Below are 55,445 nucleotides of genomic sequence, written 5' to 3'. Positions count from 1 at the left end.
ACGACACTAGAATCATAAACTTGCTAGTGTCCTGATCGAATCCGAAGTTCGCTCTGAGCTCGCTGCAAAGTATAGCGAACTTCGGATTCGGGACACTAGTCGACTTTCAGTGCCTTGAAGCGGGCCAGAAAGCGTTTCTCTGCCTTGCCGGCCGGCCAGGGGGTCAGAAAATCGGTCTGCACATTTTCCGGCACATCGGGCGGCCGCCCAAAGAACTTGCGCGCCTCCGCATCCTTGAAGCCGGCGAGGCGCGTGGCCTCGAGATAGGCTGCGCCGGCATCGGCGGCCTTGATGCGCGCGGTCAGGTCTTCCGGCAGAGCAGCGGGCAGGCCGAAGCGAATGTGGATGGCGCTCAGGAGCCGCTTTTCAACCACCTTGTATGACCCGCCGATGACGGCCTTGAAGGGCGAGATCATGTCCCCGATGACGTACTCCGGCGCATCGTGCAGCAGCACGGCAAGGCGGATGCGATGGTCGGCGCGCGGCATCTGCCGTCGCAACACGGCTTCCACCAGCAACGTGTGCTGAGCGACGGAAAAGATATGCGCGCCGGCCGTCTGCCCGTTCCAGCGCGCGACTCGTGCAAGGCCGTGCGCGATGTCCTCGATCTCGATGTCGAGCGGTGAAGGGTCGAGCAGGTCGAGCCTGCGGCCCGATAGCATGCGCTGCCAGGCGCGCTCGCGCTCCGGGGCAAGCGCCGCTGCAGCCTTCGCGGTCATGTGCCGCGTCGCTTGCGCTTCAGCTTGCCGCAGATCTCATGGCAGTGACAGCTGACGAGGTGGTCGTTGACCATGCCGGTTGCCTGCATGAACGCGTAGACAATGGTCGGTCCGACGAACTTGAAGCCGCGCGATGTCAGGTCTTTCGAGATCGCGATCGATATCGGCGTCGAGGCGGGCACGCTCTTGGTGGTCTTGAACTTGTTCACTTTCGGCTTGCCGTCCACGAAATCCCACAGCAGCGCCGAAAAGCTCGGGCCGTCCTCCATGATCTTCAGGTAGGCCTTTGCGCTCGCGACCGTGCCTTCGATCTTGGAGCGGTTGCGCACGATGCCGGCATCGTTCATCAGCGCGTGAATCTTCGTGGCGTCGTACCGGGCGATCCTTTCGGGCTCGAAATCGTCGAAGGCTTTGCGGAAATTCTCCCGCTTGCGCAGGATCGTGATCCACGACAGGCCGGCCTGGAAGCCATCGAGAATCAGTTTTTCGAACAGCGCACGATCATCGTACTCCGGCACACCCCATTCGTCGTCGTGATAGGCCATATAGAAAGGATCGTCGCCCGGCCATGGGCAGCGCTTCTTGCCGTCGGGATGCAGGCGTGCAGACGTCATGGCGCGACCTGCTTTTCAGGCAGCTTGGCGTCGGCAGGATCCACCAGCTTCAAACCGATCCCGCCGGCTGACAGCGACACGCCGCCAGCGAGTGCGCTCGACACCTTGTCGAGCCGCAGCAAGGCCAGCCCGCGGCCAGCGCGTGACGAGCCCATCGTGCCGACGGACTTGCCGTCGGCGATCACGTCGCTGCCTGCTTCGGGCGGCGGCCCGTCGAGGACGACCCGTACGGTGCGCGTGCGCGCCGTGCCGCGATGCTGCATGCGCGATACGACCTCCTGGCCGACATAGCAACCTTTGTCAAAATCGACCCCGTGCAGGCGATCCATATTGGCTTCGTGCGGAAAGGCATCACCGTAGATGAAATCCGTCCCGCCATTCGGCACCCCGCATACGATGCGGTGGACCTCATACATGTCAGGAGCAACGAGCTCGGCGCCGATCGCCTGGGCGACGTCGGCCGACTGTCCGTCCGGGACGACAATCCGGTAGCCCAGCTCGCCATTGCGGGGATCAGCGAAGGCGAGGTCGGGCATCGTTGCAGGCCGGCCGTCCCAGGCCGCGAGCACGCCGAATTTGCCGGTGAGGTTTTCCACGGTTACCTTCGCCCGCAGCTTGTAGAAATTGAGCTTGGTGGCGAGCTGATCGGCGAGGGGCTTCGGACAATCGATCAGGAAGCCGCCGCCCTGAGCGGCGGGCGCTTCCGTCACCAGAAAGTCGGCGACGATCTTGCCCTGCGGCGTCAATAACGCCGCGAATCGTGCGGTTCCGGGCTTCACCTCGGCAAGTTCGGCGGTCACGAGATTGTTGAGAAATTGCCGTGCATCGTCGCCGCCAATCTTGACGACGCCACGGTCAGGAAGAAACGCTGCTTTCATCGAACTTGCTCTTGCTAGCTGTTGCTGCAAAACGTAAGGCGCGGGGGCGAGCGAGACAAGTGCCGTCGCGGCGATGCGAGGAAGCATGAGTGCAAGCTACGATGTGATTCTGAAATCCGGGACCGTCGTCAACCAGGACGGTGAAAGCCTGCGCGACCTCGCCATCAAGGACGGGCGAATCGCCGCCATCGGCGCGCTGGGCGGCGCCAGCGCTGCCGAGATTATCGACTGCAAGGGGCTGCACATCCTGCCCGGCGTGATCGACACGCAGGTGCATTTTCGCGAGCCTGGCCTGACGCATAAGGAAGACCTGGAAACGGGCTCGCGCGCGGCCGTTCTGGGTGGAGTTACAGGCGTGTTCGAAATGCCGAACACGGATCCCCTGACCGTCACCGAGGCGACGTTTGCCGACAAGATCAAGCGCGGCACTCACCGCATGCACTGCGACTTCGCCTTCTACATCGGCGGCACTCGCGAAAATTACGAGCAGTTGCCGGTGCTGGAACGCGCCAGGGGTTGCGCCGGCGTCAAGGTGTTCATCGGCTCCTCGACCGGAAGCCTGCTGGTGGAAGACGACGAGGGCCTGCGCCGGATCATCAGCGTCATCCGGCGCCGCGCGGCGTTTCACGCCGAGGATGAATATCGGCTCAACGAGCGCAAGGGCGTGCGCATCGAAGGCGATCCACGCTCGCATCCGCTCTGGCGCGACGAGGTTGCGGCGCTGACAGCGACGAAGCGGCTGGTAAACATCGCGCGCGAGTTCGGCAAGCGCATCCACGTGCTGCACATTTCAACCAGGGACGAGATGGAGTTCCTGAAGGACCACCGCGATGTTGCTTCCGTCGAGGTGACGCCGCATCACCTGACGCTCACCGCGCCCGAATGCTACGAGCGACTCGGCACACGGGCGCAGATGAACCCGCCGGTGCGCGACGCGCTGCATCAGGCCGGCATCTGGGACGGCGTCACGCAGGGCGTCGTCGATGTGCTCGGCTCAGATCATGCACCGCACACGATCGAGGAGAAGTCCAAGAACTACCCAGCCTCGCCCTCCGGGATGACCGGCGTGCAGACGCTGGTGCCGATCATGCTCGATCACGTGAACGCCGAGCGGTTGTCGCTCGCGCGCTTCGTCGACCTGACCAGCGCCGGACCGCAGCGCCTGTTCAACATTGCAGGCAAAGGGCGGATCATGGCCGGCTATGATGCCGACCTGACGATCGTCGACCTGAAGCGGGAGGAGACCATCACCAACAAGTGGATCGCCTCGCGCGCCGCCTGGACGCCGTATGACGGGGTGAAGGTGAAGGGCTGGCCGGTCGGCACCTTCGTGCGGGGCAGGCGCGTGATGTGGCAGGGCGAGCTCACGGCGCCGTCACAAGGCGAGCCGATCCGCTTCATGGAAACGCTGGTGCCTTGAGACACGGAGTCCTTGCGTCATTGCGAGCGAAGCGAAGCAATCCAGTCTGAGTCCATCGCGAATGCCGCGCTGGATTGCTTCGTCGCCATAGGCGAGCGAAGCGACGCCGTTCTTCGAACGGCGATGCCTCGCAATGACGGGCAATTATTGCTTTGCAGCCATCACCGAGAACTCGCCATTCTTGACGCGCGCCGAAAGGCCTTCGACGAACTTCGCGACGGCTTCTTCGCCGTAGGTGGCCACCAGTTCGGCGAAGGCGGTGAACAGGCTCGCCTGCGCCAGGCAGTCGCCATCGATCCCATCGAGACGCGCCTCTGCCCAGGCTTCCGAGAGATAGGACAGCGCGATCCGCTTTTGAGCGTCGTCGGCCAGCAGGTCTTGGGACGTGGAAACGGACATCGATCTCACAGGAATGCCCCAGGTTTTGGGCTGGGGCTTGTGAATCATCTCTAGCATGGGCGGCGCGGCCGCCTAGGGCGATCTTTAGGAAAGGTTAACCGGCATTCCGCCAGGGCGGTAACCTGTGCGGACTGCGGAGCTAGTTCGCGTAGCGCGCGGTCAGGTCGCGCGAAATCTTTGCGCCCTCCGTCAGGTAGCGCTTGATCGCGACGTTCGCCGCAGGCGTGCAGTTGCGGTACGTCTGCTGGAACCCGTGGTAGCCGCGGTTGAAGCTTGCGATCAGCCGCGTGCGACGCTCGCCCGAGGGCGTCTCCGCGTCCGCCAGAGCCTGCATCTCGTTGCGCCACTTCTGGCCCTCGTTGGCGCCGCAGATCGCGCGCAGGTAGTGCAGCGCGCCGAGGATCTCGGCGAAGCGCTGCAGGTCGGCGTCGAACGGCGCGGCGCCCTCCTGCGCTTGTGCGGGCGCAAGGCCGAGGCAGGCAAGGATCGTCAGAACGTGCAGAAACTTGCGCATCGGGAGGTTCCGAGTTCGACCGTCATATGACCGGTCGCGACGGCGTAAGCAAGGCGCCCGCGTGGCCGAGTGGCGGGATCTCGGCAAGAGACTATGCGGGAGAGAGCAGCCGCTCCGCCTGCCGCAAGATCTCCAGCAGGCCCTCGGTGGTCGGCAACGCCGCAACCGCCTCAATCGGCATCCAGTGGCCGTCGCTCAGTTCATCGTTCAGCGTGACTTCGCCCGCAACCCAGCGCGCCGCGAAGGGCAGAATCACGAAATGCCGACCGCGCGGGCCGACGGCCTCCGACAGGATGATTTCGCGGTAGCCGGCAAGACCGGCCACCTCGACGGTGAGGCTGGTCTCTTCCATCACCTCACGGCGGACCGCCTCGACCAGCGTCTCGCCGATTTCGACGCGCCCGCCGGGCAGCGTCCACAGGCCTTTGGCGGGCGCCGCGGCGCGGCGAACGACCAGCACGTTGCCGCTGCGAAAGATGGCGGCGCTGACGGCGAGCTCGGGGGCGGGGCGCGGAGGCATGCCGCTCACGCCGACATGATCAGGTCGGCGTCGCTCTGCGGCTCGGCTTCCTCTGCCTGCGCTTCGCTGGCGCCGTTGATGACACCGCCTGCCTGGATGACCAGCGGCTTCAGCCAGCCGGTCGCCTGCTCAGCGAGGCGGGCACGGGTCGAGGCCTGCGTTGCCTCGCTCATCGCGTCGTGGATGGCGGTCAGGATCCCGGTCAGCGTATCGCACAGGCCGTCGAAGCGGGTGCGGATTTCGGGATCGGCCTGCTCATAAGCGGCGATCGCGAGGTCGCGAGCCTTGAAATTCGACTGCCGGAAATGAGCGGGGTAGCTCAGCGGTTCCCAGCGCAGGAAGTCCTCCGCACATTCGGGCATTGCCGGAATGATCTCCAGAAGCATGATCGCTTCATTGAAATGGTTCAGGTAATCGGTTGCAAGCCGTGTCTTCGGGTTGATATTGGCAGCAACAAGCGTGGCCGCGTCGAGCGCGTCCTGCGAGGAAGACGTGAGAGCAGAGGAACTTGGGGTGGGCGGCATCTGCTCCATTGTTGGCGCTTGTGGTTAATTCCTGCTGAAACTGACGCAAATGAATTCCGATTTTTGGAAAGTGAAATGTGCGGACGCTTCGTCATAACATCTTCGCCGGAGGCGCTGCGGCGGCTGTTTGGTTATGGCGAGCAACCGAATTTTCCGGCGCGCTACAACATCGCGCCGACCCAGCCTGTCCCGGTCGTGCTGCTCGAGCGCGGCGTGCGCCGGTTCATGCTGATGCGCTGGGGCTTTCTGCCGGCCTGGACGAAGGACCCGAAAAAGTTCGGGCTGGTGATCAATGCGCGCTCGGAGACGGTGATCGACAAGCCGGCGTTCAAGAATGCGATCCGGCGACGGCGGTGCCTGATCCCGGCCGACGGCTACTACGAATGGCCCGACCTGGGTGCGCGCAAGCAGCCGCTGTTCGTCTATCCGGCGGGCGGCGGGCCGATTGCGTTCGCGGCGTTATGGGAGACCTGGGTCGGGCCAAACGGCGAAGAACTCGACACGGTCGCCATCGTCACGACCGTGGCGAGCGCTGACCTTGCAAGCTTTCACCCGCGCATGCCGGTGACGATCGCGCCGGATGCGTTCGATCTCTGGCTCGATTGCGCCAACGTCGACGCCAAGGCTGCGACCTCGCTGCTGACGCCGGCGCCGCTCGGCACGTTCGCCTGGCATGAGGTCTCGACAGCGGTCAATCGCACAGCGAATGACGATCCGCGGTTGATCGAGAGAGTGTCGGCGGAGGAGGCGGCAGCGGAGGCCGAGGCCGCAAAGCCGCGCGCAAGAGCGTCGCGCAAGATCACGTCCAGCGATCAGGGATCGCTGTTCTAAGTGGACGGCGCTGTCGCGGTGACGCGTCGGTGCATTTCCCGGGCGCGAAAAATCCAGCCGAGCAGACCCGCCGCGAGCGCCAATCCGGCGACCAGAAGCGATACCGCGCTCCAGCCGAAGGCTGATGCGATAAGGCCGGTCGCTGCTGGGCCGAGCGCCAGTCCCACATTGTTGCCTTGCATGACGAAGCCCATGGTCGCGCCGATGAGCTCGCTGCGCGGAGCATGCCGCGGCACGGCATCCATCACAATGACCGGAATGAATCCGCCGACGAACGCGAATGCGACGCTGAGCGCATAATTCGCGGCGGGCGGAGCGCCGCCCAGGAAGACACCGACGCCGGTGACGCCGAGCAGCGCGAAACTCGCCATCAGCAACTGCCATGGCTGCAGCCCTTTGTTCAGCATGGCGCCGCAGACGAGATTGCCCGCAGCACTCGCCATGACCGCGGCCGCTGTCAGAAGGCTCGCGGTTTCCGGAGAAACAGCAAGCCGGTCCGTCAGGATCACCGGGAGGAATCCGAAGATCGCAAAGAATGATGCAGAAAACGCCGCAAACAATCCCGCAAGCAGCCATGGGCCGGGCGCGGCAAGCGTGTCGCGGATATCGACCGTGATCTTGCGTGGAGCAGCGGTTGCGTGTGCGGTCGGCACGGCGATCGCTGCGAGGCCGCCATAGCCGAGCAGAAGAACGGCATTGGCAATCCAGAAGCCGCGCCATCCGACAGCAGCGAGCGGCGAGGCTGCCAGCAGTGACAGGGTGATTCCGACCGGCATGAACGTTGCCCAGAGCGAAAGCGCCCGTTCGCGGTGGCCGGCGGCAGCGATGCGAACGATGAGAACCGGAGCTGCGATGATGACGCAAAGGAACCCAAGGCCTTCGACGACGCGCATGGCGAGAAGAAGCGATGCGCCGGCAGCAACCGATCCGAGCGCTGACGTTACACCCTGGACCGCAAGTCCCCAGACCAGCATGCGCTTGGCGCCGATGCGATCGGTGGTAAGGCCGATCGGCCCGCCGGCAAGCGCGCCGACCAATGCGAATGCTGACAGCAGCCACGATGCGACGGTCAGGCTAAGGCGAAGGTCGCCTTGAACGTCAGCGAGGGCCACCGTCGCCTTGCCGACTTGAACCGCCGATATCACGCCGGCCCCGACGAGAACGAACAGCACTGCCCACGGCGTGGCAGTTTTTGTGCTCGATTCCCGCATCAGCGCTCCTTGCTTTCCGCCGTCGATCAAAAACGGCCTGCAGCGCAAGATGTTCGCAAGGTGGCGCGATTGCACGTATGAGTTTCGTATGGTTGCCCTACGAATTTGTATGGAAAGGGTTCGCGGCCGCCGCGCCGCCTAGTCGGCCGGCCTGAGATCGCGCGCCATCGCCTTCAATTCCTTGGCGAGGAAGTCGATCAGGCTGCGCACCCTCGGCGTGTTGCGCAAATCGGCATGCACGCCGGTTCTCACGGGATTGTACGGTTCAGGGAGCGGCGGCTTGATGCGGGAAAGATTGGCGCGCGGGTCGGCCAGGACGCGTGGAAGCACCGCCATGGCTTCGCCCGCTTCAGCCGCTGCGATGTGCGACTGAACGCTGTTCGTCCGCAGTGTCACATGCGCGTTGGCGGCGATCACCTTCAACCACTCGAACGGTACCACCTTGTCCGGCGATTCGATCAGCGAGATGACGGTATGGCCAGCGCACTTGCTGGTGAAATCCGGAGGCCCGTGCCGCTTCAGATAGCTCTGCGAGGCATAAAGCCCATAGGACACGTCGGCCAGCTTTCGCTGGACCAGGTCATCGCGGCCAAAGTCGCCGACCCTGACTGCGATGTCGGCTTCGCGCCGCGACAGATTGAAACGCCGCGCATCATTGACGAGGTTGATCCTGACCTGCGGATGGCGGCCCCCGAAGCGCGCAAGCAGCGGTGCCAGAACATCGTCGCCGAACCAGCCGAGACTGGTCAGTGTGATGGGGCCCTGGAGGTCGCGATCGCGCGCAGCGATCCTGCGCGCCACGGCCTGCGCCTGCTCGTCCATCCGCTCGAGCGGCTCGATCAGGCCGAGGCACAAAGGCCCGGGAGAGAGGCCGCCGGCCTGACGTTCGAACAGCTTGGCACCGATACGCCGTTCAAGGCCGGCCAGTCGTCGGCTCACGGTCGGCTGGGTCGTGCGCAAGGCGCGCGCCGCTGCGCTCAGCGAACCGTGTCGCGCAATCGCATGCACGATCTTGAGATCGTCCCAATCCAAACCGTCGGCCTCCGAACCTGCCTTCCATATACGATTTCGTATGGCCTCACTACGCGCTTCGTGCGTTGAGCGCTGGACGGTCTTGGCTAAATCCGCGGGTGTCGCCAACCTTTGGAGCAGTCATGACCCGCATTCTTGTTCTCTACTATTCATCTTATGGACACATGGCGACCATGGCCGAGGCCGTCGCCGCAGGCGCCCGGTCAGGCGGCGCCGAGGTCGTGCTCAAGCGTGTGCCGGAGCTTGTTCCGGACGACGTCGCGCGCAGCTCCGGCTACGTCATCGACAATGCGCCCGTCGCCGAGCCCAAGGAGATGGCGGACTACGACGCGATCATCTTCGGTACGCCGACGCGCTTTGGAAACATGGCGAGCCAGATGAAGAACTTCCTGGATCGGGCGGGTGGGCTCTGGGCGCAGAACAAGCTGGTCGGCAAGGTGGGTAGCGTCTTTACCTCCACCGGCAGCCAGCACGGCGGTCAGGAGTCGACGATACTGTCCGTCCACACCGTGCTGTTGCACCTCGGCATGGTGATCGTCGGGCTTCCCTACAGTTTCCAGGGGCAATTGCGCATGGACGAGATTAGCGGTTGTTCGCCGTACGGCGCGTCAACGCTCGCCGACGGTGGAAACGGCGCCGACCGCAGGCCAAGTCGGAACGAGCTCGACGGCGCCGAGTTTCAAGGCCGCCATGTGGCGTCCATCGCCACAGCGCTTGATCGCGGTCGCCTCTCGTAAGGACGGCAGGTCGCGCTATCGGCTTTCGCCGAAGTAGAGCGCCGCGATTCCGAGGATCACCGCCATCACCAGCAGCGGCACGGCGATGGTGGTCACCTTGCTGCGAGTGAGGGTTCGGCTCGACAGGAACAGCAGAAGAAACAACCCGATGACGCCGAGTGTAATAAGCGTCGGGTTGGTCTCGTAGATCTTGTCGAGATAGGTGTGCAGCTCGAACAGCCAGGACATGGTGCGACTCCCCCTTGGTCGTCGCTCAAGGTTAGCAATGTCCCCATTTCGCGCGCATGACAGGCGTCGTCGGCGAAACTAAACCACCTTGCCCGGGTTCAGGATCCCGTTCGGGTCGAGGGTGGCCTTCAGCTGGCGCATGAGCTGCAGGGCGACCGGATCCTTCACATGGGCGAGCTCGTCGCGCTTCATGTAGCCGATGCCGTGCTCGGCGGAGATCGAGCCGCCGAATTCAGCGACGACGCCGTGCACCACGTCGTTCATGGCGCGCCACGAGCCAAGAAAGGCTTCCTTGTCGGCGCCGATCGGCTGGCTGATGTTGAAGTGAATGTTGCCGTCGCCGAGGTGGCCGAACGGGACCACGCGTGCGCCGGGCATGAAGCGGACGACGGCGGCGCTTGCCTTGTCCAGGAACTCCGGCACGGAGGCGACCGGCACGGACACGTCGTGCTTGATCGAGCCGCCTTCCGGTTTTTGCGAATGGGTGACGAAGTCGCGCAGGTCCCAGAACGAGCGGCGGTGCTGCAGGCTGGTGGCGATGACGGCGTCCTCGACCAGTCCCTCCTCCATGCCGCGCGAAAGGATGGTTTCCATCGTCTCGCTCAGGCTGGCGGCGGGCGAGGTCAGCTCCATCAGCACGTACCACGGATGACGCGTCGGCATTGGATCGCGGATGCCACTGCCGTGGCGGACGCAGAATTCGATGACGATCTCCGGCACCAGCTCGAAGCTCGTCACCGCGCCGCTCGCTTCGGCGCGTGCGACGCCGAGCAGGGCGAGCGCGTCCTTCGGCGACTTCAGACCGATGAAGGCGGTCTCCACGGCGCGCGGCTTCGGAAACAGTTTCAGTACCGCCGCGGTGATGATGCCGAGTGTGCCTTCTGCGCCGATGAACAGGTTGTGCAGATTGTACCCGGTGTTGTCCTTCTTCAGCTTCGACAGCGCGTTGAGGACGCGCCCGTCCGCGAGGACCACCTCCAGCCCGATCACCAGGTCGCGGGCGACGCCGTAGGCGAGCGCGGTGTTGCCGCCGGCGTTGGTCGAAAGATTGCCGCCGATGGTGCAGCTTCCCTCCGCGCCAAGCGAGAGCGGAAACAGCCGGTCAGCCTCGCTCGCATGCTTCTGGGCATTCAGCAGCACCATGCCGGATTCGCAGGTCATGGTGTTCGACTGCGGGTCGAGGTCGCGGACGCGATCCATCCGCCGGAGCGAAACCACGACCTCGCCATGGTGCGGCGTCTGCCCGCCCACGAGGCCGGTGTTGCCGCCTTGCGGTACCAGTGGCGTCTGCGTCTCGTTCGCGAGCTTGCAGATAGCGGAGACCTCAGGCGTCGACCCGGGGCGCAGCACCAGTTGCGAATGCCCATGATAAAGCATCCGCTCTTCGGTGACGTAGGCAGCGATGTCGTGCGGATCGGTCACGGCGTATTTCTCGCCGACGATCGCCTTGAAGCGTCCGATCAGATCAGGCGTCAGGCGCTTTGGCGTCGGCTCGATCCTGTTCATCGCGTCTCCTCATACGGCCGCGCGGCGCAGCCGATCGTTGATCGCTTCGCCAAGCCCTTCGTTCGGAATCGGCATCACCGCGATCTGAATTGCATCCTTGGCGTCGAGCTCGCGAAGGTGGCGGAACAGATTGGCCGCCGCCTCGACGAGATCGCCGCGTGTCGAGAGATTCAATATGGCGGCGGCCTTGTCCACTCCCGCAACCGCAGGCGTGCCAAACGCCAGCAGCGCTTCGCCCGGCTCGAGCGTGGTCGCGTTCAACCGCACAGGCGAGCGCGGCGCATAGTGCGAGGCCAGCATGCCCGGCGCGAGCGGCTGCGCCGTGGTTTCAAACTGCGGCAAGTCGGCAAGCCGCATGCGCAGAACCGATTCGATCTCGCCGCGTGCGAGACCGCCCGGGCGTAGCAGCAGGGGGGTCTCGAAGCAGCCGACGATGGTCGATTCGAGCCCGACCTGGGTCGGTCCGCCGTCGACGATCAGATCGATTTTTCCCTTGAGGTCGGCTTCCACGTGCTGTGCTGTGGTCGGCGAAACATGACCCGATACATTGGCGGAGGGCGCGACAACCGGCTTGCCGAAAGTTGAGAGAATGTCGCGCGCGATCGGGTGCGCCGGAACTCGCATGGCAATGGTTTCGAGCCCTGCGGTCGCAAGTTCGGCGACCGGGCAGTCGGCCGCGCGTGGCAGCACCAGCGTGAGCGGTCCCGGCCAGAAGGCGTTTGCGAGCTTCTCGGCGTTTGCGTCGAATCGGGCAATGCGTTGTGCCGCGATGCGGTCGCCGACATGGGCGATCAGCGGATTGAACGACGGCCGGCCCTTGGCGAGATAAAGCCGGGCGATGGCCTCCGCGTTGGTGGCGTCAGCGCCCAGTCCGTACACGGTTTCGGTGGGGAACGCGACCAGCCCTCCGTCCGCGAGGCGGCGCACCGCGGCCGCAGTGGCTTCGTCGCTCGCCAACATCGTTCGGGTTTCGGTCCTGACCGGCATTATGGATGGGTTTCCAATTCTTCAGGTTTCCACGACCTGCTTCTCGCAGCGCCGGAACGCCTTGCGGCGGGGCGAAGCGGAGGCTATAAGCCGCCCTCTAAATCGGAGTGTGGCTCAGTCTGGTAGAGCACCTCGTTCGGGACGAGGGGGTCGCAGGTTCAAATCCTGCCACTCCGACCAGCAATATCAAGCACTTGCGCAGGCTCCTGTCGAGGCCATGTTGGCTTTGCCAACGAATTGCCAACGATGGATGCTGAAGTCGACTCGATTTTGCCAATGACATGACCCGACGCGTCGCTGAGGAAGAGTAGGGGACGGTCTGCGGCATGCCTGCAGGCCGAATGCGGTCGCGGCCGTCGGCGGAAGGCAAGGTGCGATCGCGGTTGAAAGGCGGCTGAGGCCGTGGGCGGGGCAACGATGAGCGACGACAAGGCGAAGCTGCTGCACTCGCTGAAGATCGACCGGGGGGTAAGCGAACCGGAACGTCCGGCTGCGCGCCGGGGCTGGATGGTGGCTGCCGTCATGGTCGGGTGCGCGCTGATCGCGCTTGCGGCCTATCTGCTGTTCGGATTCCGGACACAGGAACAGCAGCCGCGTCAGGAGGTCGCCTCTCAAACAACGGCTCAGCCGCAGGCGCCGGCACCACAGCCCCAGACGGCTGTGAGCAGCGACGCCGGCAACCTCGCTGCATCGGGATACGTGGTCGCCCGCCGCAAGGCGACCGTGGCCGCCGAAATCACCGGCAAGGTCCTCGGCGTGTATATCGACGAAGGCATGACCGTGACCGAAGGGCAGGTGGTCGCGCGTCTCGACAGCGTGCTGGCCGAGAAGGACTACGAACTCGCGAAGTCGCGCGTCGAAGCGGCGGACGCCGCCATCGGCATGATTGCGGCCGATCTCGAGGATGCGAACCGCATCTTGGTGCGCATTCAGGCGCTGTCGCAGAAGAGTGTCGCGACGGAAGCTGATCTGACCAAGGCCCAGACGCGCGTCGGAGTGCTGACCGCTCAATTGCGCCAGGCGCGCTCACAGCACGAGTCCGCGAAGATCGATGCCGAGCGCAGCGCGTCGGTGCTCAGCAAGCATCAGATCCGCGCGCCGTTTGCCGGCGTGATTGTCGAACGCAGCGCCCAGCCCGGCGAAATGATCTCGCCGATGTCGGTCGGCGGCTTCACCCGCACCGGCATCTGCACCGTCGTGGATATGGACTCCATCGAGATCGAAGTCGACGTCAACGAGGCCTTCATTGGCCGCGTTACGCCGGGTGGGGCCGTCAACGCGGTGCTGGATGCGTACCCGGGCTGGACGATCCCAGCGTCGGTGATTGCAATCGTTCCGACCGCCAATCGTGAAAAGGCAACGGTCCGCGTCCGTATTCGTTTCGAGAAGAAGGATCCGCGGATTCTTCCTGACATGGCTGTGAAGGTGACGTTTCTGCGTGATGCCGCTGCAGTCCCGGCATCCACCGGCACCACCACGGCGGCAAACTGATATTCCGACAGGAGAGACAAGTGACAGGGGAGCATCCGATGGTTCGCCTTGCCGGTGTGAGCAAGCGCTTCACCAAGGGCAAGGAGACGATCTCGATTTTCGATCACCTCGATTTCACGATTCCAAAGGCCGATTTCGTCGCGGTCATGGGGCCGTCGGGTTCGGGAAAGACGACGCTTCTTAATCTGCTCGGCGGCATAGACCACGTCGATGAGGGCGAGATCGCGATTGCCGACCAGCGTATCGACGGCATGTCGGAAGGCCAGCTTGCCGCGTGGCGCGCCAAGAACGTCGGCTTCATCTTCCAGTTCTACAACCTCATGCCGATGCTGACCGCGGCTCAGAACGTCGAACTGCCATTGCTGCTCACCCGCCTGAGCGGCAAGGAGCGTGCCAGCCGCGTCAACACGGCACTCACGGTGGTCGGTCTCGCCGACCGGGTCAAGCACCGGCCGCGCGAGATGTCGGGCGGACAGCAGCAGCGCGTCGCCATTGCGCGCGCCATCGTTTCCGATCCGAACCTGCTCTTGTGCGACGAGCCCACCGGCGACCTCGATCGCACATCTGCCGACGAGATCCTTTCGATCCTGCAACTGTTGAACAAGGAGCTCGGCAAAACCATCGTCATGGTGACGCACGACCCGGCGGCCGCACGGTACGCGCAGCGGACCTTGCATCTCGACAAAGGCCGCTTTGTCGAACGGGAGCTCGCCGCGTGAACGACTTCGATCTGGTGCGGAAGAATCTGTTCCGCCGCAAGCTCCGCGCGATCCTGATGATCGTCTCGATCCTGGTCGCGTTCATGATCTTCGGCGTGCTGGCCGGGTTCTACCGCGCCTTCAACGCGGGCGAAGATCGGGCTGCGGCCGATCGCATGATGGTGGTCAACAAGATCAACTTCACCCAGCCGCTGCCGATCGCCTACTACAACCGCGTGCGCGCGGTGGAGGGCGTACGGCAGGTCACCCACGCCAACTGGTTCGGCGGCTACTACCAGGACCCGAAAAACATCATCATTTCGCTGGCGATCGAGCCGGCCAGCTATTTCGATATCTACCGCAGCGAAGTCGACCTCGCCCCCGAGGCGCTGCAGGCCTTCGTGCGCGATCGCGGTAGCGCGGTGATCGGCGAGTCGCTGGCGGCCAAGCATGGCTGGAAGGTCGGCGACCGCGTGCCGCTGCAAAGTAACATCTTCTCCCAGAAGAGCGGCGGGCATACCTGGGACTTCACCATCGCGGGCATCGTCAAGGGCAAGGCCGAGCACGTCGACACGAACTTTCTCCTGTTCCAGTACAATTACTTCGACGAGACCCGCTCGTTCGGCAAGGACACGATTGGCTGGTTGATCCTGCAGACGACCGCGCCCGAGAACAACGATCGTGTCGCCAAGACGATCGATGCGATGTTCGCCAATTCCAGCGCCGAGACCTCGACCGATACCGAGAAGGCGTTCGGCAAGGCGTTTGCCGCCCAGTTCGGCAACATCGCGCTGATCGTCACGCTGGTGGTCGGTGCGGCGTTCGTCACCATTTTGATGATCGTCGGCAACACCATGGCGCTGTCGATCCGCGAACGCACCCGCGAAATCGGCGTCCTGAAGACGCTTGGATTTTCCGGGCCGCGGATCCTGGGCATGGTGCTCGGCGAATCCATTCTGCTGGCGCTGCTTGGCGGCCTGCCGGGTCTCGCCGCTGCTGCCCTGATTGCGATCGCGCTGCGCAACAGTCTCGCCAATGTCGCTCCGGCCTTCTCGGTCTCATCCGAGATCGTGCTGCAGGGCATTGGACTGATGCTCGCGCTTGGGCTGATCACCGGACTGATTCCGGCCGTCAATGCGATGCGGCTGAAGATCGCCGCAGCACTAGGCCGCGGCTAGTCGATAAGGGGACTACAGATGGGTTCGCTCTGGCGCCAGGTGGCGGCCGTCACCTCGATCAATCTCAGGAGCATTTCGCAGCGACGCTGGTTGTCACTGTCGACGGTCATCGCGATTGCCTTGGTGGTGGTCGTGCTGCTCGCGTTCCTCGCAATGGCCAACGGCTTCCAGCGCACCATTGCCGGCGCCGGCGCCGACGATATTGCGATCGTGCTGCGCGCGGGCTCGCAGGCCGAGATCAACTCGACAGTCAGCCGCGACCAGGTCCGATTGATCGAAGACGGCCCGGGCATCGCGCGCGGGCCCGACGGCAAGCCGCTGATTTCGCCCGAACTCTATCTGGTCGTCGATGGCGTGAAACGCTCGACCAAGACCAAGGCCAACCTGCCGCTGCGCGGTATCGGCGAGCAGGGGGCCAACCTGCGCAAGGGCATTGCGATCACCGAGGGCCGCATGTTCGGCGGCGGCGCCAACGAGATCGTCGTAGGCAAGTCGCTGCTGCGCGAGTTCGAAGGCCTCGATCTCGGCAGCACCGTGTCGTTCGGAACGACGCGATGGACCGTGGTGGGAGTGTTCGACGCAGGCGGCAGCGTGTTCGAGTCGGAGATCTGGGCGGACCTGCCGGTCGTTCAGAGCCTTTTCAATCGCAATAACATCTTCCAGACTGTCCGCGTGCGCCTGACCGGGCCCGCGGCACTGAATGAGCTCAAGAGCTATAGCGACAACGATCCACGGCTGAAGCTCGACGTCAAATCCGAAGCGACGTATTTCGCCGAGCAGGCCTCGCAAACCTCAGACTTGATCCAGAAGCTCGGTTGGCCGCTCGCAATCGCGATGGCATTCGGCGCGCTGGCAGGCGCGCTGAACACCATGTATTCGTCGGTCGCCGCGCGCGCGACCGAGATCGCGACGCTGCGGGCGATCGGTTTCGGTGGTTTCCCGGCCTTCGTCGGGACGCTGGTCGAATCGCTGTTGCTCGCCGCGATTGGCGGCCTGCTCGGCGCCGCGGCGACCTACCTGATCTTCGACGGCATTACGGCTTCGACGCTTGGAGGCAATTTCACGCAGGTGGTGTTCGACTTCAAGCTGAGCCCCGCGCTGATCGCGGAAGGCGTCCTGTTGGCGCTGCTGGTCGGACTGATCGGCGGCTTGTTTCCAGCCATCCGTGCCGCGCGCCTGCCGATCGTGAGCGGACTATACGCGAACTAGGCTTCGGTTCGGCAAACACTCGTAGCCTTTAGCCCGGACGTCCCGGATTGCGCTGCGCTCCATCCGGACTGAGGTTGCTGCAGTCAACGAACGCTCTCGAACTTTGATGGCTTCTGGGAGCGTTCGAGCGATGTGGATCCTGCCTCGTCGCTGGCGAACAGGCGCTCTCCGAGCATCTCGAGAAACCTCGTCCACTCCATCTGGAACTTCGGATCGTCGCTGTTTCGTCCGGTGACGAGCCGGGTGAGTTGAGTGAAGGTCAGTGGAAAGGTGGCGAGGCTCAGCGCCGCCAGGTGGATCATGCGGAAGTCGAAATCGCTGGTCAGCTTGCCGTCGATCTGCGCCTGCTTGATCGCCTTGCCATACTCCGAGATGCTTTTCTGCCGGTCGCGCTCACCCGGAACGGCGCGGCTCTTGCCGCGCGCCGCTTCCCAGACGAGGAAGCGCATATAGTCCATGTTGTCCTTCCGTTTGTTGAATCGGGCCGCAGCAAGGTGCCGCGGATCGTCCGGAAGGCCCTCCACCCATTGCTGGATGGGGCGGAATTTTTCGTTGTGCACCGCCTCAAAGAGCGCCTCCTTGGTCGGAAAGTGATGGCTTAACAACTGTTTGCTGACGTTGGCACGGCGCGCGACCGCGGACAGCGTCGTGGCGTCATAGCCCTTCAACGAGAATTCCTTCGCAGCCGCGCTGATTACGCGGCCCCGAGTGCGCTCCGCGTCTCTGATTCTGGGCATCGCAGCTCCTGCTATTTGACTATCGACAAGTTAAGGTGTGGGATAGGAACCGGCAACGGCTCCTGCTCAGTCCCGATCGGCCTGGTCCTCGGGTTGCAACGAATGGGCCAGCAAAAATGCAGCGAGGAAACATGCAGACCATCGATCGGCGTGGCGTACTGGGACTGGCGGCCTCTGCTCTGGCCATCGGGTCGGGCATTCGTTCGAGCAGCGCCGCAAGTGAGGGCATCGAGACCATCGATGTGACACCGGCGCTGATCTCGGCGGCGCAAAGGGAAGGGAAGGTCGTCGTTCGGTACAGCTCGCCCGTCGATGAGATGGCCCAGATGAGCGAGGCATTCTACAAGCGCTTCAATATCACGGTGCAGGCGGACCGCAAGGTCGGGGTCCTCGGCACACAACAGTTTGCGACTGAGGAGCGTGCCGGGCGCCACATCATGGACGTCAACTATTCGGCGGATCCGACCGGCATCAAGGATCTCGCGGAGGAGGGCTACTATCTGCGATTCACGCTTCCCGACCTGGAAGCCAAACTCGACAAGGCGGCCTATCTGCCGACGCTTGGCTACTGCCCCAAATGGACCGAAGTCGTCATCTCGTACAATCCGTCCGCCATCCCTCATGAAAGGGCACGCGAGCTGTTCAAGACTTGGAACGGTCTGCTGGATCCGGCCTTGAAGGGCAAGATCGGCCTCAACGAACCTGCCGGCGGCGGCGTTCCGTTCGCGACCTATCTGATGTTTTACCGCAATCCGCAATACGGAAAGGAATTCCTGGCCAAGCTCGCTGCGCAGCGGCCGAGACTCTATCCCGGCTCCGCTCAGGCGCGCGAAGATCTCGGAGCCGGCGCCATATCGGTCTTCATTCCGAACTGGGAATCGATTGCGATGATCGGCGTCTTGCGCGGCGATAAGACCGCGTGGACCTATCCCGACATCGCGCCGGCCTTCGCCAACACCTACTTCTGCATCTCCAAGAACGCGCCCAATCCCAACGCGGCCCGGTTGTTTGCCGCCTGGTTTTTTACGCCGGAAGGCGCGGCCGTGATGCAGCTCGCGCAGGCGAAGCCGACGCTGAAGAACCAGCCTGAGATGCGCACGGCTGTCGCCGAGCTGAAGAAAACCGATTGGTGGCGTCCGTACCCGGAAGAGATCCGCTGGATTCCCGACACGGACGACTGGATCAAGAGTTCGGACACTCTGATTCCGGAAATGCGCAGGACGCTCGGCTGGCGCGGCTGAAGCTGTTATTTGACTTATGTCAAATAGTTGCTTGACGATAGTCAAATAAGTGCCTTACGATTGAATGAACGTGAATATCGATCGGCATAAGTTCGATGATGTTCACGACAAAAAATGTGGGCGCAATTCACCGCTCAGGGGAGGACCATGCTCGCGCAGTATGTTCGTCGTCCAGCGCGCCGGCGTCGATCGAAAGGCGTGTGCCGTTGACCGAGGCAAGCGCCATACCCGAGCGGATCGAGGCGATCGATCGCGGACGCAGCGTCGCCGGCGAGCGAATTCGTGCCGCCGTGACGTGGCTGTTCCTCGCTGTCGTGACGGTCCTGGTCGTCACGCCGATGGCCGCGATCGTGTTCGGGGCGTTTCGGACCCGCAGCCCCGGAGATCCGCGCGCCACATTCAGCTTGCAAAGCATCGAGGCGGTCTACCTGGGCCTGTTCAACGGCGGGTGGACCCAGTCGGCGACGCTCCACACGGTTCTGCTGGCCATTCCCGTGACGATCAGTGCGACGGCGCTCGGCCTTTTCCTGGCCTGGGCGGTCACGCGCACCAACATGCCCGGAAAGCGCTGGTTCGAGTTCGGATTTCTGCTGTCGCTTCTCTACTCGCCGCTCGTGGGTGTGATCGGCTGGACTGTGCTCGCAGATCCCGCCGCCGGCCTGTTGAACGGACTCTGGTCGGCACTGACCGGCGCCAGCGATCCGCTGTTCAATATCTACTCGTATGGCGGCATCGCCTGGGTCATGATCTTCTTCTTCGCGCCCTATGCGTTTCTGCTGAACGTCGGCGGCTTTCGATCGCTCGATGTCACGCTCGAAGAGGTTGCCGCCGTATCGGGCGCCAATCTCTTCAAGCGCATGATGCTGATCACGCTGCCGGTCATGATGGCCGGCATCGCGGCTGCCGCATTGTTCATCTTCACGCTGGCGCTGGAGCAGTTCGCTATACCCGGATTTCTTGGGACCCATGTCCAGTTCGATACGTTGGCCTATGCGATCTTTCTCAGGACCAACGCCTATCCCAGCGATCTGCCGGGCGCCGCCGCGGCAGGCACGCTTCTGTTGATCCTTTCCTCGATCGGGCTGTTCGCCTACCGGCGGCTGACGCGCCATTCCGAACGTTTCGTCGCGGTGACTGCGCGAGGCTACAAGCCGGGGGTCACGGAACTCGGCGCCGGTCGCTATGTCCTGTTCGGCGTTTGCCTGCTGATATTCATCGTCGGAATCGCGGCGCCCTTGATTGCGGTAGCATTGCGGGCCCTGCTTCCCGTGCGAACGATGACGTTCGATCCCGGCAGCCTGACCCTGGACAACTTCAGGGTTCTGTTCTCGGCGGCCGACATGCTGCTGGGCCTGCGGAACACGTTCTATCTTGCATTCGGAGCGGCGACGGCGTGCAGCGTCATCGGTCTGGTCGTCGCGTTCCAAATCACGCGTCGAAAGTCGCTCGCAAAGTCGATCCTGGATTACATGATCGCCTTGCCGATCGGCGTTCCCGGCACCGTGTTCGGCGTCGGGATGCTGTGGGCCTATGTCAGGACGCCGCTTTACCTTACGCTCGGGATCCTGCTGCTCGCCTTCGTTATCCGCTACCTTGTCTACTCGGTGCGCTCGATCGGCGGCGCTCTGATGCAAATCGACAAGGCGCTCGAGGAAAGCGCTGCGGTTGCTGGCGCCACGCCGTTCAAGAGCTTCATGTTCGTCAATCTGCCACTGCTCCGTCCGGTGTTGGCGTCGGCCTGGCTCTTGGTCTTCCTGATCGTCATGCGAGAGATCAGCTCGTCGATCATCCTCTACGGCGCGCACACCGTTACATTGCCGATCCTGACATGGAACTACCTGAACGACGGCAGCTATGGCGTGGCGAGCGCGCTCGCCATCACCCAGATCGGCATCGTCGGTGTCGTCTTCATCGTACTCACGCGATTCTTCGGCGCGGACCTTCGCGCCAGAGCGGCGGAATGAGCCATGGCCAGTATCAGCATTGCCAATCTTCGAAAGTCTTTCGGCCGTGTCGAAGTGGTCAAGGGCGTCAACCTCAGGATCAACTCCGGCGAGTTCGTCACGCTGCTGGGGGCGAGCGGCTCGGGCAAGACGACCACCTTGCGCATGCTTGCAGGCCTCGAGCGGGCCGACAGCGGCACGATTTCCGTCAACGGAAGCGTCCTGAACGGTGAGGGGAATTTTGTGCCTGCGCACAAGCGCGGGATGGGGATGGTGTTCCAGAGCTACGCGATCTGGCCGCACCGTACTGTGTACCAGAACGTCGCGTTTCCGTTGCGGATGAAGCGCGTGCGTCCGGCCGAGGAGCGCGCGAAGGTGGAACGAATTTTAGAGCTGGTCGAGCTTCCCGTGGCGAAGTTCGGGGACCGCTATGCGTCGCAGCTCTCCGGCGGTCAGCAGCAGCGCGTCTCTCTGGCGCGCGCGCTGGTAGCCGATCCGCAGGTGGTGCTCTACGACGAGCCGCTTTCAAATCTCGATGCGCGCTTGCGCGAGTCGATGCGCACACTGCTGCGCACGATCCATAAGGAGACGCGGCTTACCGCCCTGTATGTGACGCATGATCAGCTCGAGGCGATGGTCATGGCGGACCGGGTGTGCGTGATGGATCAGGGCATCATCGTTCAGGAGGGCGCGCCGCGCGATCTCTACGACCGTCCGGCCAATCAGTTCGTCGCCGAGTTCATCGGACAGGCGAACATTTTCGATCTCAGCGACGTTTCGCGCGAAAAGGGAGCCGTCCGCCTCTCGAATGGCATCTCGCTTAATATCCCGCCTGGCAACTGGCCAAACGGCGAAGCCACTCGCGATCGGAAACTCGTGATCAGGCATCACCATGCATGCGTGCTGACGAACGATGCGCCTGCAGGCGCGGACAACCTGCTTCCGGGCCGGATTAAGGACTCGATCTACCTTGGTGATCGCATCAGGACCACACTGACGCTTGCAGGAGCACTCGAGTTCGTCGCGGAAGGGATCGACGGCCCGTCGACGTCGGACATCGGCAAGGACGTCATCGTCGCTGTACCCCCGCAATTCTGCATTGTCGTTTGACGGGAGAGAAGGAGCCGCCATGGCCACCGAAGCAGCCAAAGCGATACGCGATAAAGCGGCCATTTGCGGGGTATCCGCGCTGTTGGGGGACTATCCGGACCGGACGGCCCTGTCGTTGGCCGTCGAGGCCTTTCAACTCGCTCTCGACGACGCCGGCATGTCGCACAAAGACATCGACGGAATCATGTGCCTGTCTTACGGCGCCGATTACGATCGCTTCCTCGAGGCGACCGGCGTCGAAACGCGGTATGCATTTCAAGGTTGGACACACGGCAGGTTCATCTCTCCGACCGTGCAGCAGGCGGCGATGACAATCGCCGCCGGTCTTGCGGACGCGATCGCGATCGTTCACGGAAAGAAGCACAAGGCTTATGGCCAGCCCGTGGACCACGAAATGTGGCGGCAGGGTCTCGGCCCGCACGGAGAAAGTCCGGCGTACGGGGCCTTCGGGCCGGCACTTGCACCGGCGCTGGCTGCTCAACGCTACTTTCACGTCTACGGCGGAAGTGCCGACGACCTTGGCTACGTGTGCACGGCGTTGCGTGAGAGCGCCACGCTCAACCCGATTGCGTTGCGCAAGACGCCGATGTCGATGGATGATTACCTGAACAGCCGATGGATCATCCAGCCGCTCCGGCTGTTCGACTGTTGTCAGAACAACGACGCTGCCGCGTGCATCATCCTGACGTCTGCCGAAAGAGCACGCGATCTGAAGAAGAAGCCCGTTTATGTGTCCGGCTTTCAGGGCGTTCATGCGGGACGGCAGCGTCATAATTTCACGCTTCCGGGCCTTGGCGTCGCGCAGCAGGACGATTTCAGCTTCAGGCCGGCAAAGGAAGATCTCTACGTCTACGAGATGGCTGACATCGAGCGAAAGGATGTCGACATGATCATGACCTACGATGCGTTCTCGCCGGTCGTGCTCTTCGTGCTCGAACGATTTGGGTTCTGCGGTCCAGGAGAGGCCATCGACTTCATCAAGAGCGAAGGAATCGGCGTCAAAGGGCGGATGCCCGTCAACACATCGGGCGGACTGCTCTCCGAAGGTCATGCAGCAGGTTGGAATCTGTTTGCGGAATGTGCGCGCCAGCTTCGAGGCGAGGCGGGCGAACGCCAGGTGAAGGACTGCGAGGTTGTCCAGTACGGAAGTTTCCTCGGTGAATCGATCATTTTTCGGAACTGACCCTCATGAACACAAGCATTATCGACGAGACGACTGGTCGCTATTTGCCGATTCAATATCCGGAGGAGATGCCCTTCTGGAAGGCCGCACAACAGCGCCGATTGGTGCTGCAGCGCTGCGACGATTGCCGCAAGGTTCTTTATCCGATCGGACCGACATGCCCGCACTGCGGCTCGAACAAATTCACCTGGAGCGAGATGAGTGGACGCGGCGTCGTCCATAACTTCGTCGTCTATCACAAGCCATGGGTTCCTTATTACAGGGACAGGGTGCCTTACGCGCTGGTGCAGGTGCAGATCGAGGAAGGACCGCGCCTGACAACCAACCTGCACGGCGTCAGTGTCAGCGATGTGAGGATCGGCATGGAGGTCGAAGCCACCTGGGAGGAGCTGACCCCGGGGGTGACGCTTCTTCAATTCAAGCCCAGGGGCGGCAAATGAGCATGACAGCCACAGACACGCTTTTGGACCAGGATGGACCGGACAAGGTTCGCTTGTCGATCGAGGAGGCGCGTGCCTTGGGAGAACAGGCCTGCCAGCGCCTCGGCTTCTCCGCAGAAGACGCCCGGATCATCACCGACCAGCTGGTGGAGAACGCCCTGCGCGGCTATCGCTTTGCCAGCTTGCCGCGCATCCTTGCAATCCAGGGTGACGAAAGGTCGAAGCAAGCTCGCAAGCCCATCAGCATCGTAAAGGAGACGCCCGTCTCGGCGCTGGTCGATGGCGGCAACAATGTGGGTTACGTTGCGGCCTATCGCGCGGCTGAAATCGCCATCGCCAAGGCCAGGACGAGCGGAATGTCCGTCGTCAGCGTCTACGACAGTTACTACAGCGGTCGAAATGCATATTTCACCGAGATGGTCGTGAATGCAGGCTTCGTCTGCATCCATACGGCGAGTGCAAAGCCACGTGTACTGCCGCCGGGCGGCGTGCGACCCGCGCTCGGCACCAATCCGTTCTGCATCGGATTCCCATCCAAGAACGGGCCAGTCATCTATGACATCGGCACCGCGTCATTGATGTGGGGCGAGGTTCTTCTTCATGCGAGGCTTGGAGAGCCGCTGCCGGACGGCGTAGGCTTCGATGAGGCGGGCCGGCCGAGCACCAATGCGGACGAGGTCATCAAGGGCGGCGTGATACCCTTCGCCGGACACAAGGGTTACGGGTTGTCCTTTGCGATCCAGGCGCTAGGCCTGTTGGGAGGCGCGGCGCGCGCCCGAGGTCTCGTTCAGGACTACGCCTTTTTCTTCATCGCCATCGATCCGGCGATCCTGCTCGAGGAGGATGAATTCGAACAGCAGATGGCCGAGCTCGTCGCCCGCATCAAGGCAACGCCGAAGGGGAAGGGCGTCGAAGAGATCCGTATTCCGGGCGAGCGCGGCGCGCGCGAACGCAAGATCCGCGCAAGACAGGGCATTGTTTTCGATCGCGCCGTCATCGAAGCGCTACGCAGCATTTGAGGAGCACGGCCGGTGAGCGGACCGCTTCGAGGTTTGCGTGTCATGGACGTGAGCATCATGGCAGCAGGCCCCTGGACTGGGGCGTTGCTGGGAATGCTCGGCGCCGAAGTGATCAAGATCGAGCCGCCAGCAGGCGACGGGACGCGATGGGTCATGCCGACGCAGCGCGGTATGGGCACTAACTTCATCTCAATGAACGTCAACAAGAAGGATGCGGTGCTGGACTTCAAGAATCCAGCCGATCGCCGTCTTGCGCATGAATTGGCGGCGCGGTCCGACATCTTCGTGCAGAACTTCCGCGTCGGCGTCGTGGAGCGTCTCGGGCTCGATTGGCCGACGCTGCAGGCGATCAATCCGAGACTCATCTATTGTTCGATCTCCGGCTTCGGCGAGACCGGACCACTTTCGCGGGCGGGCTGCGCGGATCCGATCATGCAGGCGTTCTCGGGGTTTGCCTGTTCGAACGGCGCGCCCGGCGAAGAGATGGAAGCGTTTCGCTTTACGGGATTCCTCGATCTCGCCACGTCGAGCAATGCAGTGCAGGCCGTCCTTGCGGCCTTGTACGACAGGGAGAAGACAGATCGCGGGCAGAAGGTCGAAGTCTCCATGCTGCAGTCGGCTGTCGCGCTGCAGTTCACACGTTATGCCGAACTGCTCGGTGCCGGTCTCGTGCCGGTCGCCCGTGGAAGCGAGAATCCGGCGTTTGCGCCGGATCGGGCATTTGCCGCCAAAGACCAGGCGGTGTTCGTGACCGTGCACAGGCCACGCGAGTGGCAGGCGCTTTGCGAGGTGCTGGAGCGCGCCGATCTGATCGGCGATCCGCGCTTTGCAACCAATCATGACCGTGTCGCAAACAAGGAGACGCTGAACGCAATTCTTGCCCCGATCTTTGCCGCCAGGCCCGCCGTATGGTGGCTGCGCGCGCTAAACAGGCGCAACGTCGCCTGCGGCATCGCGCACAATTTCGAAACATTCCGCTTCCACCGGCAAATCGTTGACAACGAGATGATCGCAAACACTCGGCATCCGGACTGGGGCGAGACAAGCGTCGCCGGCGTGCCATGGACGTTTTCGACGGACGCGTGTCGTGTCGCATCCGCGCCGACGCCCGACGGCGATACCGCCGCGGTGATCACGGAATTGACTGCATCATCCTCCCCGATCGCAGCCGGACGTTGACCAATGTTGCAGGGTACCAGGATCATCGAGCTGTCCGAAGGTGTCGCAGGGCCGCTGGCGGCGCTCCGCCTGGCCGATCTTGGCGCGGACGTGATCAAGGTCGAGCGCGCCGAAGGTGACTGGATGCGCGATGCTGAGCCCTTGATGGCGAATGGCATGTCGGCCGCTTTCTTTGCGCTCAATCGTGGCAAGCGCTGCCTGGCCTTGGGATCGGATCCGTCGGCTGCGTCGGAGCTGCTGCTTCGTCTGCTGGCTGACGCGGATGCCTTCATCGTGGATGGCGGCGAGGCGCAGGCGGAGTCGCTGGGATTTGCCGAGGCTCTCAGGCCGAACTGGGGACGCAACCCGGGACTCGTCGTGGTCGACGTCAGCATTTGGGGCGAAAACGGTCCTATGGCTGCCCTTCCCGGCAGCGAACTCACCGTCCAGGCGATGGCTGGATATACGCGATATCTTGGTTCGGCCGATGAAGCTCCCAAGCGGCTGGGTGCGGATGTCGCGGGAGCGAGCGCTTCGGCCTTCGCCGTGCAGGCTGCGCTCGCGGCGCTTTATGCACGGGACAGACGCAACGGAAGCCGTGCCGGGCAACAAGTGTCGGTTTCGATGCTGAATGCGTTGATCAGCATGAAGAGCATCCATCTTGCGGCGCAGTCCGATCCGGATCAGTACGCCGGTCCGCGCGTCGGAGGTGCGCACTATCCACCGGAAAAAGGTTGGCGCACGGCCGATCGACCGATCTTCTTCGCTTTCGGTGGATCCGTGGGCGAGGAAGGTCGACCAGGTTGGACCGACTTCGTGACGGAAATCGGATTGGACGACCTGCTCAAGAACGATCAGCTCGACCGCAACGGCCGGAATTCCACCGGACATGGGTCGATGGTGAACGCCATGCGGCCCGCCTACGAGGAGCGGTTTGCACAGTTTTCGGCGGCAGATCTGGTCGGACGAATTCGAAAGCTCGGCGCCAACGCCGCCGTTTACATGCGTGCCGACGAAACGCTCGCCGATCCGCAGACCGTCGCGATGGATCTCATCAGCGAGGATCCGGAAAGCAGGCGACAGGTGCTGAAGTTCCCTGCGCGTTTCGCGAACGTGCAACTTCAACAGCGCTTCGATGCGCCCGAACTTGGCAAGGACAGCGAGATGATCGCGCGCGAACTCGGCTTCTCACGTGCAGAATTCGCTGAGCTGCAAGCGCGCGGCGCCCTCGCCATGTGACGTTGCAAGTCCAGTTCGCGCGCGGCGGACCGTCTCAACGCGCGTAGCGGATTTTGCCCGCCGGTGTCACGTCGTAGCCGGACAAATCGGCGGCGCGCAGCTTGAATCGGGAGTCGCCGAGGAAACCGAACAACGCCTGCATCGGCGGCTGAAAATATGAGCGCTGCCGCATCACGAGGTCGAAGTTCTCGAACAGCAGCGGTTCAAAATCGAGCCCGGCGGATTTCGCCGCTGCGCGTGTTGCAATTCCGCAATCGGCGTGGCCCGAACGCACAGCGGCCGCAAGGTCCGGCCCTGTCAGGCACGGCGGCTCGAGCCGATTCAAGTCGCGCCCCTTGATGTCGGCACGCGCCAGCAGCACGTCGAACAGCATTTGCGCGCCGGCTCCCGGTTGCCGGACCGCCATCATGGCACCGGTCCTGAGAACGTCGACGATGCTGTGCAGGTTCTTCGGATTGCCCGGCTGCAGCAAAAGTCCTTGCTCGCGCTGCGCGAAGCCGACCAACACGGCGTCGTGCAACGCAGTGTTCGCCCGCGCCGCGGCGATGTTCGCATCCGGCGTTGCACCGTCTTCCGAGCTGGAATGATAGTGGATGGCGGCGGCGATCACTTCGCCCCGCAAGAGCCGCCGGACGCCGCTCTGAGTGCCCTCGGACAGGGTGGCGAGCCCCGATCCGGACTCGCGCAGCGCCCATTCCAGCAGCGAATCCTGGCTGCCGCCGATGATCGGCGGCGGGTCGGCCTCGGTCATCCCGGCTGGTCGGGTCAGGCCCGAGCGCAGCCAACGATCGAGCTCCTCGCGTGGAAACAGCCACTTGCCGGTCACCTTCGTGCAGGGAATCGCGCCCGCGGCGACCAGCTCGTAAAGCTTGCGTTCGCCGAGCCGGATATACCGGGCGGCCTCGCTGGTGCTGAGCAAGTCCATCACCTGCATTCTTATGCATATTCCTGCATATCTTCAATCGAATTGACACGCTAAGAGACCGCGCAGGACAATGCAGCGGAAGGGACGCAAGCATGCAGGATGGCCTCAATGCGTGGCAACTGATCGCCAGCGGCGACGCGACGCTGCTTGCGATCGTGCAGCTTTCGCTGGTCGTCAGCCTGTCCGCCGTTGCGATCGCCGCGCTGGTCGGCCTGCCGCTCGGCGCGCTGCTGGCGCTCACGCATTTTCCCGGGCGTGGCGTTGCCATCGTCGTCCTCAACGCGTTCATGGGGTTGCCGCCGGTCGTGGTCGGTTTGGCCGTCTATCTTCTGCTGTCGCGCTCAGGGCCGCTCGGTGGCTTCGGTATTCTCTTCACGCCGCCCGCCATGGTGATCGCGCAGGCGATCCTGATCGTGCCGATCATTGCCGCGCTAAGCCGCCAGACCATCGAAGACCTCTGGCTCGAATATCGGGACGAACTGACGGCCATGGACGTCGGGCCCGCCGGCCGGGTGGCGACGCTGCTGTGGGACGCGCGCCTCAGCCTGTTGACCGCGCTGCTTGCAGGTTTCGGACGCGCGGCGGCTGAAGTCGGCGCGGTGATGATCGTCGGCGGCAACATCGAAGGCTTCACGCGCACCATGACCACGACGATCGCGCTCGAGACGTCCAAAGGTAACCTGCCGCTCGCACTGGGACTTGGGCTGGTTCTCATAGCGCTGGTGCTGGCGATCAATGCTGCGGCCTGGAGCGTACGTGTCTGGTCCGAACGGCAGGCGGGCTGACGATGCGCGCCCCAATCAGCGATCTTCCCGTCATCTTCGACCGTGTTTCGATGGTCGCCGGCGGCAGGACCATTCTCGATCGCGTCAGCACGACCATCGAGCCCGGAGAACCGACGCTCGTCGTCGGGCCGAACGGCGCAGGCAAGAGCACCCTGCTGCGGCTTTGCATGGGGCTTGCGACGCCGAGCGATGGCCGCGTTACCTGGGGTGGCCGCGCGGACGCAAAGCCGACGCGACGCGCCTTCGTCTTCCAGCGGCCGGTGATGCTGCGCCGGACGGTGGCGGCCAACATCGCCTATAGCCTCGCACAAGCGGGACTGGCGCGTGAGGATCGGGCAGCGCGCGTGCCACGGCTGCTTGCGCAGGTCGGGCTCTCTGAACTGGCGCAGCGTCCAGCGCGCCGGCTGTCGGGGGGTGAGCAGCAGCGGCTTGCGCTCGCCCGCGCGCTCGCGCGGGATCCGGATCTGCTCCTGCTCGACGAACCGACCGCAAGTCTTGACCCGGCAGCGACGCGCAGCGTCGAGGAGATCGTTCGCGCCGCCGCGAGTTCCGGCATCAAGGTGGTGATGGCCTCGCACGATCTTGGTCAGGTGCGACGGCTTGCCGGCAACGTCATCTTTCTCGTGCGCGGCGCATTGCGTGAGCATGTCGCCGCGGACGCCTTTCTTAATACTCCGTCGACACCCGAGGCTGCGGCCTTCGTGCGCGGAGATCTGGTCGTCTAATTTTCGCTACAGGAGCGTCGCCCATGCTGAACCGTCTATCCGTCGCGCTCGCGCTGTTCGTTCTCATTGTGTCCAGCCCGCCGGCGCTGGCGCAGGATAAATCGATCGTCGTCGCCTCGACGACATCGACGCAGGACTCCGGCCTGTTCGGCCATCTGTTGCCGCTGTTCAAAGCCAAAAGCGGGATCGACGTGAAGGTGATCGCGCAAGGCACCGGCCAGGCACTCGATACGGCACGCCGCGGCGACGCGGACGTGGTGCTCGTTCATGCCAAGCCGCAGGAAGAGAAGTTCGTCGCCGACGGTTTCGGCGTGAAGCGCTTCGATCTCATGTACAACGACTTCGTGCTGATCGGGCCGGCGGGCGATCCCGCCGGCATCAAGGGATCGAAGGACATCGTCGCAGCATTGCAGGCGATTCAGAAGAAAGGGGCGCCGTTTGTGTCGCGCGGTGACAAGTCCGGCACGCACGCAGCCGAATTGGCGCTGTGGAAGCAGGCCGGCATCGATATCGATGCGGCGAAGGGGCCATGGTATCGCGAGATCGGCCAGGGTATGGGCGCGGCACTCAATATTGCCGGCGCCAGCAACGCCTATGTCGTTTCCGACCGGGGCACCTGGCTGTCGTTCAAGAACCCCGGCGATCTCGTCATCGTTGTCGAAGGCGACCGGCGGCTGTTCAACCAGTACGGCGTGATCCTCGTAAATCCGGCGAAGTATCCGACAGTGAAAGCAGCGCTCGGCCAGAACTTCATCGACTGGTTGCTCTCGGACGAGGGCCAGGCGGCGATTGCGAGCTACAAGATCAACGGCAAGCAGCTGTTCTTTCCAAATGCCGATCGCAAGGGGTCATGAGAGGCAGCACGCGTCCGCTGTCGGATAGGTCCATTGGCGCGGTTGCTAACGCCCCGGACCATGGGCCACCATCGGGTATGACTGGACCACAGCGGCCGACCGCGGCGCTCACTTCGCTCGACAGCGCGCTGGCAAACCTCCTCGAGTGCGTGCGGGCGGTCGCGCCTGTCGACTGCCTGCTCGAGAATGCAGTCGGCGCCGTCGCTGCGGGTGCGTTGCAGCGCGCAGCGCTGCCGCCGCACAACACCGCGATGGTCGACGGGTGGGCGATGCGGGCGCACGATCTCGTCGGTGCGTCGTCCTATGCGCCCGTGTTGCTGCAAACGGCACCGGTCTGGGTCGAAGCGGGCGACCGCCTGCCTCCAGATTGCGACTGCGTGCTCGATGAGAACTCCGTCGTGCAAAGCGCGCCGCTGTTCGAGGCTTTGGCCGAGGCAATACCCGGAGAGGGCGTGCGCCGCGCAGGAGAGGATATGGCCGAGGGCAGCGGAATCGTTGCGGCAGGCCAGCGCATTGGTGCAACCGATCTCATGATCGCGCGCAGCGCAGGCTGCGACAGGCTGTCGGTTCGCCGTCCAATCGTGCGCGTTCTCGAGGTGCCCGCGGGCGACAAACGTTCGACGTCCGCCGAGTTCATCGCGGCGTCGGCGCGCGAGGCCGGCGCACGGGTGATGTTGGCGAAAGCTGACGCGCGCGATGCGCAATCAATCGCGTCCGCCATTGGTGGCGATGCGTGCGATCTGCTGCTGATTGTCGGCGGCAGCGGCGTCGGGCGCAACGATGCCGCGGTCGCGGCTCTGGCCGCACGGGGCGACGTCGTCGCGCACGGACTCGCCCTGAGACCTGGCCGCACGGCGGCCGTCGGCCGGATCGGGCCGACACCTGTAATTGTCATCCCCGGCACACCGTCTCATGCGCTTGCGGCCTGGCTGGGGCTGGCACAGCCGGTGCTCGACCGGCTGACGATGCGGATGTTGCGGCATCCGATCGTCCGCCCGCTCGCGCGCAAGATCGCATCGGCGATCGGCTTTTCTGAACTTGTTCTGCTGAAGGCCGTTGACGGAGACTGGCGACCGCTTGCAACTGGCGACCTGCCGCTCCAGCAAATCGCCACAGCCGATGCTTGGCTGATTGTACCGGCAGAGAGCGAGGGATACGCGGCTGGCGCACATATCGGTGCGCTGCCGCTTTAAGGACATTGCATGAGCGCTGAGACGACACAACCGCGTGCGGCCTCGGGTCACGCCGCCGCGCAGGAGCAGTTCCTGACCATCCTGTCGCGCGAGGAGGCGATGGCGCGGTTCGAAGCTGCGCTGTTTCCGCGTGCGCTTGCGAGTGAAGAGCGTGTGCTCGGCGCTGCGCTCGGATTGGCGCTGGCGACGGATGTGACGGCCGCCGTCGATGTGCCGCCGTTCGACCGGTCCAATGTCGATGGCTTTGCAGTGCGCTCGGCCGATCTTGCGTCTGCAAGCGAGGCCCTAGCCGTGCGGCTGTCGTTGAACGGCGAGACGATCGCCTGCGGCACTGCGCCGAAGCTGTCCGTGACGCAGGGGACGGCGACGCCGATTGCGACCGGCGGGCCGCTGCCGCGCGGCGCCGATGCAGTGGTGATGGTCGAGCACAGCGAACCTGCGGGCGACGGGGCAATAGACGTTCGCCGCGCCGCAACGCCCGGCCAGTTCGTTTCCTACGCGGGATCTGATATCGCACGCGGCGAAGCGTTGCTCCGTGCAGGCACTGTGATCGGCTCACGCGAAATCGGCATGCTGGCTGCGTCCGGGATTGCGCGCGTGAGGGTTGTCGTTAAGCCGCGTGTCGCAGTCATCTCCACGGGCGACGAACTGGTTCAGCCTGGCGAAGCGCTGCGACCTGCGGCGATCTACGACACCAATGGCGCCATCGTCACCGCGGCGATCGCCGAGAACGGCGGCGACGCGTCGTTTCTCGGCGCGTTCGCCGACGACGAGGCGACGCTGGAGAGGGTCATTCGCGACGCCGTTGACAAGTTCGATATGGTGGTGATGTCGGGCGGCACGTCGAAGGGCGAAGGTGATGTCTGCCATCGTATCGTCGCGCGGCTGGGGCGGCCCGGTATCGTCGCACATGGTGTGGCACTGAAGCCCGGCAAGCCACTGTGCCTTGCGGTATGCGACGGCAAACCCGTGATCATCCTGCCAGGGTTTCCCACCTCGGCGATGTTCACGTTTCATGACATGATCGTGCCGGTGCTGCGACGGCTTGCCGGCCTGCCGCCGCGGGCGGACGCGCATGTTGCTGCGAAGGTGCCAGTACGCATTGCCTCCGAACCTGGCCGCGCCGAGTTCGTCATGGCATCGCTGGTCGAAGGCGACGAGGGGCTGATCGCCTATCCTTCGGCAAAGGGATCGGGCGCGATCACCTCATTCGCACAGGCCGACGGTTTCCTGAGGATCGATGCGCTCGCCGATCAGATGCCGGCGGGCAGCGAAACGCAGGTGACGCTGTTCACGCCGCATGTCCGCGCTCCCGATCTTGTCATCGTCGGTAGTCACTGTACCGGGCTTGATATCGTGACCGGCGATCTGGCGCGCGACGGATTGTCGGTGCGAGCGATCGCAGTCGGCAGCCTCGGCGGGCTTGCGGCTGCGCGGCGTGGCGAATGCGATCTGGCGCCGATCCATCTGCTCGATGAAGCATCAGGAACCTACAACGCGCCGTATCTCGTCGACGGGCTCGAACTCGTGCCGGGTTGGCGGCGCATGCAGGGAATTGTGTTTCGCAAAAGCGATGCGCGGTTCGAAGGCCTTGGTGCGGAGGAAGCCGTGCAGGCGGCGCTGACGATTCCGTCGTGCCTGATGGTCAACCGCAATCAGGGAGCCGGCACACGCATCCTGATCGATCGCCTGCTCGGCGGCGCGCGACCGGACGGCTACTGGAATCAGCCGCGGTCGCACAATGCGGTCGCCGCCGCCGTCGCACAGCATCGCGCCGACTGGGGCATGACCATCGCCCCGGTCGCAGATGCGAACGGCCTCGGCTTCATTCCGTTCGCGGAAGAGCACTATGACTTCGCCCTCGTGAGCGCACGTCGCGCCCGGCCGGCGGTCGAGGCTTTTCTGGCGGCACTGCAGTCGAAGGAGAATCGGAAAGCATTGGAACAGGCGGGGTTCAGGCCGGCTTAAAAAGCTGTAGCCCGGATGAGCGAAGCGACATCCGGGTGGGACCTGCTGCAGAGTCAGCCCCGGATATCGCTTCGCTCATCCGGGCTACAGGTACGCTCGCAATGACGAAGCTTTAAAGCGCCAGCGCCGCCAGTCGTTCGGCCTCGGCGACATCCTCGACCGTATTGGCATTGAAGAATGGATCGACCGGCTCGACCGGCCACATCACGGTCGCCAGCGGATAGCGCGCGGTCCAGCGGTCGATCTTACGGACGTCTTCCACCACCAGGGCACGACGCAATTCCTCGCGCAGGCCCACATTCCAGAGGCCGATAACCGGATGCACCTGCCCGTCGGAGGCGGCGACAGCAAGCTGCGCACCCGCATCCTGCCGTGCCCGATGCAGCCGCGCCACCAGATCGTGTGGCAGGAAGGGGCAGTCGGTTGCCGCACTCAGCACCCATGCGATGTGGGGGCGCTGTGCAGCGGTCCAGTCCAGAGCTGCAAGTATGCCGGCAAGCGGTCCAGCAAAACCTTCCACCGTATCGGCGACCACTGGCAAGCCGAAGGCGGCGAAACGTGCCGGATCGCCGTTGGCATTGAGAATCAGCCCATCGCATTGTGGCTTGAGCCGCGCGATCACGTGATCGAGGATCGTGCGGCCGCCGATTGTCCGCAGCGGCTTGTCGCCACCGCCCATCCTTCGCGCCAGGCCGCCTGCCAGCAAAACTCCGATCGTCTCGGGCCGCTCAATCGTCATCGCGGCCGCCCTTGCGCTTGAAGCGCATCGATTCCTCCTCGACGTAATCGAGGTTCTGGTCGAACACGATCCGCCCTTCGCCAGACAGTGCAATGAAACGCTTCCCGCGCGCGCGACCGATCAAGGTAAGCCCCACCTGGCGCGCAAGCTCAACGCCCCAGGACGTAAAGCCGGAGCGCGACACGAGAATAGGAATACCCATCCGCACAGTCTTGATCACCATCTCCGAGGTGAGCCGCCCGGTCGTGTACATGATCTTGTCAGCGACATTGACGTTGTGCCGAAAGGCCCAGCCCGCGATCTTGTCGACCGCATTGTGCCGCCCGACGTCCTCCATATAGCAGACCGGCACGCCCTTTTCGCACAATACGCAACCGTGGATCGCGCCCGCCTCGAGATAGAGCGATGGCGTGGTGTTGATCGCATGGGTCATTTGGTAGAGCCAGGACGTGCGCAGCTCCGCATCCGGCAGGGTGACGCCTTCGATAGCCTCCATCAGATCGCCGAAGGCGGTGCCCTGCGCACAGCCGGAAGTGAGCGTCTTTTTCTTTAGCTTCTCCTCGAAATTCGTGCCGCGTTCGGTGTAGACGACCACGACCTGGAGATCGTCGTCGTAGACCACTTCCGTCACGACGTCGTCGGTGCGCAGCATGTTCTGGTTGAGCAGGTAGCCGAGGGCGAGATATTCCGGATAGTCGTTGATCGTCATCATCGTGACGATCTCCTGCGAATTCAGATAAAGCGTCAGCGCACGCTCGACCGGCACTCTGATCTCGGTGTGCGCGCCGGCCTGGTCGATCCCGCTCACGGCTTCGGTCAGCCGCGGGTTCGAAGGCGCGGGCATCACGTGCGGCAACTTGCCTGGCCGCGAAGTCGGGGTTCGCTCGTCCATGGTTTCACTCTCCATGGCCTACTCGATGATGATGCGCGGCGCGGGCCGACCGGCCGCGCCGATGCCGGACCAGACGCTGCGCGCGATGTCTATATAGTGCCTGGCGTGCACCCCGTCAGGTTCGGTCGCGACCACGGGGCGTCCGTCGTCCGAGGTTTCGCGCAGCTGCATGGTGAGCGGAATCTCGCCGAGGAAGGGAATGCCTACCTTTTTCGCCTCACCTCGCGCGCCGCCATGGCCGAAGATTGCCGTCACGCGGTTGCAGGCCGGGCAACAGAAGTTCGACATGTTCTCGATCAAGCCGAGCAGGGGCACATTGACCCTGCGGAACATGGCGATGCCGCGCCGCGCATCGAGCAGCGCCAGGTCCTGCGGCGTGGAGACGATGATCGCACCGGTCAACGGCGTCTGCTGCGCCATCGTAAGCTGCGCGTCACCGGTGCCGGGCGGCAGATCGACCACGAGCACGTCCAGTTCGCCCCAGGCGACCTCGCGCAGCATCTGCGTGATCGCCGACATCACCATCGGTCCCCGCCAGATCATCGCAAGGTCTTCGTCGACGAGGAAGCCGACCGACATCACCTTGACGCCGAAGCGCTCCATCGGCTCCAGCTTGCGCTCGGCAGTCATGCGTGGCTTCCCGCGCAGGCCGAACAGTTTTGGCTGCGATGGGCCGTAGACGTCAGCATCGAGAATGCCGGTCTTGTGACCCAGCGCAGCGAACCCGAGCGCCAGATTGCACGCAGTCGTCGATTTGCCGACGCCGCCTTTACCCGACGCAACTGCGATCACGTGCTTGATGCCGGGAATGCCCGGCGCGCGCGAGGTCGCCTGCGGCGTTGGATGCGGGTGGGTGACAGACAACAAAGGTCTCCGAGATAGGCGCTACGATCCGATCGGATCGTCTTTCTTCTGTTTACGCGCAAGCAGGTAGTCGTCCGTCGTCATGACCGGCGGACGCTGCGGCGCGGCGTGCGGATCAAAGCTCTCGTTGACCACAGCTTCCACGCGGCAATCCGCGCACATCTTGATGACGTCCAGCCGCCGCGCATTTGCGCCCTGGAACATCCAGTGCTTCTCACCGAGCTTGCCGAGCACGCGCTCGATCGAGCTCTTCGTGCCGAACGGCTTGCCGCAGGTGATGCAGTTGAAAGGTTCTTCTTCCTTCAGCACGCGCGGCGGTTCGCTCCATGCCTTGAAATCGAGGCGCGGTTGCAGCGTGATGACGTCTTCCGGGCAGGTCTGCTCGCAGAGGCCGCATTGCACGCAGAGGCTCTCGGTGAAGCGCAGCATCGCGCGGTCGGGGTTGTCGCCGAGTGCGCCGGTCGGGCAGGCGGTGACACACGCCTGGCAGAGCGTGCAGCCTTCGACATCGAGCTTTACGCCGCCGAACGGCGCGCCGGCGGCGAGCGGAACGACGTCGACCGGTGCGGGTGCAGCCCGATGCAGTTCGCGATACGTCGTCTCGAGCACGCCGCGCTTGGCGCCGCGCGGGACGAAGCTCGCAGGCCTTTCGGTTGCGCTGCCGGCCGGCGCCGCATCGAGCGCTACGCGCAACTGGTCCGGATCGTCGGTCTCGATGATGCGTACGACGCCGGCGCCATAGCCGAGCGCCGTCACAATCGTCTCCGTCAATTCCGCAGCTCGCCTCAAGCCCGCGATGTCATGCTTCGGCTTTGCGCGCGTCAGCAACGCTGCGCCGGCGCCGCCATCGGCAAATACCGCGGCGAGCGTCTCGGGCCCAAGCTGCGTCACCTCATTGACGAGCATGGGAAGCACGTTGGCGGGAAGGCCGTCGCCGAAGCGTGCGAGCGCGTCGATCAGCGCTTCACCATGGACGCTGTCGTGAAACAGAACCACCGGGTTGCTGCCGCCTGCGTTGCGATAGGTTTGAAGCAGCGTCCGCAGACGGCGCATCAGGGCGTCTGCCGACGGTAGCGCGTAGGCGGCGGCGCCTGTCGGGCAGGCGGATGCGCAGGCGCCGCAGCCCGCGCAGATCTGCGGGTCGATGGCGACGCTGTCGCCGTTCGGCGTGATAGCGCCGGTCGGACACAGGTCGAGGCAGCGCGTGCAACCGGTGATATTCGAGCGCGAATGCGCGCAGAGTGATTCGTCGAAATGGATGAAGCGCGGCTTGTCGAAGGTGCCGACCAGATTGGCGGCATCCGCAATGGCGCGTTCGACGCCGGCGCAGTCCGCCGGATCGGCGCGCAGGTAGCCCGACCGCAGGTCATGCGCCGGAAACATCGGCTGGCTGCCGCTCAGATCAAGAATGAGATCGCAGGTGGATGTCACGCCGTCGCGGGACGGCCCGAACATCAGCTTCGCGCGCGAGGACGGTTGCGGGATCGCGTAGCCGTCGATCGCAAGCTCGAACTTGCCGAGGAAGCCGCGCGCGTTACGCACGGTGCCTTTCAACACCGGAAACTGATTGACGCGGCGCGGTGTTATATCGCCGGGCGTCGTCAGCAGCACGGTGATGTCCAACCGGTCGGCGAGACGTTCCGCTGCTTCGACGGCAACCTCGTCGCGCCCATAGATGAGAACGACGCCGTTGCTCTCGAGCGTTACCAGGGCGACCGGCGGCATCTCTTCGGCCGCAGCCGCAATCAGCGCCGCCATCTTGGGTCCGGCTGCCTCTGCATCGCTCGACCAGCCAGCGGTCTCGCGGACGTTGACGAAGGTCGGCGTTGGCCGCGCCAGCTCTTCGGCGACCTCGCTGAACAGCGGCGCTTCCTGTGTACACGCGATCGTGATCTTGCTGTCGGGTGTGAGCGCTGCTTTGAATTGCGTGAGATCGGTGCCACACAACTGGTTCGCCAGCGTGAGATGGGCGGAACACGCGCGGCTGATCGTCTGCGCGTCGAGCGGCATGCTCTTCTCGCAACTGCAGATGAACAGATGCGGTTGCTTTCCCTGCGCCAACGCAGCATCTCCCTTCGCGCCTCTTCTCGCGCGTGCGAAGCCCGCGGTTTGTCGGACGCGATCTTGACCCAGATAGCATAGACCGCCCAAATACAAAGGGCGTAGGGAAAATTTCTTCAGATGATGATTTCGCGCGCAGCATTCGCGGATCAGTCGCTCGATCTGCCCCCGGGCTATACTTTGGTCGCACTGCGCGAGCACGGCGACGCCTTCGCCCATGCCTGCACGATCGCGACCCAGTCAGGCGCCGGCACACTGGTCTGGGTGCGACGCTACGATCTCGTCGAGTTTGCCGTGGTGCTGGAACCGGAGGAGCCGCTGCGCTCGGCGCGCCGCGCGCTGTTTGCCGGAATGAACGCGGTTGGCGATGCCATTGCCGCGCATTGTCCGCCCGAACGCGAAGTGACCTTCTCGTGGCCGGATACCGTCATCTTCGACGGCGGACTGCTGGGCGGAGGCCGCCTTGGTTGGCCGCCGGATTGCGCGGAAGCCGGCGTGCCGGCCTGGCTCGTCTTCGGCGCCATGCTGCGGGCCGCCGACATGGCGCATCTCGATGAGGTGCAGTCGGCATCGGGCGTGTCGCTGCTCGGTGAAGGTTTCCAGATGATCGAGACCGACGCCATCGTCGAGAGCTTCGCGCGCCACCTGATGACCGGATTCGACCGCTGGGGCGAGCGCGGCTTTGCGCCGGTCGCGCGGGACTATCTTCAGCGGCTGCCAAAGGGCAAGGCGGGGGAGCAGCGCGGCATCGACGAGAACGGCGATCTCCTGCTCAACCTGCCGGCGAGCCGCGCGCCGCAACGCGTTGGGCTCGTCGATGCGCTGGCGAAAGTCGCGTGGTACGATCGCGAGCACCGTGGCCCGAGGTTGGGATTAGAACGGCCATGCTGAAACTGCCGCGCACGATCAGGCTCGATCCTTCCGACACGTTCGTGTTCGAGCGCGCAGCCGAGCCTGGAGAATGGGCGGTCTCGGGTGCGTTCGTGTTCTTCGACTGCGATCCGGCGGCACTTGAGCAGAAGCAGCGCGTCGCTTTGCGTTCGGGATTTCTCGGAATCGAAAGCCTCGGCTGGTCGACGCTCGCAATCGTTACCGAGGCTACGGAGGCGGAAAAGGATGCGGCGGTTGCGCGGCTGGCGGCGCAACTGCTGGCGAGATTCGGCGCGCCCGATGCGGACGCCGCGCGAGCTGCCGCGGAAGCGGAGGTCGCGTTCGCCGCGTCGCTTTGCGATCATGCGCCGCAGACATTGCTCGCAGTTCAACGCGCGGTGGAAGACGGGGGGATCCGCGAACGTTTCCGCACTTTGCGGCCGCGCGAAATGGTGGCGGGCGGCGACGGACTGCATGCGCATGCGCGGGCATTCACATTCCATGAGGTCGAGGGTGTCGAAGACGAGGTCGAGCAAGTGGATCTGCGCGGACTGATCGAGGCGGACCGCAAATGAGAGAATTCTGGGTTGCATCCGGCCATCACCTGACGCGACGCGCCGACCACGGCGGTCTCATCGTCACGCCGGAACTCGTCATGGCTTATCTGGCGCGGCCCGAATTGATGCCGCCGGATGATGCCTGCGAGGCCGAGCGGACTCTGCACGCAAGTCTGATGGCCGATCCGTTCCGTCCCGTCGCCCGGTCCGAGATCGCAGCGCTTGCCGATCCGGATGCGCGCGAGAACTGGACCTTCATGGTCGCGTTTCGCGATCGGCTCGTTGCGGCGCCGTCACTGGAAGCGCTGTATGTGGCGCTTGCGCGCAAGGGGGCCTCCGACCTGCCGCCGATCTTTCTGTCGCAGCTTGCCCACTTGATTCTGCGCAATGCGCTCGAGGGCTGTGAGGACCCATACGTGCTGCGCGCTGCCGAGCTGTTCTATCGCAGCCAGAAGGCAGCGATGCACGAAGGCGCGCTGTTGCTCGCCGACGCAGAGACGGTAGAGAGTCAGGAGCACGCCCGGCACGATCTGCATGCCTCGCCGCTATCCGCGATGTTGCAGCCGCAGGCGTTCGGCGAAATGGACGTGATGGACGACGAGAACGCCTGGACCTACTGGTCGCGCTCGGATGCGCACGCAATGGCGATGAATCTCGGCAGCAATCCGAATGCTCGCGCGGGACTGTGTCGTGCGATCGAGCGGTGGATTTCCCACCTGACGGGCGTGACCACGACGGTCGAGATCGTCGCCTCGATCGAGGACCGTGACTGGCGCTGGTTCATCGGTCTCGACAGCGAGGGCACGCGGATTGGCAACGCGTTGTGGAACGGTGAGCGGTTGAGCGCGGACGCTGCCGAGCGGGTCATCGCCTTGATGCGGCTCGGCATCGCCGACGCCGCGCTTGTGGATCCGCGGGTTAGTGAGAAGCCGGTCTATCTTATTCTGGCCATGGACGCGGACAGGATTGTGCGATTCAAGCCGCAGAACCTGATCGCGGGCTTGCCGCTGGCCGCAGGGCAGGCGGCATGATCAAGGCAACGGGCTAAAAGCATGACTCAGTCATCGCGCGAAGTCGGAGTTGTGGTGCGCCGCCGGGCAGTCGACAATCCGTGGGTCGACCACGTGTGGGCGCCAGTAATGCTGCTCGAGCAGGTGCCGGAGACTGCGCCGTGGAGCACATTGGCGAGCGAGGACGGCACGACGCTGTACTATGCGGGGTCGGCGAATATCGACCTGTTCAGCGCGGAGACTGCCAACTATCGCGACAACCTGATGGACGGTGAGCCGCGCGTGTGGGTTGCCCTGCGTCAGCAGGGTGGCGGCGCAGAGCTTGAACTGACCAAGGTCACGGCCGATCCGACGGAAGGTGAAGCGCTGTTCGAGAGCGGCACCGAGGTGATCGGTACGGTGCCAATGCCGCCGGAGATCGCGGCGTGGATCGCCGCGTTCGTCGACGCGTTTCATGTCGAGCGGGTGTTCCAGAAGCGCAAGCGCGATCGTGCCAACCTGGATCGCCGGCGTGGACCGGACCGCGCATGAGCCCGAAAAGTACGGAGGTATCCGGGACGAGATCATGCGCAAACCGAAGCAGAATGACGGGAGCGGCGGATGAGCGAGGACGAGAAAGGCTTTCTCGCACGCTGGTCGCAGCGCAAGCGCGATGCCGGCAAGCTGGACGTCGACGTAGAAAAGCGCGATGCGGCAGCGCAAGAGGCGGAAGCGGCGCCTCCAGGCGACGCCGAACCGCCGTTTGATCTTGCAAGCCTGCCAAAGCTCGAGGACCTGACGGCTGACACCGACATGTCGGTGTTCTTCCGCAAGGGCGTTCCCGACAGTATTCGCAATGCGGCGCTGCGAAAATCCTGGGCGCTTGATCCCGCAATCCGCAACTACGTCAATCCCGCGCTCGACTACGCCTATGACTGGAACACCCCAGGCGGGGTGCCGGGCGCCGGCGAACTCGCGCCGGGCACCGATATCGCGCGCATGGTGTCGCAGGTCATGGGCATGGGGGACGCATCCGCGCCGGCAGTGCAAAAGGCTGTGGACGCGGAAGGAGACGCGGGCTCAGGAGAGGTTGCTTCGGAGGAGGCCGCCGGGTATGTGCCGGCGCCTGACGCACAGGCGCCATCGGTTAGATTGTCCGACACGGGCGAGGACGCCGATCGCAGAGGTACGGCGGCGGACGACGAATCAGATCGCCCGCAAGATGCGCTGGGCTCTTTTGCATCGCAACAAAATTCGCGCCGGCACGGCAGCGCGCGGCCGAAGTAACGAGCACATCGCTAAGACCTTGTGGCGCCATAGCTAAGACCTATGGCTACTAGCTTTTGGAAATAGACCAGTTCTAAACTGTCGGGAAAGGGTTCGGATAACAGACGCTTAGTTCGGTTCTGAACGAAGTTGGTCCAGCTCAAGGGCGCGTTTGCGGGGATATGGCCTAGACGATGCGGGACATTGGACTAGAGCAGGCCATCCAGGCTGCCGGCGGCGTAGCGTCTCTTGCGCGCGCGATCGGCATAGCCCAGCCCTCTGTGTCCAACTGGTCGCGAATTCCAGCCGAGCGCGTGCTTGCAGTCGAAGCGCTGACCAATGTTTCCCGCTTCATCCTTCGTCCCGATATCTACGGCAATGCGAACGATGCCGTGCCGATGACCGGACAATCAGACGATATCGACGAGATCGACCAGCAGCGCGCCGCCGAATACGGATTGCTCGCGCTGCTGCTCGGCAAGGCACCCGACGCCGACACACTTTCGCGCATTGCGACGTTGAAGGGCGACGCATCCGAGTTCGGCATGGCGCACATCGAATTGGCGACGGCGGCGGCCTCTGTGGGCGATGACGCGATCAGCAACGAGTTCTTCAACCTCTTCGTCGGTGTCGGTCGCGGCGAAGTGCTGCCCTACGCCTCGTATTATCTGACCGGCTTTCTGCATGAGCGGCCACTGGCGCGTGTGCGCGAGGACCTCGACCGGCTTGGCATCGCGCGCGCTGACGCGGTCGGCGAGCCGGAGGATCACATTGCAATCCTGTGCGAAGTGATGTCCGGCCTCGCCGGCGGCCTGTTCGAGGCCGACTTCGCCGAACAGGCAAAATTCTTCGAACGTCATCTGCGGCCCTGGGCGGCGCGGATGTTCGCCGACCTCGAGCAGTCGAAGTCGGCGGCGTTCTACCGCCCGGTCGGCCGTGTCGGCCGCATCTTCATGGAGTTGGAATCGGAGGCGTTCGCGCTGTCCTGACGGACGCGGGCGCGAACAGATTCGACGGGAGGACATCGCGATGAGCAAGCAAACCGGCAGCAAAGCTTCTGACGCCAAGGCGTCGGACCGCGCGCGCCTCAACCGGCGCGGCTTCTTCCTGCTTGGCGGCTCGGCCGCTGCCGCCGCCGCGGTACCGCTCGCAGCAAAGGCCGACAGTGAAACGGGCGCCGAGAAAACGAAGGCGCGCTACCGCGAGACCGAAGAAGTCAAGACATTCTATCGCGTCAACCGCTACTGATGGATGCACGCCCATGTTGATGAAGCGAAGGGAAGGATCGGCGGGCCGGGCGCGTCTGCAGGGCGTCGCCGCGGGCCTCGCATCAGGCGTTCTTGACCGCCGCACGTTTCTGCGCCGCTCCGGCCTTGCCGCCGGCGGCACTGCAGCGCTCGGCCTGCTGCCGCCTGGTAGTGTGCGCAAGGCGGAAGCCGGGCCGCAGATCATCGGCGCGCCGACGGAGATCAGAAAGAACGTCTGCACGCACTGCTCAGTCGGCTGCACTGTGATCGGCGAAGTGCAGAATGGCGTCTGGGTCGGCCAGGAGCCCGGCTGGAACAGCCCGATCAATCGCGGTTCGCACTGCGCCAAGGGCGCGTCGGTGCGCGAGCTGGTGCATGGCGACCGGCGCCTGAAATATCCGATGAAGCTCGTCAACGGCGAGTGGCAGCGGCTCTCGTGGGATCAGGCGATCAACGAGATCGGCGACAAGATGCTCGAGATTCGCGCGAAGTCCGGCGCGGACTCGGTCTACCTGCTTGGCTCGGCGAAGTTCTCCAACGAAGGCGGCTATCTGCTGCGCAAGTTCGCGGCCTTCTGGGGAACCAACTCGATCGACCACCAGGCGCGCATCTGTCATTCCACCACCGTCGCAGGTGTCGCGAACACCTGGGGCTATGGCGCGATGACGAACTCCTACAACGACATGCGCAACTCGAAGACCGTCATCTTCATGGGGTCGAACGCCGCTGAAGCCCACCCGGTGTCGCTGCAGCACATCCTGACCGGCAAGGAGCTCAACCGCGCGACCGTGTTCGTGCTCGATCCGCGCTTCACGCGGACGGCCGCGCACGCGACCGAGTATGTGCGCTTCCGCGGCGGCACCGACATCGCCGTGATCTGGGGCATGCTGCATCACATCTTCGCCAACGGCTGGGAAGACAAGCAATTCATCGCCCAGCGCGTGTACGGCATGGATCAGATCCGCGCCGAGGTCGCCAAGTGGACCCCGGACGAAGTCGAGCGCGTTACCGGCATTCCCGGAGAGCAGCTCAAGAAGGTCGCCGAGACCTTCGCCAAGCAGAAGCCGGCAGCGTTCGTCTGGTGCATGGGCGGCACGCAGCACACGATCGGCACTGCCAACGTCCGCGCCTATTGCGACCTGCTGCTGGCGACCGGCAATGTCGGCTCATACGGGTCCGGCGCCAACATTTTCCGCGGCCACTGCAACGTGCAGGGCGCGACCGATATCGGCCTCGATATCACCTCGCTGCCCCTCTACTACGGCCTCGTCGAAGGCGCCTGGCGACACTGGGCGCGCGTCTGGGAGGTGAGCTACGACTTCCTGCAGTCGCGCTTTGATGAAGTGCCGGCCAAGGCCGGACGACCTGCGCGCACCCGCAAGCAGAACATGGAATTGCCGGGTATTCCCTGGACCCGCTGGTTCGACGCGACACTCGCCAAGCCCGACGACGTCGATCAACGCGACCTCGTGAAAGGCGTGGTCGTGATGGGGCATGGCGGCAACACCATTCCCCGCATGACGGAGATGGTGAAGGGGCTCGAGGCGCTCGAGCTGCTCGTGGTCGCAGATCCGCACCCGACCACGTTCGCTGCGATTTCGAACCGCAGGAACGGCACCTATCTGCTGCCGGCCTGCACCCAGTTCGAGACCTCAGGATCGCGCACCGCTTCAAACCGCTCGCTGCAATGGGGCGAGCAGATCGTCAAACCGATCTTCGAATCGAAGGACGATTACGAGATCATCTACCGTCTGTCGGAGAAGCTCGGCTTTGCGGACCAGATGTTCAAGAACATCAAGGTCGAGAACAAGCGGCCGGAGCCCGAGGACCTGCTGCGTGAGATCAACCGCGGCGGCTTCTCGACCGGCTATTCCGGTCAGTCGCCCGAGCGGCTGAAGGCGCATATGAAGTACCAGGACAAGTTCGACCTGGTGACGCTGCGCGCCAAGGCGGACGAGCCCGAGATCGGCGGCGATTATTACGGCCTGCCGTGGCCATGCTGGGGCACGCCACAGATCAGGCATCCGGGCACGCACACGCTCTACAACACCAACCTGCACGTGAAGGACGGCGGCGGCACATTCCGCGCCCGCTTCGGCGTCGTTTACGAAGAGAAGCAGCCGGACGGATCGGTGAAGCCTGTGAACCTGCTGTCGGAAGGCTCCTACAGCGTCGGCTCGGAGATCACCGATGGCTATCCCGAGTTCACCTACGGCGTGCTGAAGAAGCTTGGCTGGGACAAGGATCTCACCGAAGCGGAGCTTGCCACGATCAACCGGATCGGCGGCAACAACCCGGACGCCGTCGGCTGGGCCGTCGACCTGTCGGGTGGCATCATCCGCGTGACGCTCGAACATGGCGTGATGGCTTACGGCAACGGCAAGGCACGTGCGGTCGCCTGGAATCTGCCCGATCCGGTGCCGGTGCATCGCGAACCGATCTACACGGCCCGACCCGATCTCGTTGCCAAGTATCCGACGCGGCCGGACGCGCGCGAATTCCGGATGCCCAATATCGGCTTCTCGATTCAGAAGGCGGCAGTGGAGAAGGGGCTCGCCAAGCAGTTTCCGATCATCCTCACCTCCGGCCGTCTGGTCGAATATGAGGGTGGCGGCGAGGAGACGCGCTCCAACCGGTGGCTCGCCGAGTTGCAGCAGGACATGTTCGTCGAGATCAATCCGGCCGACGCCGCCGAGCGCGGCATAAGGGACGGCGGCTGGGTGTGGGTCACGGGGCCGGAAAACGGTTCGAAGACGCGGGTCAAGGCTCTCGTCACCGAACGGGTCGGCAAGGGCGTCGCGTTCATGCCGTTCCACTTCTCCGGCTGGTTCCAGGGTGTCGATCAGCGCAGCAAGTACCCGAAGGGCAATGATCCGATCGTGCTCGGCGAAAGCGTCAACACGATCACGTCCTATGGCTACGACCCGGTGACCGGCATGCACGAAGGCAAGGTCACGCTTTGCCAGATCGCAACGGCGTGATGAGGAGATCAGACAATGGCCCGCGTCAAATTCCTGTGTGATGCCGACCGTTGCATCGAATGCAACGCCTGCGTCACGGCCTGCAAGAACGAGCACGACGTGCCGTGGGGTATCAACCGCCGCCGTGTCGTTACCATCAATGACGGAAAACCGGGCGAACGCTCGGTGTCGATGGCCTGCATGCACTGTACCGATGCGCCGTGCGCGGCGGTCTGTCCGGTGTCGTGCTTCTACACCACGGCAGACGGTGTCGTGCTGCACTCGAAGGATCTGTGCATCGGCTGCGGCTACTGCTTCTACGCTTGTCCGTTCGGCGCGCCGCAGTACCCGAAGGTCGGCAACTTCGGTTCGCGTGGCAAGATGGACAAGTGCACGTACTGTGCGGGTGGTCCGGAAGCAGATTCCACGCCGGCCGAGTACGCCAAATATGGCCAGAACCGTCTGGCCGAAGGCAAGCTGCCGATCTGCGCGGAAATGTGCTCCACCAAGTCCTTGCTCGCCGGCGACGGCGCGATCATCGCCGAGATCTACAAGGAGCGTGTGATGAAGCGCGGTTACGGCAGCGGCATGTGGGGTTGGAAGACCGCCTACAGTGATTCACCCACCGGCTAGGGCGAATGCCGCCGGAAACTGGAAGGTCATAGCGCCGATGCCCAGTGTCGTTTCACATCTCAGATCGATCCTCGCGCCGCTTTGCCTTGCATTCGCGCTGATGTTCGCCGTCGCTGCGCCCGCGGCCGCCCAGCTCTCGTTCAAGCCCACCGACCAGGCGGTGCACGAAGACAAGCTGCTGGAGGCGCTGAAGGCCGGCGAGAAGGTCACCGGACGCATCACTATTCCTGACCGGATGGCGGCGAGCCTCATCCAGCCCGCAGGGCGCGAATGGCGCGACTTTCAGCGCAGCATGCTGCCCTGGATCGGTGGCATTGCGATCATCGGCATGACGGTCCTGCTCGCGGCGTTCCTGTTGATACGCGGCCGCATCCGCATCGAGAAAGGATTCTCCGGCAGGACGATCCTTCGCTTTGCGAGCTTCGAGCGCTTCATGCACTGGGTGACCGCGACCTGCTTCATCATCCTCGGCCTGTCGGGCCTGAACATCAGCTTCGGTCGCTCGCTGCTGCTGCCGCTGATCGGTCCGGAAGCGTTTTCCATGCTGACGCACTGGGGCAAGCTCGCGCACAACTACCTCGCGTTTCCGTTCATGCTCGGCATCGCGACCATGTTCGCGGTCTGGGTGAAGGACAACATCCCGTCCAGGATGGACTGGAACTGGATCAAAGCGGGCGGCGGCCTGTTGCGCAATGGACAGCATCCGCCGGCGAAGCGCTTCAATGCCGGCCAGAAGGGAATCTTCTGGATGGTGATCATCGGCGGGGTGCTGATGTCGCTGTCCGGCTGGTTCCTGCTGTTCCCGTACCAGGCGGGCGACGTCACCAGCCTGCAGATCTGGACGGTGGTCCACGCGATTGTCGCGCTCTTGTTCATCGCCGGCATCCTGGCCCACATCTATATCGGCTCGGTCGGCATGGAGGGCGCGTTCGACGCCATGGGAACCGGCCAGGTCGACGTCAACTGGGCCAAGGAGCACCATGCGCTCTGGGTCGAGGAAGAGCAGGCGAAGGGCCGGACGCCAGCGGGAGCGCCGCCCCGGGGCATGCCTGCCGAGTAGCGGGCCATCGATCAGATTAGGTATGCTCGCCCGTCCGGCTTGCCGGGCGGGCTTTGCGTTTGCGTTCGGAGTTGAGCAATGAAGGTGATCGGTCTCGCGGGCTGGAGCGGCGCTGGCAAGACGACGCTGCTGGCGCGGCTCGTGCCGCAGCTCGTGAGCGAGGGGTTGCGGGTCTCGACCATCAAGCATGCCCACCATCGTTTCGATCTGGATACACCCGGCAAGGATTCGTGGATGCATCGCCAGGCTGGGGCGACCGAGGTGCTGATTTCCTCGGAACGGCGCTTTGCGCTCATGCATGAACTGCGCGGCGCATCGGAACTGACGCTGCGCGAATTGCTGCCGAAGCTTTCGCCGGTCGACCTCGTAATCGTCGAGGGATATAAGGCTACGACGCCGCGCAAGATCGAAGTGCATCGCGTCGGCAACGGCAAGCCGCTGCTTTATCCGCATGATCCCCTGATCGTCGGCATCGCCACCGACGGGCCGCTGGAGCGCGGTCTGCCGTCGGTGCATCTCGATGACATCGAAGGCGTCGCGGCAATGGTGCGCAAGTATGCGGTCCCGGTTGCCGACGTGCTCGCCCGCGAGCCGCAGGACGGCTGACCATGGCCCAACTCTCCGATGACTGCTTTGCGTTCGGCGGCCCACTGATGTCGGTCGACGAAGCTGTTGCAATCATCGCGGCACGCCTCAGCGCGGTCGAGGAAATCGAAAGCGCCGACCTTTTTTCCGCCGATGGGCGGTTTCTTGCAGCACCGATCGTGGCGACGCTGCCGCTGCCGCCGTTCATGAACTCTGCCGTCGACGGCTATGCCGTCCGCAGCGCCGATCTGCCGAAGGATGCCGAGCGCGCCTTCGCGGTAACGGGGCGCGTGCAGGCGGGCGCCGCGGCGCCGGCGACGATTGCGCCAGGCGAGGCGGTGCGCATCTTCACCGGCGCACCGATGCCGGGCGGCGCCGATACCGTGTTCATGCAGGAGGATGTGCGGATCGACGAGCAGGGACGGGTGGTCCTGCCAGCCGGGCTGAAGCCCGGCGCCAATGTGCGACCTGCGGGAGAGGACATTCCCGTGGGGCACGTCGCGCTTCCCGCGGGTCGCCGGCTGCGGCCGCAGGACATCGCTCTCGCGGCGGCGCTTGGCCTGACCCAGATCGACGTGCGGCGGCGGACGCGCGTCGCGGTGTTCTCCACTGGCAACGAAGTCGTCTCGCCTGGCACTGCGCGGGCAAGCATGCAGCTGTTCGATTCCAACCGCTACATGCTGATGGCGATGCTGAAGCGGCTTGGTTGCGATGTCAGCGACCTCGGCATCTTGCGCGACGACCGCGAGTTGCTGGCGAACGCACTGAAAGACGCCGCCAGCCGTCATGATCTGATCCTCACGTCGGGCGGCGTGTCCACAGGCGAGGAAGATCACGTCAAGGCCGCAGTCGAGAGCGTCGGTCGGCTGGTGCTGTGGCGCATGGCGATCAAGCCCGGTCGCCCGGTGGCCATGGGGGTGATCAGCGGCACGCCCTTCATTGGGCTTCCCGGCAATCCGGTCGCGAGCTTTGTGACCTTCACCTACGTCGTCCGCCCTGCCGTGTTGGCACTCTCCGGCGGCTCACGGGGCGATGTGGCGCCGGTGCTTCTGCGCGCTGCGTTCGCCTATCGGAAGAAGGCGGGCCGCCGGGAGTATGTCCGGGCCAGCCTGCGTAAAGCGGGCGATGGTGTGCTCGAGGCGGTGAAGTTTCCGCGCGAAGGCGCGGGTCTGATCTCGTCGCTGGTCGATAGCGACGGGCTTGTCGAACTCGGCGAAGATGTCCGCGAGGTCACGCCGGGCCAGACCGTCCGCTTTTTTGCCTGGCCGGTGCTCGCTTGAGAACGCCGTCAGCCGGGCCCGATGAGATTGTGGCCCGGGTCGCCGACGCGGGCGCCCTCGGTTGTGAACCTGGCATAGCTGTCGCGCTGATAGTGGTTGAGCACGACCGACATGCCGACTGCCGCGACGGTGGCAAACAGCACGGCCGCAATGAAGATCTTCATGATCCCCTCCGCAACGAACTGGCTGAAATCTACGAGCAATTTCGGTCTGCAACAAGGCGCGGCTGATTGCGCTTTCGTCGCAGCCGCCGCGGTTGACCGGGGTGGCGCCGTACCGCATCTAGGATACATGACGATGACCAAGCTCGATCTCACCGGACTTCGCTGCCCGCTGCCGGTGCTGAAAACGCGCAAGGCGTTAAAAGCGCTCAAGGCCGGAGACCGGCTGGAAGTGCATTGCACTGATCCGCTGTCGGTGATCGACATCCCGAACCTGATCCGCGAGACCGGCGACCGCGTCGAGCTCACGGAGCGTGCCGACAAGCTCTTCGTGTTCATGATCGAAAAGACGGAGGCTGCCGCGTGAGCGACGCCGCAACCGCTGAGCCGTGGCCGGTCGAGATCCGTCTGCTCAAGGACCGGCAGTCGCTCGAAATCAGCTTCGACGACGGTGTTCGCTTTCGGTTGTCCGCAGAGCTCTTGCGGGTGACGAGCCCGTCCGCTGAAGTGCAGGGCCACTCCGAGGCGCAGCGCAAAACCGTGGGCGGCAAGCGCAGCGTGCAGATCCTGTCAGTCGATACGGTCGGCAACTACGCTGTGCGGATCGGTTTCGACGACATGCACGACAGCGGCATCTATTCGTGGGCGTTCCTGCGCGAACTCGGCCTGAATGCGGAAGGGCGCTTCCAGGGCTATCTCGATGACCTCGCCGCGAAGGGTCTCGACCGCGACAAACCGGGAGTGAGGTAGCTCGACGTGCTAGCGATACGTGATCGGTCGCCAGTCGCCTCCAATGAATGTCGTCCCTGCGAAAGCAGGGACCCATGCACACCACCATCAATGATACCGGGAGCGATTGTCGTCTTGCAGTGATAGCTGCTTCGATTGCAATCTGCCTTGGTGGCTATGGATCCCTGCTTTCGCAGGGACGACTCCAATCGTATTGGCGCTTTCTCACACCCGCTCGATGATGATGGCGGGGGCCATGCCGCCGGCGGCGCACATGGTCACGAGGCCGCGGCGCAGGTCCCGTCGTTCCAGTTCGTCGAGCAGGGTGCCGATCAGGATCGAGCCGGTTGCGCCGATCGGGTGGCCGAGCGCGATCGAGCCGCCATTGACGTTGACCTTGTCGCGATCAAGTTTCAGGTCGCGGATGAATTTTTCCGCAACGACGGCGAATGCCTCGTTGATCTCCCACAGGTCGATGTCGTCCTCGGTGAGACCGGCTTTCGCCAGCACCTTGCGCGCGGCCGGCACCGGCGCGTTCAGCATCAGCGTCGGCGAGTCGCCCATATTGGCCATGGCGACCACGCGGGCGCGAGGCTTCAGGCCATGCGAATTCGCATATGACGGCGACGCCAACAGGATGGCGGCAGAACCGTCCACCACGCCGGAGGAGTTTCCGGCATGGTGAATGTGATTGATCTCGAGGTCCGGATACTTATCGAGGATCAGCTTGCGATAGGTCGTGCCCTTTTCGTCGAGGGCAAAGTCGGCGACTGCCGGAAAGGCGGGCTTCAGGCTTGCAAGCCCTTCCAGTGTCGTCTGCGGACGCGGATATTCCTCGCGATCGAGCGCGAGGCTGCTGTCCTCGCGATGCACCGGCACCAGGCTCCTGTCGAAATAGCCATTCTTGATCGCATTTGCGGCGCGTTGCTGGCTCAAGAGCGCGAGGCGGTCGGTGTCTTCGCGGCTGATGCCTTCAAGGGTCGCGACCGCATCGGCGCAGACGCCCTGATGCGACTGAGGGTGTAGTGCGCGCAGGCGCAGGTTGCCGGAATCCATCATCATCGGTCCGTCGCCGCGGCGCGTCGCCATCGACATCTTCTCGGTGCCGCCGGCGATCATGAGGTCTTCCTGGCCCGACATGACCGAGGCCGCGGCCATGTTCACTGCGGTGATCCCCGAGCCGCAGAACCGGTCGAGCGTCACGCCGCTCGCGCGCACGTCGTAGCCCGCGTCCAGCGCCGACATGCGCCCCATGTCGCCGCTCTGCGGGCCGACCTGGGCGCTGGTGCCCCAGATGATGTCGTCGATGTCGGCGGTATTGATGCCGGTGCGGTCAGCCAGCGCGCGCAGCACGGTCGCTCCGAGCTGCTGCGGATGAATGTCGGAGAGCGCGCCCTTGCCGGCTTTGCCGATGCCGCGAGGGGTGCGGCATGCGTCGATAATCAGTGCTTCGGTCATGATCCGTTTCTCCGGAAGTCAGCGCGGTGCCATGCGGATGGCGCCGTCGAGGCGTACGTCCTCGCCGTTGAAGTAGCCGTTGGTGATCATGGTGTGCGCTAGGTGCGCGTACTCTTCCGGCCGGCCAAGGCGGCGTGGGAACGGCACCTGCGCCGCGAGCGCTGCCTTCACGTTTTCCGGAGCTCGGGCGAGCAGCGGAGTATCGAAGATGCCGGGCAGGATCGTGTTGCAGCGAATGCCCTCGCTTGAAAGATCGCGCGCGACCGTCAACGTGATGCCGACGATGCCGGCCTTCGAGGCGGTGTAGGCGGCCTGGCCGATCTGGCCGTCCTCGGCGGCGACGGATGCGGTGTTGACGATCGCTCCACGGTCGCCGTCTGGCAGCGCTTCAAGCTTCAGCATGCCGGCGGCGCTCTTGGTGATGCAGCGGAAGGTGCCGATCAGATTGACCTGGATGATCCGCTCGAAATTATCGAGCGGGTACTCCTTGATCTCACGCGTCTGCTTGTCACGCGACACCGTCTTCACGGAGCCACCGACGCCCGCGCAATTGACGAGGATACGCTCCTGGCCGATGGCGGCGCGGGACTTCGCGAAGCCTGCATCGACCTCCGGTGAGGAGGTGACATTGACCTTGCAGAACACGCCGCCGATTTCCTTGGCGAGCGCCTCGCCAAGCTCCTCGTTCAGATCGAAAATACCGACCCGGACGCCATGCGAGGCCAAAAGCCGCGCCGTCGCGGCACCGAGTCCCGACGCGCCGCCGGTGATGACCGCAGAAATCGACGAATCCAGTTTCATCAGTTTCGTTTCCTTGCCCTGATCCAACGTTTGCTTGCTTTGCGCCCGCTCTTCTGCAGCGCAACCGTTGCCGGTCGTCAGCTCGTATGCAGGCGACGCAAGCCGCCATTCGGTCAAACGTGCTCGAACGACGCGTGTCACCCTGCACAATTTGCTATAGGCAACCAAGCACAAAATTTTCTTTCGGGAAGGGACGCTGGAATGGAAGTACTTGGGACCTTGCAGGTCGTGGACCTGACCGACGGCATCGCCGGGCCGATCACCGGCATGTTCATGGCGGATTTCGGTGCTGAGGTGATCAAGGTCGAGCCGCCCGGCGGCGATTCCGGTCGCGAGCAGCCCGGCTTTTCGATGTGGAACCGCGGCAAGAAGAGCGTCATCGTCGATCCGGCGAATGCCGAGCAGTGCCGCTGGCTCGGTGACCTGATCGCAGGTTGCGACATCTGCATCATTCGGGACGAGGCGACCTTTGCCCGCTTCAATCTCGCGAGCGCCGTTCTCTCGAAACGCAATGCGCGGCTTCTCATCGTCAAGATGCCGCCCTATACCCAGACCGCCCCGCCGTGGGCCGGCGGTCATGAATCGCAAGGCCTGCTTGCCGCGGCCGGCGGTGTCGCCTGCCGTCAATCGTCGACCGACGGCGGACCAATCGACTCGGTGTTTCCGCATCTGCTCTACGTGCAAGGCTTGTGGGCGACCGTATGCACGGTTGCAGCGTTGATCGAGCGCGAGCGCTCCGGCTTCGGCCAGACGGTGACGGTCACCGGCATCAACGCGGTGATGGAAGCGGCCGTTGGCGCGCTGACGGTCAATCCGGACAATCCCGACCCGAGCACCGCCGTTGGTACCGGCGGCCGGCATCCGACCTACACCCGTTACGCCACCAAGGACGGGCAGTGGATCGCGTGCGGCGCGCTCGGCGGCAAGTTCGAGACCTGGCTCATCAATGCGCTGGGTCTTGGCGACATGCTGAAGGAAGAGCGGATGGGCGGCAACATCGCCAATCTCGTGCTCGCGGCCAACGTCGACTGGGCCAAGGAGAAGATCCAGAGGGAGTTTCTCAAGCACAACCTCGACGATCTCATCAAGATGATCAGCGACCTCGGCATACCGTGCGGCAAGATCGGGCCGACCGAGAAGTGGCTCGATCATCCGCAGGTGAAGGCAATCGGCATGCGCGCCGAGGTGGAGGATTCGAAACGCGGCGCTACGGCGATGCCGGGCATTCCGATCAATCTCACCCGGACGCCGGGCAGGGTGCACGGACCGGCGCCGGCGGCCGGCGCCGACAACGGCAAAGTGACCGTGCGGCCGTCGCCACCGCGGCCCGAAAAGACGCCGCTCCTGCGTCCCGGCCCGCTGGCCGGCTACCGTATCCTGGACATGGGCACCTTCGTTGCCGGCCCCTACTGCGGTTCGCTGTTGTCGGAGCTCGGGGCCGACGTCATCAAGGTAGAGCCGTTGACCGGCGATCCGTTCCGCGCCACCGGCTTCACTTACAATCGCGGCATGCGCAGCGTCGGCATGGACCTGCAGAACAAGGACGCGCGCGAGGCCTTCTACGAGATGGTCAAGGTCAGTGACGTGGTCATCGACTCGCTCAGGCCGGGCGTCACGAAGAAGCTCGGCATCGACTACGAGAAACTGAACTCGCTGAAGGAAGGTGTGATCACGGTCTCGCTGTCGGCATATGGCGAGGGCGGGCCGCTGTCGCACCTGCCGGGAGTCGACATGGTGCTTCAGGCGATGAGCGGCATGATGACGACGCAGGCCGGCGCCGACGAACCGGTCGCGAATACTATCGCCATTATCGACGTGACCACCGCGGCGATGTGCGTGCTCGCCAGTGTGCTCGGCATCTATCACCGGGAGAAGACCGGCGAGGGACAACGCATCTGGAATTCGCTCGCCGCGACGGCCACCTATCTGCAGGCGGAAGAACTCGTCCGCTATCAGGGCCGCCCGGCGCTGGTGAAAGGCAGCGAAAACCATCGCGGCTGCGGCTGGCTCGATCGCTTCTATCAGACCAGCGACGGCTGGATTCGCGTGCAGGCAACCTCACCCGAGCAAGTCTCGAAAGAGACGCTCGCGAAGGCCGGCATCAAGCTGAACGGCACCAACGACAAGGTCGCCGCGCTCGCCGAAGTGCTCGCGCCGCTGCCCGGCGATGAAGCCGTTCGCCGGCTGGCGGAGGCGGGGGTCGCCGCAATCCGTGCCCGCCGCGTGTCGGAAGTGTTGCGCGATCCGCAATTGTCGCAGGAGGAGTTTGTGCACATTCGCGCGGCATCCGACGGCACGTATTTCACCGCGCCTGGCCGCTTTGCGACCTTCAGCCGCACGCAGCGCTCAGGTCCGATGCGCGTTTCGGGCGTCGGCGAACACGCCGTCGAGGTTCTTGGTACCGCTGGTCTTGCAAAAGAAAAGATCGAAGCGCTCGGTGCGTCGGGCGCGATCACGATCGGCAAGCCGATGCCGCAGCAACTGATGCCGTCGTACCGGTGATCACTCTCGGAGCTTGCGCGAGGGAAATCGCATAAGATTTGAGCAAGAGCCAACTGCGCGTTCGGCATGTTCCCTCTCCCCGGGGGAGAGGGTTAGGGTGAGGGCGTGCGGCGGTTGTGATGCGAAGGCCCTCTCAGCGCGCGATCGCGACGTCGGCGTTTGTTCCTGCCCCTCACCCCGACCCTCTCCCCAACGGGGAGAGGGAGTGCGCCAAGTTCGCTGCGATCTTCGAGATAGATATATGTGCCGCAAGTGGGGAGAGAGTCAGCGACCGGAGCTGCCAGCTACGCCCGCTTTTCCTCTGGATTGCCGTAGAGCTTGATGCGGAAGCGGCGCATTCCCGAAAGCCAGCGGTCGCGGTTGGAGATCTTGCGCTGCTCATATTCGTGCACCGTCGCGTGCGACAGGATCATGAAACGCTCGGCTTCCATCGCCTCGAGCACGATACGCGCGACTTCGGCCGCGGTCATGATGCCGTCGACGCGCGCCGCGCTGGGGCCCGGCTTTGTCATGCCGGTCTGCACCGATTGCGGGCACAGCACCGAGACGCGGATGCCGCGGTCGCCATACTGGAT

Annotated in this window: 56 protein-coding genes, 1 tRNA gene and 1 pseudogene (1 of these 58 only partly in view); 36 read left to right on the top strand and 22 right to left on the bottom strand. The window is 64.0% G+C overall.

The window, feature by feature from the left end; translation table 11 throughout:
* Window positions 1–95: 95 nt before the first annotated feature.
* From RCO31_RS27495 to RCO31_RS27485, 3 genes are read right to left on the bottom strand one after another with little or no spacing between them, the layout of a single operon-like run.
* Window positions 96–719 carry an HD family hydrolase gene (locus RCO31_RS27495; RefSeq protein ID WP_308971546.1) on the bottom strand — a complete coding sequence of 208 codons (624 nt, stop codon included), beginning with the start codon at window positions 717–719 and terminating at the stop codon, window positions 96–98.
* A complete protein-coding gene (locus tag RCO31_RS27490; RefSeq protein WP_308971545.1) occupies window positions 716–1,333 on the bottom strand; it encodes a DNA-3-methyladenine glycosylase I in 618 nt (205 codons plus the stop codon). Before RCO31_RS27490 ends, RCO31_RS27495 begins: the two co-directional genes overlap by 4 nt.
* Window positions 1,330–2,211, bottom strand: a complete 882-nt coding sequence (locus tag RCO31_RS27485) for a folate-binding protein (RefSeq protein ID WP_308971544.1) — start codon at window positions 2,209–2,211, stop codon at window positions 1,330–1,332. Before RCO31_RS27485 ends, RCO31_RS27490 begins: the two co-directional genes overlap by 4 nt.
* Before the next feature lie 85 nt (window positions 2,212–2,296).
* Between RCO31_RS27485 and RCO31_RS27480 the strand changes: the two genes are divergently transcribed.
* A complete protein-coding gene (locus tag RCO31_RS27480; protein WP_308971543.1) occupies window positions 2,297–3,631 on the top strand; it encodes a dihydroorotase in 1,335 nt (444 codons plus the stop codon).
* A 144-nt stretch (window positions 3,632–3,775) separates the two neighbouring features.
* Here RCO31_RS27480 and RCO31_RS27475 read toward each other — a convergent pair whose 3' ends face one another.
* The 4 genes from RCO31_RS27475 to RCO31_RS27460 form a co-directional block, all read right to left on the bottom strand.
* Window positions 3,776–4,030: a hypothetical protein gene (locus RCO31_RS27475; RefSeq protein ID WP_308971542.1), complete on the bottom strand. Its 255-nt coding sequence runs from the start codon at window positions 4,028–4,030 to the stop codon at window positions 3,776–3,778.
* Window positions 4,031–4,169: 139 nt separating this feature from the next.
* Complete coding sequence (locus tag RCO31_RS27470) at window positions 4,170–4,544, bottom strand: TIGR02301 family protein (protein WP_308971541.1); 375 nt, start codon at window positions 4,542–4,544, stop codon at window positions 4,170–4,172.
* A 91-nt stretch (window positions 4,545–4,635) separates the two neighbouring features.
* Window positions 4,636–5,064, bottom strand: coding sequence for an NUDIX hydrolase (locus RCO31_RS27465; protein WP_308971540.1), 429 nt, complete (start codon window positions 5,062–5,064; stop codon window positions 4,636–4,638).
* Window positions 5,065–5,069: 5 nt separating this feature from the next.
* On the bottom strand, window positions 5,070–5,588 hold the full coding sequence (locus RCO31_RS27460; protein WP_308971555.1) for a hypothetical protein: 519 nt from the start codon (window positions 5,586–5,588) through the stop codon (window positions 5,070–5,072).
* Between the two features lie 75 nt (window positions 5,589–5,663).
* Here RCO31_RS27460 and RCO31_RS27455 point away from each other — a divergent pair, with 75 nt between their 5' ends.
* On the top strand, window positions 5,664–6,419 hold the full coding sequence (locus RCO31_RS27455) for an SOS response-associated peptidase (protein WP_308971539.1): 756 nt from the start codon (window positions 5,664–5,666) through the stop codon (window positions 6,417–6,419).
* Here RCO31_RS27455 and RCO31_RS27450 read toward each other — a convergent pair.
* Complete coding sequence (locus tag RCO31_RS27450; RefSeq protein WP_374991540.1) at window positions 6,416–7,633, bottom strand: CynX/NimT family MFS transporter; 1,218 nt, start codon at window positions 7,631–7,633, stop codon at window positions 6,416–6,418. The two genes, RCO31_RS27455 and RCO31_RS27450, sit on opposite strands and share 4 nt — an antisense overlap.
* A gap of 135 nt (window positions 7,634–7,768) precedes the next feature.
* Entirely contained in the window at window positions 7,769–8,662 is an 894-nt protein-coding gene (locus tag RCO31_RS27445; RefSeq protein ID WP_308971537.1) for a LysR family transcriptional regulator, read from the bottom strand.
* Between the two features lie 122 nt (window positions 8,663–8,784).
* Between RCO31_RS27445 and wrbA the strand changes: the two genes are divergently transcribed.
* Window positions 8,785–9,399 carry an NAD(P)H:quinone oxidoreductase gene (wrbA, locus tag RCO31_RS27440; RefSeq protein ID WP_308971536.1) on the top strand — a complete coding sequence of 205 codons (615 nt, stop codon included), beginning with the start codon at window positions 8,785–8,787 and terminating at the stop codon, window positions 9,397–9,399.
* Between the two features lie 15 nt (window positions 9,400–9,414).
* Here the strand turns inward: wrbA and RCO31_RS27435 are convergent, their stop codons facing one another.
* The 3 genes from RCO31_RS27435 to RCO31_RS27425 all read right to left on the bottom strand — a co-directional run bounded on the left by RCO31_RS27435 (window position 9,415) and on the right by RCO31_RS27425 (window position 12,120).
* Window positions 9,415–9,627 (bottom strand): hypothetical protein, encoded by a 213-nt coding sequence (locus RCO31_RS27435; RefSeq protein WP_308971535.1) that lies wholly within the window; start codon window positions 9,625–9,627, stop codon window positions 9,415–9,417.
* A gap of 78 nt (window positions 9,628–9,705) precedes the next feature.
* Window positions 9,706–11,133: an FAD-binding oxidoreductase gene (locus tag RCO31_RS27430; RefSeq protein ID WP_308971534.1), complete on the bottom strand. Its 1,428-nt coding sequence runs from the start codon at window positions 11,131–11,133 to the stop codon at window positions 9,706–9,708.
* Between the two features lie 9 nt (window positions 11,134–11,142).
* Window positions 11,143–12,120 carry an L-threonylcarbamoyladenylate synthase gene (locus RCO31_RS27425; protein ID WP_308971533.1) on the bottom strand — a complete coding sequence of 326 codons (978 nt, stop codon included), beginning with the start codon at window positions 12,118–12,120 and terminating at the stop codon, window positions 11,143–11,145.
* Between the two features lie 103 nt (window positions 12,121–12,223).
* Between RCO31_RS27425 and RCO31_RS27420 the strand changes: the two genes are divergently transcribed.
* From RCO31_RS27420 to RCO31_RS27400, 5 genes are all read left to right on the top strand, one after another.
* Window positions 12,224–12,300, top strand: a tRNA-Pro gene (locus RCO31_RS27420).
* 237 nt (window positions 12,301–12,537) lie between these two features.
* The gene (locus RCO31_RS27415; RefSeq protein WP_308971532.1) at window positions 12,538–13,611 is read left to right on the top strand and encodes an efflux RND transporter periplasmic adaptor subunit; all 1,074 of its coding nucleotides are present in this window, start codon (window positions 12,538–12,540) and stop codon (window positions 13,609–13,611) included.
* 38 nt (window positions 13,612–13,649) lie between these two features.
* Entirely contained in the window at window positions 13,650–14,330 is a 681-nt protein-coding gene (locus tag RCO31_RS27410; protein ID WP_308971554.1) for an ABC transporter ATP-binding protein, read from the top strand.
* Window positions 14,327–15,487, top strand: coding sequence for an FtsX-like permease family protein (locus RCO31_RS27405; protein WP_308971531.1), 1,161 nt, complete (start codon window positions 14,327–14,329; stop codon window positions 15,485–15,487). Before RCO31_RS27410 ends, RCO31_RS27405 begins: the two co-directional genes overlap by 4 nt.
* An 18-nt stretch (window positions 15,488–15,505) precedes the next feature.
* On the top strand, window positions 15,506–16,696 hold the full coding sequence (locus tag RCO31_RS27400) for an ABC transporter permease (RefSeq protein ID WP_308971530.1): 1,191 nt from the start codon (window positions 15,506–15,508) through the stop codon (window positions 16,694–16,696).
* A gap of 83 nt (window positions 16,697–16,779) precedes the next feature.
* Here RCO31_RS27400 and RCO31_RS27395 read toward each other — a convergent pair whose 3' ends face one another.
* A complete protein-coding gene (locus tag RCO31_RS27395; protein ID WP_308971529.1) occupies window positions 16,780–17,433 on the bottom strand; it encodes a helix-turn-helix domain-containing protein in 654 nt (217 codons plus the stop codon).
* Between the two features lie 131 nt (window positions 17,434–17,564).
* On the opposite strand from RCO31_RS27395, the gene RCO31_RS27390 reads away from it, so the two are divergent.
* The 8 genes from RCO31_RS27390 to RCO31_RS27355 all read left to right on the top strand — a co-directional run bounded on the left by RCO31_RS27390 (window position 17,565) and on the right by RCO31_RS27355 (window position 26,766).
* On the top strand, window positions 17,565–18,674 hold the full coding sequence (locus RCO31_RS27390; protein ID WP_308971528.1) for an extracellular solute-binding protein: 1,110 nt from the start codon (window positions 17,565–17,567) through the stop codon (window positions 18,672–18,674).
* A gap of 206 nt (window positions 18,675–18,880) precedes the next feature.
* Complete coding sequence (locus RCO31_RS27385; RefSeq protein ID WP_308971527.1) at window positions 18,881–20,638, top strand: iron ABC transporter permease; 1,758 nt, start codon at window positions 18,881–18,883, stop codon at window positions 20,636–20,638.
* A gap of 3 nt (window positions 20,639–20,641) precedes the next feature.
* On the top strand, window positions 20,642–21,727 hold the full coding sequence (locus RCO31_RS27380; RefSeq protein WP_308971526.1) for an ABC transporter ATP-binding protein: 1,086 nt from the start codon (window positions 20,642–20,644) through the stop codon (window positions 21,725–21,727).
* A gap of 19 nt (window positions 21,728–21,746) precedes the next feature.
* Window positions 21,747–22,910: a thiolase family protein gene (locus RCO31_RS27375; RefSeq protein ID WP_308971525.1), complete on the top strand. Its 1,164-nt coding sequence runs from the start codon at window positions 21,747–21,749 to the stop codon at window positions 22,908–22,910.
* 5 nt (window positions 22,911–22,915) lie between these two features.
* On the top strand, window positions 22,916–23,350 hold the full coding sequence (locus tag RCO31_RS27370; protein WP_308971524.1) for an OB-fold domain-containing protein: 435 nt from the start codon (window positions 22,916–22,918) through the stop codon (window positions 23,348–23,350).
* A gap of 2 nt (window positions 23,351–23,352) precedes the next feature.
* Window positions 23,353–24,369 (top strand): Ldh family oxidoreductase, encoded by a 1,017-nt coding sequence (locus RCO31_RS27365; protein ID WP_308971523.1) that lies wholly within the window; start codon window positions 23,353–23,355, stop codon window positions 24,367–24,369.
* Between the two features lie 12 nt (window positions 24,370–24,381).
* The gene (locus tag RCO31_RS27360; protein ID WP_308971522.1) at window positions 24,382–25,548 is read left to right on the top strand and encodes a CoA transferase; all 1,167 of its coding nucleotides are present in this window, start codon (window positions 24,382–24,384) and stop codon (window positions 25,546–25,548) included.
* A gap of 3 nt (window positions 25,549–25,551) precedes the next feature.
* Window positions 25,552–26,766, top strand: coding sequence for a CoA transferase (locus RCO31_RS27355; protein WP_308971521.1), 1,215 nt, complete (start codon window positions 25,552–25,554; stop codon window positions 26,764–26,766).
* A gap of 34 nt (window positions 26,767–26,800) precedes the next feature.
* On the opposite strand, the gene RCO31_RS27350 is transcribed toward RCO31_RS27355, so the two are convergent.
* Complete coding sequence (locus RCO31_RS27350; RefSeq protein WP_308971553.1) at window positions 26,801–27,691, bottom strand: helix-turn-helix transcriptional regulator; 891 nt, start codon at window positions 27,689–27,691, stop codon at window positions 26,801–26,803.
* 92 nt (window positions 27,692–27,783) lie between these two features.
* On the opposite strand from RCO31_RS27350, the gene RCO31_RS27345 reads away from it, so the two are divergent.
* The 5 genes from RCO31_RS27345 to RCO31_RS27325 all read left to right on the top strand — a co-directional run bounded on the left by RCO31_RS27345 (window position 27,784) and on the right by RCO31_RS27325 (window position 33,216).
* A complete protein-coding gene (locus tag RCO31_RS27345; RefSeq protein ID WP_308971520.1) occupies window positions 27,784–28,476 on the top strand; it encodes an ABC transporter permease in 693 nt (230 codons plus the stop codon).
* A gap of 2 nt (window positions 28,477–28,478) precedes the next feature.
* Window positions 28,479–29,201 carry an ABC transporter ATP-binding protein gene (locus RCO31_RS27340; RefSeq protein WP_308971519.1) on the top strand — a complete coding sequence of 241 codons (723 nt, stop codon included), beginning with the start codon at window positions 28,479–28,481 and terminating at the stop codon, window positions 29,199–29,201.
* Window positions 29,202–29,224: 23 nt separating this feature from the next.
* Complete coding sequence (locus RCO31_RS27335; RefSeq protein WP_308971518.1) at window positions 29,225–30,055, top strand: substrate-binding domain-containing protein; 831 nt, start codon at window positions 29,225–29,227, stop codon at window positions 30,053–30,055.
* A gap of 77 nt (window positions 30,056–30,132) precedes the next feature.
* Entirely contained in the window at window positions 30,133–31,248 is a 1,116-nt protein-coding gene (locus RCO31_RS27330; protein ID WP_308971517.1) for a molybdopterin-binding protein, read from the top strand.
* Window positions 31,249–31,257: 9 nt separating this feature from the next.
* The gene (locus RCO31_RS27325) at window positions 31,258–33,216 is read left to right on the top strand and encodes a molybdopterin biosynthesis protein (protein WP_308971516.1); all 1,959 of its coding nucleotides are present in this window, start codon (window positions 31,258–31,260) and stop codon (window positions 33,214–33,216) included.
* A 112-nt stretch (window positions 33,217–33,328) separates the two neighbouring features.
* On the opposite strand, the gene mobA is transcribed toward RCO31_RS27325, so the two are convergent.
* The 4 genes and pseudogenes from mobA to RCO31_RS27305 all read right to left on the bottom strand — a co-directional run bounded on the left by mobA (window position 33,329) and on the right by RCO31_RS27305 (window position 37,721).
* Window positions 33,329–33,955, bottom strand: coding sequence for a molybdenum cofactor guanylyltransferase MobA (mobA, locus tag RCO31_RS27320; RefSeq protein WP_308971515.1), 627 nt, complete (start codon window positions 33,953–33,955; stop codon window positions 33,329–33,331).
* Window positions 33,945–34,847, bottom strand: a complete 903-nt coding sequence (locus RCO31_RS27315) for a formate dehydrogenase accessory sulfurtransferase FdhD (protein WP_308971514.1) — start codon at window positions 34,845–34,847, stop codon at window positions 33,945–33,947. Before RCO31_RS27315 ends, mobA begins: the two co-directional genes overlap by 11 nt.
* A gap of 18 nt (window positions 34,848–34,865) precedes the next feature.
* Window positions 34,866–35,696: pseudogene (locus RCO31_RS27310) on the bottom strand (Mrp/NBP35 family ATP-binding protein); the annotation flags it as partial.
* A gap of 36 nt (window positions 35,697–35,732) precedes the next feature.
* A complete protein-coding gene (locus RCO31_RS27305; RefSeq protein ID WP_308971552.1) occupies window positions 35,733–37,721 on the bottom strand; it encodes a 4Fe-4S dicluster domain-containing protein in 1,989 nt (662 codons plus the stop codon).
* 171 nt (window positions 37,722–37,892) lie between these two features.
* On the opposite strand from RCO31_RS27305, the gene RCO31_RS27300 reads away from it, so the two are divergent.
* From RCO31_RS27300 to glp, 12 genes are all read left to right on the top strand, one after another.
* Entirely contained in the window at window positions 37,893–38,663 is a 771-nt protein-coding gene (locus tag RCO31_RS27300) for a biotin/lipoate--protein ligase family protein (RefSeq protein ID WP_308971513.1), read from the top strand.
* Window positions 38,657–39,217 (top strand): DUF6505 family protein, encoded by a 561-nt coding sequence (locus RCO31_RS27295; protein WP_308971512.1) that lies wholly within the window; start codon window positions 38,657–38,659, stop codon window positions 39,215–39,217. Before RCO31_RS27300 ends, RCO31_RS27295 begins: the two co-directional genes overlap by 7 nt.
* Entirely contained in the window at window positions 39,214–40,230 is a 1,017-nt protein-coding gene (locus RCO31_RS27290; RefSeq protein ID WP_308971511.1) for a DUF6352 family protein, read from the top strand. Before RCO31_RS27295 ends, RCO31_RS27290 begins: the two co-directional genes overlap by 4 nt.
* A gap of 21 nt (window positions 40,231–40,251) precedes the next feature.
* Window positions 40,252–40,740 carry a DUF3305 domain-containing protein gene (locus tag RCO31_RS27285; protein WP_308971510.1) on the top strand — a complete coding sequence of 163 codons (489 nt, stop codon included), beginning with the start codon at window positions 40,252–40,254 and terminating at the stop codon, window positions 40,738–40,740.
* Window positions 40,741–40,809: 69 nt separating this feature from the next.
* Entirely contained in the window at window positions 40,810–41,475 is a 666-nt protein-coding gene (locus RCO31_RS27280; RefSeq protein ID WP_308971509.1) for a DUF3306 domain-containing protein, read from the top strand.
* A 173-nt stretch (window positions 41,476–41,648) separates the two neighbouring features.
* Window positions 41,649–42,443, top strand: coding sequence for a Cro/CI family transcriptional regulator (locus tag RCO31_RS27275; RefSeq protein ID WP_308971508.1), 795 nt, complete (start codon window positions 41,649–41,651; stop codon window positions 42,441–42,443).
* A 40-nt stretch (window positions 42,444–42,483) separates the two neighbouring features.
* The gene (locus RCO31_RS27270) at window positions 42,484–42,702 is read left to right on the top strand and encodes a hypothetical protein (RefSeq protein WP_308971507.1); all 219 of its coding nucleotides are present in this window, start codon (window positions 42,484–42,486) and stop codon (window positions 42,700–42,702) included.
* Window positions 42,703–42,715: 13 nt separating this feature from the next.
* Window positions 42,716–45,682, top strand: a complete 2,967-nt coding sequence (locus RCO31_RS27265; RefSeq protein ID WP_308971506.1) for a formate dehydrogenase subunit alpha — start codon at window positions 42,716–42,718, stop codon at window positions 45,680–45,682.
* A gap of 15 nt (window positions 45,683–45,697) precedes the next feature.
* Window positions 45,698–46,294, top strand: a complete 597-nt coding sequence (gene fdh3B / locus RCO31_RS27260) for a formate dehydrogenase FDH3 subunit beta (RefSeq protein ID WP_308971505.1) — start codon at window positions 45,698–45,700, stop codon at window positions 46,292–46,294.
* Between the two features lie 37 nt (window positions 46,295–46,331).
* Window positions 46,332–47,354, top strand: a complete 1,023-nt coding sequence (locus tag RCO31_RS27255) for a formate dehydrogenase subunit gamma (RefSeq protein ID WP_308971504.1) — start codon at window positions 46,332–46,334, stop codon at window positions 47,352–47,354.
* A gap of 78 nt (window positions 47,355–47,432) precedes the next feature.
* Window positions 47,433–47,960, top strand: coding sequence for a molybdopterin-guanine dinucleotide biosynthesis protein B (gene mobB / locus RCO31_RS27250; RefSeq protein ID WP_308971503.1), 528 nt, complete (start codon window positions 47,433–47,435; stop codon window positions 47,958–47,960).
* Window positions 47,961–47,962: 2 nt separating this feature from the next.
* The gene (gene glp, locus RCO31_RS27245; RefSeq protein ID WP_308971502.1) at window positions 47,963–49,219 is read left to right on the top strand and encodes a gephyrin-like molybdotransferase Glp; all 1,257 of its coding nucleotides are present in this window, start codon (window positions 47,963–47,965) and stop codon (window positions 49,217–49,219) included.
* Between the two features lie 8 nt (window positions 49,220–49,227).
* Here the strand turns inward: glp and RCO31_RS27240 are convergent, their stop codons facing one another.
* Window positions 49,228–49,383 carry a hypothetical protein gene (locus RCO31_RS27240; RefSeq protein WP_308971501.1) on the bottom strand — a complete coding sequence of 52 codons (156 nt, stop codon included), beginning with the start codon at window positions 49,381–49,383 and terminating at the stop codon, window positions 49,228–49,230.
* A 127-nt stretch (window positions 49,384–49,510) separates the two neighbouring features.
* On the opposite strand from RCO31_RS27240, the gene RCO31_RS27235 reads away from it, so the two are divergent.
* A complete protein-coding gene (locus RCO31_RS27235; RefSeq protein WP_308971551.1) occupies window positions 49,511–49,747 on the top strand; it encodes a sulfurtransferase TusA family protein in 237 nt (78 codons plus the stop codon).
* Window positions 49,744–50,130 (top strand): DUF971 domain-containing protein, encoded by a 387-nt coding sequence (locus RCO31_RS27230; RefSeq protein WP_308971500.1) that lies wholly within the window; start codon window positions 49,744–49,746, stop codon window positions 50,128–50,130. The genes RCO31_RS27235 and RCO31_RS27230 overlap by 4 nt, the downstream gene beginning before the upstream one ends.
* 204 nt (window positions 50,131–50,334) lie before the next feature.
* Here RCO31_RS27230 and RCO31_RS27225 read toward each other — a convergent pair whose 3' ends face one another.
* A complete protein-coding gene (locus tag RCO31_RS27225) occupies window positions 50,335–51,567 on the bottom strand; it encodes an acetyl-CoA C-acetyltransferase (protein ID WP_308971499.1) in 1,233 nt (410 codons plus the stop codon).
* Between the two features lie 18 nt (window positions 51,568–51,585).
* Window positions 51,586–52,368 (bottom strand): SDR family NAD(P)-dependent oxidoreductase, encoded by a 783-nt coding sequence (locus RCO31_RS27220; protein ID WP_308971498.1) that lies wholly within the window; start codon window positions 52,366–52,368, stop codon window positions 51,586–51,588.
* A 201-nt stretch (window positions 52,369–52,569) separates the two neighbouring features.
* Here RCO31_RS27220 and RCO31_RS27215 point away from each other — a divergent pair, with 201 nt between their 5' ends.
* Entirely contained in the window at window positions 52,570–54,870 is a 2,301-nt protein-coding gene (locus RCO31_RS27215; RefSeq protein ID WP_308971497.1) for a CoA transferase, read from the top strand.
* A gap of 284 nt (window positions 54,871–55,154) precedes the next feature.
* Here RCO31_RS27215 and RCO31_RS27210 read toward each other — a convergent pair whose 3' ends face one another.
* Window positions 55,155–55,445 carry the 3' portion of an SDR family oxidoreductase gene (locus RCO31_RS27210; protein ID WP_308971496.1) on the bottom strand. It continues 492 nt past the right edge of the window, so the window shows 291 of its 783 coding nt (coding positions 493–783); its start codon lies beyond the right edge, outside the window; it ends in the stop codon at window positions 55,155–55,157.

It is taken from the genome of Bradyrhizobium sp. LHD-71, from assembly GCF_031157255.1.
Classification (GTDB): Bacteria; Pseudomonadota; Alphaproteobacteria; order Rhizobiales; family Xanthobacteraceae; genus P52-10.
The sequence above is the reverse complement of the archived record's forward strand: the minus strand, read 5'-3'. Positions and strand labels throughout refer to the sequence as shown.

Bases quoted from the DNA above. Each gene is read 5' to 3' on its own strand.
- RCO31_RS27495 (WP_308971546.1), bottom strand. From the start codon at position 719: ATGACCGCGAAGGCTGCAGCGGCGCTTGCCCCGGAGCGCGAGCGCGCC.
- RCO31_RS27490 (WP_308971545.1), bottom strand. From the start codon at position 1,333: ATGACGTCTGCACGCCTGCATCCCGACGGCAAGAAGCGCTGCCCATGG.
- RCO31_RS27485 (WP_308971544.1), bottom strand. From the start codon at position 2,211: ATGAAAGCAGCGTTTCTTCCTGACCGTGGCGTCGTCAAGATTGGCGGC.
- RCO31_RS27480 (WP_308971543.1), top strand. From the start codon at position 2,297: ATGAGTGCAAGCTACGATGTGATTCTGAAATCCGGGACCGTCGTCAAC.
- RCO31_RS27475 (WP_308971542.1), bottom strand. From the start codon at position 4,030: ATGTCCGTTTCCACGTCCCAAGACCTGCTGGCCGACGACGCTCAAAAG.
- RCO31_RS27470 (WP_308971541.1), bottom strand. From the start codon at position 4,544: ATGCGCAAGTTTCTGCACGTTCTGACGATCCTTGCCTGCCTCGGCCTT.
- RCO31_RS27465 (WP_308971540.1), bottom strand. From the start codon at position 5,064: ATGCCTCCGCGCCCCGCCCCCGAGCTCGCCGTCAGCGCCGCCATCTTT.
- RCO31_RS27460 (WP_308971555.1), bottom strand. From the start codon at position 5,588: ATGCCGCCCACCCCAAGTTCCTCTGCTCTCACGTCTTCCTCGCAGGAC.
- RCO31_RS27455 (WP_308971539.1), top strand. From the start codon at position 5,664: ATGTGCGGACGCTTCGTCATAACATCTTCGCCGGAGGCGCTGCGGCGG.
- wrbA (WP_308971536.1), top strand. From the start codon at position 8,785: ATGACCCGCATTCTTGTTCTCTACTATTCATCTTATGGACACATGGCG.
- RCO31_RS27435 (WP_308971535.1), bottom strand. From the start codon at position 9,627: ATGTCCTGGCTGTTCGAGCTGCACACCTATCTCGACAAGATCTACGAG.
- RCO31_RS27430 (WP_308971534.1), bottom strand. From the start codon at position 11,133: ATGAACAGGATCGAGCCGACGCCAAAGCGCCTGACGCCTGATCTGATC.
- RCO31_RS27425 (WP_308971533.1), bottom strand. From the start codon at position 12,120: ATGCCGGTCAGGACCGAAACCCGAACGATGTTGGCGAGCGACGAAGCC.
- RCO31_RS27415 (WP_308971532.1), top strand. From the start codon at position 12,538: ATGAGCGACGACAAGGCGAAGCTGCTGCACTCGCTGAAGATCGACCGG.
- RCO31_RS27410 (WP_308971554.1), top strand. From the start codon at position 13,650: ATGGTTCGCCTTGCCGGTGTGAGCAAGCGCTTCACCAAGGGCAAGGAG.
- RCO31_RS27400 (WP_308971530.1), top strand. From the start codon at position 15,506: ATGGGTTCGCTCTGGCGCCAGGTGGCGGCCGTCACCTCGATCAATCTC.
- RCO31_RS27395 (WP_308971529.1), bottom strand. From the start codon at position 17,433: ATGCCCAGAATCAGAGACGCGGAGCGCACTCGGGGCCGCGTAATCAGC.
- RCO31_RS27390 (WP_308971528.1), top strand. From the start codon at position 17,565: ATGCAGACCATCGATCGGCGTGGCGTACTGGGACTGGCGGCCTCTGCT.
- RCO31_RS27380 (WP_308971526.1), top strand. From the start codon at position 20,642: ATGGCCAGTATCAGCATTGCCAATCTTCGAAAGTCTTTCGGCCGTGTC.
- RCO31_RS27375 (WP_308971525.1), top strand. From the start codon at position 21,747: ATGGCCACCGAAGCAGCCAAAGCGATACGCGATAAAGCGGCCATTTGC.
- RCO31_RS27370 (WP_308971524.1), top strand. From the start codon at position 22,916: ATGAACACAAGCATTATCGACGAGACGACTGGTCGCTATTTGCCGATT.
- RCO31_RS27365 (WP_308971523.1), top strand. From the start codon at position 23,353: ATGACAGCCACAGACACGCTTTTGGACCAGGATGGACCGGACAAGGTT.
- RCO31_RS27355 (WP_308971521.1), top strand. From the start codon at position 25,552: ATGTTGCAGGGTACCAGGATCATCGAGCTGTCCGAAGGTGTCGCAGGG.
- RCO31_RS27350 (WP_308971553.1), bottom strand. From the start codon at position 27,691: ATGGACTTGCTCAGCACCAGCGAGGCCGCCCGGTATATCCGGCTCGGC.
- RCO31_RS27345 (WP_308971520.1), top strand. From the start codon at position 27,784: ATGCAGGATGGCCTCAATGCGTGGCAACTGATCGCCAGCGGCGACGCG.
- RCO31_RS27340 (WP_308971519.1), top strand. From the start codon at position 28,479: ATGCGCGCCCCAATCAGCGATCTTCCCGTCATCTTCGACCGTGTTTCG.
- RCO31_RS27335 (WP_308971518.1), top strand. From the start codon at position 29,225: ATGCTGAACCGTCTATCCGTCGCGCTCGCGCTGTTCGTTCTCATTGTG.
- RCO31_RS27330 (WP_308971517.1), top strand. From the start codon at position 30,133: ATGACTGGACCACAGCGGCCGACCGCGGCGCTCACTTCGCTCGACAGC.
- RCO31_RS27325 (WP_308971516.1), top strand. From the start codon at position 31,258: ATGAGCGCTGAGACGACACAACCGCGTGCGGCCTCGGGTCACGCCGCC.
- mobA (WP_308971515.1), bottom strand. From the start codon at position 33,955: ATGACGATTGAGCGGCCCGAGACGATCGGAGTTTTGCTGGCAGGCGGC.
- RCO31_RS27315 (WP_308971514.1), bottom strand. From the start codon at position 34,847: ATGGACGAGCGAACCCCGACTTCGCGGCCAGGCAAGTTGCCGCACGTG.
- RCO31_RS27305 (WP_308971552.1), bottom strand. From the start codon at position 37,721: ATGCCGCTCGACGCGCAGACGATCAGCCGCGCGTGTTCCGCCCATCTC.
- RCO31_RS27300 (WP_308971513.1), top strand. From the start codon at position 37,893: ATGATGATTTCGCGCGCAGCATTCGCGGATCAGTCGCTCGATCTGCCC.
- RCO31_RS27295 (WP_308971512.1), top strand. From the start codon at position 38,657: ATGCTGAAACTGCCGCGCACGATCAGGCTCGATCCTTCCGACACGTTC.
- RCO31_RS27290 (WP_308971511.1), top strand. From the start codon at position 39,214: ATGAGAGAATTCTGGGTTGCATCCGGCCATCACCTGACGCGACGCGCC.
- RCO31_RS27285 (WP_308971510.1), top strand. From the start codon at position 40,252: ATGACTCAGTCATCGCGCGAAGTCGGAGTTGTGGTGCGCCGCCGGGCA.
- RCO31_RS27280 (WP_308971509.1), top strand. From the start codon at position 40,810: ATGAGCGAGGACGAGAAAGGCTTTCTCGCACGCTGGTCGCAGCGCAAG.
- RCO31_RS27275 (WP_308971508.1), top strand. From the start codon at position 41,649: ATGCGGGACATTGGACTAGAGCAGGCCATCCAGGCTGCCGGCGGCGTA.
- RCO31_RS27270 (WP_308971507.1), top strand. From the start codon at position 42,484: ATGAGCAAGCAAACCGGCAGCAAAGCTTCTGACGCCAAGGCGTCGGAC.
- RCO31_RS27265 (WP_308971506.1), top strand. From the start codon at position 42,716: ATGTTGATGAAGCGAAGGGAAGGATCGGCGGGCCGGGCGCGTCTGCAG.
- fdh3B (WP_308971505.1), top strand. From the start codon at position 45,698: ATGGCCCGCGTCAAATTCCTGTGTGATGCCGACCGTTGCATCGAATGC.
- RCO31_RS27255 (WP_308971504.1), top strand. From the start codon at position 46,332: ATGCCCAGTGTCGTTTCACATCTCAGATCGATCCTCGCGCCGCTTTGC.
- mobB (WP_308971503.1), top strand. From the start codon at position 47,433: ATGAAGGTGATCGGTCTCGCGGGCTGGAGCGGCGCTGGCAAGACGACG.
- glp (WP_308971502.1), top strand. From the start codon at position 47,963: ATGGCCCAACTCTCCGATGACTGCTTTGCGTTCGGCGGCCCACTGATG.
- RCO31_RS27240 (WP_308971501.1), bottom strand. From the start codon at position 49,383: ATGAAGATCTTCATTGCGGCCGTGCTGTTTGCCACCGTCGCGGCAGTC.
- RCO31_RS27235 (WP_308971551.1), top strand. From the start codon at position 49,511: ATGACGATGACCAAGCTCGATCTCACCGGACTTCGCTGCCCGCTGCCG.
- RCO31_RS27225 (WP_308971499.1), bottom strand. From the start codon at position 51,567: ATGACCGAAGCACTGATTATCGACGCATGCCGCACCCCTCGCGGCATC.
- RCO31_RS27220 (WP_308971498.1), bottom strand. From the start codon at position 52,368: ATGAAACTGGATTCGTCGATTTCTGCGGTCATCACCGGCGGCGCGTCG.
- RCO31_RS27215 (WP_308971497.1), top strand. From the start codon at position 52,570: ATGGAAGTACTTGGGACCTTGCAGGTCGTGGACCTGACCGACGGCATC.